The 56237-nt window shown below is 69.9% G+C and carries 56 protein-coding genes and 2 pseudogenes (1 of these 58 running past the window's edge); 27 read left to right on the forward strand and 31 right to left on the reverse strand.

The genetic code is table 11. The features are described 5' to 3' along the window. On the reverse strand, nucleotides 1-1151 hold a 1151-nt coding region (locus tag AB0B64_RS54875), incomplete at its 3' end, for a transposase (protein WP_358202902.1). Between the two features lie 66 nt (nucleotides 1152-1217). Here AB0B64_RS54875 and tnpA point away from each other — a divergent pair. Next, nucleotides 1218-1505, forward strand: a pseudogene (gene tnpA, locus AB0B64_RS54880) (IS200/IS605 family transposase); the annotation flags it as partial. Between the two features lie 144 nt (nucleotides 1506-1649). Here tnpA and AB0B64_RS54885 read toward each other — a convergent pair. Then, nucleotides 1650-2600 (reverse strand): WYL domain-containing protein, encoded by a 951-nt coding sequence (locus AB0B64_RS54885; RefSeq protein ID WP_358202461.1) that lies wholly within the window; start codon nucleotides 2598-2600, stop codon nucleotides 1650-1652. Nucleotides 2601-2690: 90 nt separating this feature from the next. Here AB0B64_RS54885 and AB0B64_RS54890 point away from each other — a divergent pair, with 90 nt between their 5' ends. Next, nucleotides 2691-3113 (forward strand): VOC family protein, encoded by a 423-nt coding sequence (locus tag AB0B64_RS54890; protein ID WP_357957331.1) that lies wholly within the window; start codon nucleotides 2691-2693, stop codon nucleotides 3111-3113. Here the strand turns inward: AB0B64_RS54890 and AB0B64_RS54895 are convergent. The 3 genes from AB0B64_RS54895 to AB0B64_RS54905 form a co-directional block, all read right to left on the reverse strand. Further along, nucleotides 3097-4245: a glycosyl hydrolase 53 family protein gene (locus AB0B64_RS54895; protein ID WP_357957333.1), complete on the reverse strand. Its 1149-nt coding sequence runs from the start codon at nucleotides 4243-4245 to the stop codon at nucleotides 3097-3099. The two genes, AB0B64_RS54890 and AB0B64_RS54895, sit on opposite strands and share 17 nt — an antisense overlap. Nucleotides 4246-4373: 128 nt before the next feature. Further along, nucleotides 4374-5654, reverse strand: coding sequence for an adenylate/guanylate cyclase domain-containing protein (locus tag AB0B64_RS54900; RefSeq protein ID WP_358202475.1), 1281 nt, complete (start codon nucleotides 5652-5654; stop codon nucleotides 4374-4376). Nucleotides 5655-5807: 153 nt separating this feature from the next. Then, nucleotides 5808-6200: a hypothetical protein gene (locus AB0B64_RS54905; RefSeq protein ID WP_358202481.1), complete on the reverse strand. Its 393-nt coding sequence runs from the start codon at nucleotides 6198-6200 to the stop codon at nucleotides 5808-5810. A gap of 101 nt (nucleotides 6201-6301) precedes the next feature. Between AB0B64_RS54905 and AB0B64_RS54910 the strand changes: the two genes are divergently transcribed. The 10 genes from AB0B64_RS54910 (at nucleotide 6302) to AB0B64_RS54955 (ending at nucleotide 16841) form a co-directional block, all read left to right on the forward strand. Further along, nucleotides 6302-8752, forward strand: coding sequence for a DUF4132 domain-containing protein (locus tag AB0B64_RS54910; RefSeq protein WP_358202492.1), 2451 nt, complete (start codon nucleotides 6302-6304; stop codon nucleotides 8750-8752). 99 nt (nucleotides 8753-8851) lie between these two features. Beyond that, nucleotides 8852-9349, forward strand: a complete 498-nt coding sequence (locus AB0B64_RS54915) for a MarR family winged helix-turn-helix transcriptional regulator (RefSeq protein WP_357957341.1) — start codon at nucleotides 8852-8854, stop codon at nucleotides 9347-9349. Beyond that, entirely contained in the window at nucleotides 9309-10322 is a 1014-nt protein-coding gene (locus tag AB0B64_RS54920) for an ABC transporter ATP-binding protein (protein ID WP_357957343.1), read from the forward strand. Before AB0B64_RS54915 ends, AB0B64_RS54920 begins: the two co-directional genes overlap by 41 nt. Then, nucleotides 10319-11125, forward strand: a complete 807-nt coding sequence (locus tag AB0B64_RS54925) for an ABC transporter permease (protein ID WP_358202508.1) — start codon at nucleotides 10319-10321, stop codon at nucleotides 11123-11125. Before AB0B64_RS54920 ends, AB0B64_RS54925 begins: the two co-directional genes overlap by 4 nt. 129 nt (nucleotides 11126-11254) lie before the next feature. Then, nucleotides 11255-11938, forward strand: coding sequence for a hypothetical protein (locus tag AB0B64_RS54930; protein WP_357957347.1), 684 nt, complete (start codon nucleotides 11255-11257; stop codon nucleotides 11936-11938). Between the two features lie 131 nt (nucleotides 11939-12069). After that, nucleotides 12070-12873 carry an SGNH hydrolase domain-containing protein gene (locus AB0B64_RS54935; protein ID WP_358202518.1) on the forward strand — a complete coding sequence of 268 codons (804 nt, stop codon included), beginning with the start codon at nucleotides 12070-12072 and terminating at the stop codon, nucleotides 12871-12873. Nucleotides 12874-12902: 29 nt separating this feature from the next. After that, entirely contained in the window at nucleotides 12903-14093 is a 1191-nt protein-coding gene (locus tag AB0B64_RS54940; RefSeq protein ID WP_358202526.1) for an acyltransferase, read from the forward strand. An 11-nt stretch (nucleotides 14094-14104) separates the two neighbouring features. After that, nucleotides 14105-14725, forward strand: a complete 621-nt coding sequence (locus AB0B64_RS54945; RefSeq protein WP_358202532.1) for a GerMN domain-containing protein — start codon at nucleotides 14105-14107, stop codon at nucleotides 14723-14725. Further along, complete coding sequence (locus AB0B64_RS54950; RefSeq protein WP_358202537.1) at nucleotides 14722-15408, forward strand: response regulator transcription factor; 687 nt, start codon at nucleotides 14722-14724, stop codon at nucleotides 15406-15408. The genes AB0B64_RS54945 and AB0B64_RS54950 overlap by 4 nt, the downstream gene beginning before the upstream one ends. After that, nucleotides 15405-16841 carry an ATP-binding protein gene (locus tag AB0B64_RS54955; RefSeq protein ID WP_358202544.1) on the forward strand — a complete coding sequence of 479 codons (1437 nt, stop codon included), beginning with the start codon at nucleotides 15405-15407 and terminating at the stop codon, nucleotides 16839-16841. The genes AB0B64_RS54950 and AB0B64_RS54955 overlap by 4 nt, the downstream gene beginning before the upstream one ends. A gap of 8 nt (nucleotides 16842-16849) precedes the next feature. Here AB0B64_RS54955 and AB0B64_RS54960 read toward each other — a convergent pair whose 3' ends face one another. From AB0B64_RS54960 to AB0B64_RS54970, 3 genes are read right to left on the reverse strand one after another with little or no spacing between them, the layout of a single operon-like run. Next, complete coding sequence (locus tag AB0B64_RS54960) at nucleotides 16850-17158, reverse strand: aldo/keto reductase (protein WP_357957358.1); 309 nt, start codon at nucleotides 17156-17158, stop codon at nucleotides 16850-16852. Next, nucleotides 17052-17498 (reverse strand): aldo/keto reductase, encoded by a 447-nt coding sequence (locus AB0B64_RS54965; protein WP_357957360.1) that lies wholly within the window; start codon nucleotides 17496-17498, stop codon nucleotides 17052-17054. The genes AB0B64_RS54960 and AB0B64_RS54965 overlap by 107 nt, the downstream gene beginning before the upstream one ends. Next, nucleotides 17398-17649, reverse strand: a complete 252-nt coding sequence (locus AB0B64_RS54970; RefSeq protein WP_358202559.1) for an aldo/keto reductase — start codon at nucleotides 17647-17649, stop codon at nucleotides 17398-17400. The genes AB0B64_RS54965 and AB0B64_RS54970 overlap by 101 nt, the downstream gene beginning before the upstream one ends. Before the next feature lie 11 nt (nucleotides 17650-17660). Between AB0B64_RS54970 and AB0B64_RS54975 the strand changes: the two genes are divergently transcribed. Next, complete coding sequence (locus AB0B64_RS54975) at nucleotides 17661-18080, forward strand: hypothetical protein (RefSeq protein WP_358202566.1); 420 nt, start codon at nucleotides 17661-17663, stop codon at nucleotides 18078-18080. A 172-nt stretch (nucleotides 18081-18252) separates the two neighbouring features. Here AB0B64_RS54975 and AB0B64_RS54980 read toward each other — a convergent pair whose 3' ends face one another. The 4 genes and pseudogenes from AB0B64_RS54980 to AB0B64_RS54995 all read right to left on the reverse strand — a co-directional run bounded on the left by AB0B64_RS54980 (nucleotide 18253) and on the right by AB0B64_RS54995 (nucleotide 22462). After that, on the reverse strand, nucleotides 18253-19236 hold the full coding sequence (locus AB0B64_RS54980; RefSeq protein WP_357957364.1) for a hypothetical protein: 984 nt from the start codon (nucleotides 19234-19236) through the stop codon (nucleotides 18253-18255). Between the two features lie 39 nt (nucleotides 19237-19275). Beyond that, a pseudogene (locus AB0B64_RS54985) lies at nucleotides 19276-19756 on the reverse strand (transposase); the annotation flags it as partial. A 205-nt stretch (nucleotides 19757-19961) separates the two neighbouring features. Beyond that, nucleotides 19962-21170, reverse strand: a complete 1209-nt coding sequence (locus tag AB0B64_RS54990) for an acyl-CoA dehydrogenase family protein (RefSeq protein WP_357957366.1) — start codon at nucleotides 21168-21170, stop codon at nucleotides 19962-19964. A gap of 125 nt (nucleotides 21171-21295) precedes the next feature. Then, nucleotides 21296-22462, reverse strand: coding sequence for an MFS transporter (locus tag AB0B64_RS54995; RefSeq protein ID WP_358202574.1), 1167 nt, complete (start codon nucleotides 22460-22462; stop codon nucleotides 21296-21298). Between the two features lie 237 nt (nucleotides 22463-22699). Between AB0B64_RS54995 and AB0B64_RS55000 the strand changes: the two genes are divergently transcribed. Continuing rightward, nucleotides 22700-23275, forward strand: coding sequence for a TetR family transcriptional regulator (locus AB0B64_RS55000; protein WP_358202580.1), 576 nt, complete (start codon nucleotides 22700-22702; stop codon nucleotides 23273-23275). A gap of 196 nt (nucleotides 23276-23471) precedes the next feature. On the opposite strand, the gene AB0B64_RS55005 is transcribed toward AB0B64_RS55000, so the two are convergent. The 4 genes from AB0B64_RS55005 to AB0B64_RS55020 all read right to left on the reverse strand — a co-directional run bounded on the left by AB0B64_RS55005 (nucleotide 23472) and on the right by AB0B64_RS55020 (nucleotide 27860). Then, on the reverse strand, nucleotides 23472-25691 hold the full coding sequence (locus tag AB0B64_RS55005; RefSeq protein WP_358202585.1) for a heavy metal translocating P-type ATPase: 2220 nt from the start codon (nucleotides 25689-25691) through the stop codon (nucleotides 23472-23474). Nucleotides 25692-25726: 35 nt separating this feature from the next. Beyond that, on the reverse strand, nucleotides 25727-25936 hold the full coding sequence (locus AB0B64_RS55010) for a cation transporter (RefSeq protein WP_225297698.1): 210 nt from the start codon (nucleotides 25934-25936) through the stop codon (nucleotides 25727-25729). Between the two features lie 18 nt (nucleotides 25937-25954). Then, entirely contained in the window at nucleotides 25955-26236 is a 282-nt protein-coding gene (locus AB0B64_RS55015) for a metal-sensitive transcriptional regulator (protein ID WP_357957372.1), read from the reverse strand. A 67-nt stretch (nucleotides 26237-26303) separates the two neighbouring features. Further along, nucleotides 26304-27860, reverse strand: a complete 1557-nt coding sequence (locus AB0B64_RS55020; RefSeq protein WP_358202593.1) for a hypothetical protein — start codon at nucleotides 27858-27860, stop codon at nucleotides 26304-26306. Nucleotides 27861-27945: 85 nt separating this feature from the next. Between AB0B64_RS55020 and AB0B64_RS55025 the strand changes: the two genes are divergently transcribed. Both AB0B64_RS55025 and AB0B64_RS55030 read left to right on the forward strand, forming a co-directional pair. Further along, complete coding sequence (locus AB0B64_RS55025; protein WP_357957376.1) at nucleotides 27946-29085, forward strand: HAMP domain-containing sensor histidine kinase; 1140 nt, start codon at nucleotides 27946-27948, stop codon at nucleotides 29083-29085. Further along, entirely contained in the window at nucleotides 29082-29738 is a 657-nt protein-coding gene (locus AB0B64_RS55030) for a response regulator transcription factor (RefSeq protein WP_357957377.1), read from the forward strand. The genes AB0B64_RS55025 and AB0B64_RS55030 overlap by 4 nt, the downstream gene beginning before the upstream one ends. On the opposite strand, the gene AB0B64_RS55035 is transcribed toward AB0B64_RS55030, so the two are convergent. Then, on the reverse strand, nucleotides 29735-31174 hold the full coding sequence (locus AB0B64_RS55035; protein WP_357957384.1) for a helix-turn-helix domain-containing protein: 1440 nt from the start codon (nucleotides 31172-31174) through the stop codon (nucleotides 29735-29737). The genes AB0B64_RS55030 and AB0B64_RS55035 overlap by 4 nt on opposite strands. 291 nt (nucleotides 31175-31465) lie before the next feature. On the opposite strand from AB0B64_RS55035, the gene aceA reads away from it, so the two are divergent. After that, nucleotides 31466-32752 carry an isocitrate lyase gene (gene aceA / locus AB0B64_RS55040; protein ID WP_357957379.1) on the forward strand — a complete coding sequence of 429 codons (1287 nt, stop codon included), beginning with the start codon at nucleotides 31466-31468 and terminating at the stop codon, nucleotides 32750-32752. Between the two features lie 616 nt (nucleotides 32753-33368). Here the strand turns inward: aceA and AB0B64_RS55045 are convergent. The 5 genes from AB0B64_RS55045 to AB0B64_RS55065 all read right to left on the reverse strand — a co-directional run bounded on the left by AB0B64_RS55045 (nucleotide 33369) and on the right by AB0B64_RS55065 (nucleotide 37946). Further along, nucleotides 33369-33491: a hypothetical protein gene (locus AB0B64_RS55045; protein ID WP_358202606.1), complete on the reverse strand. Its 123-nt coding sequence runs from the start codon at nucleotides 33489-33491 to the stop codon at nucleotides 33369-33371. A 5-nt stretch (nucleotides 33492-33496) separates the two neighbouring features. Continuing rightward, nucleotides 33497-34147, reverse strand: coding sequence for a hypothetical protein (locus AB0B64_RS55050; protein WP_358202615.1), 651 nt, complete (start codon nucleotides 34145-34147; stop codon nucleotides 33497-33499). 92 nt (nucleotides 34148-34239) lie between these two features. Then, nucleotides 34240-35778 (reverse strand): protein kinase, encoded by a 1539-nt coding sequence (locus AB0B64_RS55055; protein ID WP_358202621.1) that lies wholly within the window; start codon nucleotides 35776-35778, stop codon nucleotides 34240-34242. Nucleotides 35779-35972: 194 nt separating this feature from the next. Continuing rightward, entirely contained in the window at nucleotides 35973-36806 is an 834-nt protein-coding gene (locus AB0B64_RS55060; RefSeq protein WP_358202628.1) for a siderophore-interacting protein, read from the reverse strand. Nucleotides 36807-36971: 165 nt separating this feature from the next. Then, nucleotides 36972-37946, reverse strand: coding sequence for an alpha/beta hydrolase (locus tag AB0B64_RS55065; RefSeq protein ID WP_358202633.1), 975 nt, complete (start codon nucleotides 37944-37946; stop codon nucleotides 36972-36974). A gap of 130 nt (nucleotides 37947-38076) precedes the next feature. On the opposite strand from AB0B64_RS55065, the gene AB0B64_RS55070 reads away from it, so the two are divergent. From AB0B64_RS55070 to AB0B64_RS55080, 3 genes are read left to right on the forward strand one after another with little or no spacing between them, the layout of a single operon-like run. Further along, nucleotides 38077-38973, forward strand: coding sequence for an ABC-2 family transporter protein (locus AB0B64_RS55070; RefSeq protein WP_358202640.1), 897 nt, complete (start codon nucleotides 38077-38079; stop codon nucleotides 38971-38973). Continuing rightward, nucleotides 38966-39754 (forward strand): ABC-2 family transporter protein, encoded by a 789-nt coding sequence (locus AB0B64_RS55075; RefSeq protein ID WP_357952850.1) that lies wholly within the window; start codon nucleotides 38966-38968, stop codon nucleotides 39752-39754. Before AB0B64_RS55070 ends, AB0B64_RS55075 begins: the two co-directional genes overlap by 8 nt. 2 nt (nucleotides 39755-39756) lie before the next feature. After that, nucleotides 39757-40518, forward strand: coding sequence for an ATP-binding cassette domain-containing protein (locus AB0B64_RS55080; protein ID WP_358202647.1), 762 nt, complete (start codon nucleotides 39757-39759; stop codon nucleotides 40516-40518). A gap of 84 nt (nucleotides 40519-40602) precedes the next feature. On the opposite strand, the gene AB0B64_RS55085 is transcribed toward AB0B64_RS55080, so the two are convergent. Next, the gene (locus AB0B64_RS55085) at nucleotides 40603-41076 is read right to left on the reverse strand and encodes a hypothetical protein (RefSeq protein ID WP_358202653.1); all 474 of its coding nucleotides are present in this window, start codon (nucleotides 41074-41076) and stop codon (nucleotides 40603-40605) included. A gap of 129 nt (nucleotides 41077-41205) precedes the next feature. Between AB0B64_RS55085 and AB0B64_RS55090 the strand changes: the two genes are divergently transcribed. Both AB0B64_RS55090 and AB0B64_RS55095 read left to right on the forward strand, forming a co-directional pair. Then, nucleotides 41206-41739 (forward strand): MFS transporter, encoded by a 534-nt coding sequence (locus AB0B64_RS55090; RefSeq protein WP_357952847.1) that lies wholly within the window; start codon nucleotides 41206-41208, stop codon nucleotides 41737-41739. A gap of 47 nt (nucleotides 41740-41786) precedes the next feature. Then, nucleotides 41787-42536: a YcnI family protein gene (locus AB0B64_RS55095; protein WP_358202664.1), complete on the forward strand. Its 750-nt coding sequence runs from the start codon at nucleotides 41787-41789 to the stop codon at nucleotides 42534-42536. A gap of 111 nt (nucleotides 42537-42647) precedes the next feature. Here AB0B64_RS55095 and AB0B64_RS55100 read toward each other — a convergent pair whose 3' ends face one another. The 3 genes from AB0B64_RS55100 to AB0B64_RS55110 are packed head-to-tail and all read right to left on the reverse strand — an operon-like array spanning nucleotide 42648 to nucleotide 45734. Then, nucleotides 42648-43610, reverse strand: a complete 963-nt coding sequence (locus tag AB0B64_RS55100) for an ABC transporter permease (RefSeq protein ID WP_358202672.1) — start codon at nucleotides 43608-43610, stop codon at nucleotides 42648-42650. After that, the gene (locus AB0B64_RS55105; RefSeq protein WP_358202681.1) at nucleotides 43597-44580 is read right to left on the reverse strand and encodes an ABC transporter ATP-binding protein; all 984 of its coding nucleotides are present in this window, start codon (nucleotides 44578-44580) and stop codon (nucleotides 43597-43599) included. Before AB0B64_RS55105 ends, AB0B64_RS55100 begins: the two co-directional genes overlap by 14 nt. Continuing rightward, a complete protein-coding gene (locus AB0B64_RS55110; RefSeq protein ID WP_357952843.1) occupies nucleotides 44577-45734 on the reverse strand; it encodes a sigma-E factor regulatory protein RseB domain-containing protein in 1158 nt (385 codons plus the stop codon). The genes AB0B64_RS55105 and AB0B64_RS55110 overlap by 4 nt, the downstream gene beginning before the upstream one ends. Nucleotides 45735-45879: 145 nt before the next feature. On the opposite strand from AB0B64_RS55110, the gene AB0B64_RS55115 reads away from it, so the two are divergent. Both AB0B64_RS55115 and AB0B64_RS55120 read left to right on the forward strand, forming a co-directional pair. Next, a complete protein-coding gene (locus AB0B64_RS55115) occupies nucleotides 45880-46554 on the forward strand; it encodes a response regulator transcription factor (RefSeq protein ID WP_357952842.1) in 675 nt (224 codons plus the stop codon). Further along, nucleotides 46547-47893 carry an ATP-binding protein gene (locus tag AB0B64_RS55120; RefSeq protein ID WP_357952841.1) on the forward strand — a complete coding sequence of 449 codons (1347 nt, stop codon included), beginning with the start codon at nucleotides 46547-46549 and terminating at the stop codon, nucleotides 47891-47893. The genes AB0B64_RS55115 and AB0B64_RS55120 overlap by 8 nt, the downstream gene beginning before the upstream one ends. A 126-nt stretch (nucleotides 47894-48019) precedes the next feature. Here the strand turns inward: AB0B64_RS55120 and AB0B64_RS55125 are convergent, their stop codons facing one another. Beyond that, nucleotides 48020-48889: a LysR family transcriptional regulator gene (locus AB0B64_RS55125; protein ID WP_357952839.1), complete on the reverse strand. Its 870-nt coding sequence runs from the start codon at nucleotides 48887-48889 to the stop codon at nucleotides 48020-48022. A gap of 624 nt (nucleotides 48890-49513) precedes the next feature. On the opposite strand from AB0B64_RS55125, the gene AB0B64_RS55130 reads away from it, so the two are divergent. Beyond that, nucleotides 49514-50491 (forward strand): neutral zinc metallopeptidase, encoded by a 978-nt coding sequence (locus tag AB0B64_RS55130; RefSeq protein WP_358202700.1) that lies wholly within the window; start codon nucleotides 49514-49516, stop codon nucleotides 50489-50491. A 135-nt stretch (nucleotides 50492-50626) separates the two neighbouring features. After that, nucleotides 50627-52468, forward strand: a complete 1842-nt coding sequence (locus AB0B64_RS55135; protein ID WP_358202705.1) for an LCP family protein — start codon at nucleotides 50627-50629, stop codon at nucleotides 52466-52468. A gap of 98 nt (nucleotides 52469-52566) precedes the next feature. Here AB0B64_RS55135 and AB0B64_RS55140 read toward each other — a convergent pair whose 3' ends face one another. After that, nucleotides 52567-53325 (reverse strand): maleylpyruvate isomerase family mycothiol-dependent enzyme, encoded by a 759-nt coding sequence (locus AB0B64_RS55140; protein ID WP_357952836.1) that lies wholly within the window; start codon nucleotides 53323-53325, stop codon nucleotides 52567-52569. A gap of 196 nt (nucleotides 53326-53521) precedes the next feature. Next, the gene (locus AB0B64_RS55145) at nucleotides 53522-54016 is read right to left on the reverse strand and encodes an ATP-binding protein (RefSeq protein WP_357952835.1); all 495 of its coding nucleotides are present in this window, start codon (nucleotides 54014-54016) and stop codon (nucleotides 53522-53524) included. 1078 nt (nucleotides 54017-55094) lie between these two features. On the opposite strand from AB0B64_RS55145, the gene AB0B64_RS55150 reads away from it, so the two are divergent. After that, a complete protein-coding gene (locus AB0B64_RS55150) occupies nucleotides 55095-55424 on the forward strand; it encodes a hypothetical protein (RefSeq protein WP_357952834.1) in 330 nt (109 codons plus the stop codon). A gap of 141 nt (nucleotides 55425-55565) precedes the next feature. Here AB0B64_RS55150 and AB0B64_RS55155 read toward each other — a convergent pair whose 3' ends face one another. Then, nucleotides 55566-55883: a hypothetical protein gene (locus tag AB0B64_RS55155; RefSeq protein WP_357952833.1), complete on the reverse strand. Its 318-nt coding sequence runs from the start codon at nucleotides 55881-55883 to the stop codon at nucleotides 55566-55568. Between the two features lie 101 nt (nucleotides 55884-55984). Continuing rightward, nucleotides 55985-56237 carry the end of an alpha/beta hydrolase gene (locus tag AB0B64_RS55160; RefSeq protein ID WP_357952832.1) on the reverse strand. 515 nt of this gene lie beyond the right edge of the window, so 253 of the gene's 768 nt are visible here — the last part of the coding sequence; its start codon lies off the right edge, out of view; its stop codon occupies nucleotides 55985-55987.

Here is a 56237-nt window from a genome sequence, read left to right on the forward strand (position 1 = left end):
ATCGCTTGGCTCTTGCGGCTCTTCTCGTCCACCTTCCCGCACGCAGGTTCCGGGCACGTCTGGGACGTGTACGCGGGGTTGATCTTATGGATGACACTGCCGGTGTAGCGGGCCTTCGAGCGGAGGGCGACTTCCAGGCCATACCAGCCCTTGTCGAGAATCGCCGTGTTGAGCCCGGATTTCGCCGCCGCGCCGTTGCGCAGGAACCTGCCCGGCCGGCCGGGGTCGGGCTTCGGCTTGACGGCCGTGCTCATGCCCTTCGTATTCAAATCCTCGATGACCACGTGCCCGTACACACCGGTGAGCCGGTGCGCGGCCTGTGCGTTGAAGTCAGCGCGCCGCCACCGGATGCGCCGCATGACCTCACTCATCGCGGCCACGACCCTCTGACGCCGCCTCGATCCCTTCTGCGTGCGGGCGAGTCGGCGTTGCAGCCGTAGATACCGTTCCGCCTGGCCGGGCGTGACATACCCGAGATCGCCCTGCCGGTCTTGTTTCGTCTCCCGTGGCAGCTGCAGGGAGGAGACACCGCCGGTTCCGGCGTGGCGGCGGTCGAAGAACTCCCCGTCCGAGGTCACGGCGGCCGTGACCACCCCCCGGTCCACCCCCACCCATCCAGGGCAGGCGTGTTCCTCACGCTCGGCCATCCCATCCTCAACCAGGAAGCTGATGAACCAGTGCTTGCCGTCCCGGGACACGGTCGCGGACCTGACACTCCCCCCGAGCGGACGCGACATCCGAAACCGCGCCCACCCGAACTTGGGCAGCAACACCCGCCCCCACCTGCGGGCGATCCGCTCCACCGGCAGGTGCTTGGCGGTGGGGAAGCGAAACGAGGGCCGCCACTTCGCCTTCGACTTCCAGTGCACTGTCCACGTGCCATGCCTGCGGCACGCCTGGTCCAGGTCCTTGAGGGTCTGCTGGATCACCTGGGCGGGGGCATCGGCGAGCCACTCGCAGTACGGGTCCTTCTTCGCCTCGGCGAGCTGCCCGCACTGCTCGGCATAGTCGATCCACTGCCCGCGCCGCCGGTAATCCCGCCGCTGTTCGAGACCGGTGTTCCACACCGCCCGGCAGATGCCGCCCAGCCTCTCGGCGAACGCCCGCTGCCCGAAGTCGAACTCCAGGCGATACTTCCGGCCCGCCAGCATGCGCAACACCCCCTCTCCCACAGGACGCTCACGTCTCCCCGACTCGAAAACAATATCGTCTGGTCTATGAGCCAGGAAGTGGAATATCGACGAGGCAGACACGTGGTTTCCGCGATGCACGCCCATCTGGTCTTTATCACCAAATATCGCAGAAACGCCTTCGACAACGCGATGCTGCGCCGCTGCGAAGACATCATGATCGAGGTATGCAACGGTTTCGAGGCCGAACTCCGCGAGTTCAACGGCGAACACGACCACGTCCACCTGCTCGTCCACTACCCGCCCAAGGTCGCGATCAGCAAACTCGTCAACTCGTTGAAGGGCGTCTCCTCGCACTACCTGCGCAAGGAGTTCACCGGCCGCATCCTCCACGCTCCACGCACCGGGATGCTCCGCCTGCGGCGGGCCATCTCCCACAGGCGGCTGCATTCGCCCCCGGCCTGAAAGCTGAGACTTTCTGCGAACCTTCTGTAGGTTTGAGCCCCGATCGCTGCCAGGTCAACGTTCGCCGGCGTACTGGCCGGCCAGCTCGGCGCCGATTCGCGCCAGCTCCGCCTGGACCGTCCGCGGCTCGACCACCTCGATCATCGCGCCCCAGCCGGCCAGGTTCCTGGCGATGTCCAGCGGGGTCGGCGCGGCGAGGCGGACCCGGACCCGGCCGTGGTCGAGCTCCCCCTCGGTGTGGCAGTGCCGTCCGAAGTGGGTACGCAGCACCGGCACGAACCTGGCTTCGATGATCACGGTCGCCCACGTACGCGAACGCCGCCGCTCCACCTCCCCCACGACCTGCTCCCACGCGTCGGCGAGCGTGAAGTCGTCCGGCCGCTCGGCGGTCTGGTCCGTCGGCTCGGCCTCGATGATCCGGTCGATCCGGAAGGTTCGCTGTCCGCGTTCGGTCCCGGCGATCAGGTACCAGATGTCGTCCTTGTCGATCAGGCCCCACGGGTCGATCAGCCGTTCGCTCCGCTCCCGGGCGCTGCCGGCGTAGGTCAGTCGGACCTTCCTGCGCCGGACCACGGCGGCCTGGAGCAGGTCGACCAGCTCGGGGCGGCGGCGATCACGCTCGCCCCAGCGGGTGGGGTCGATCATCGTCGCGCCGGCGGCGGCCTCGGCGTCGGCCCGGAAGGTCTGCGGCAGCGCCCGTACGAGCTTGCGCAGCGCCGCCTTGGCCTCACCCGAGACGGCCGCGGCCGGTCCGACCAGCAGGAACAGCGCCTGCGCCTCGGTCGCCGACAAACCGCTGAGATCGGTACGGGCGCCGCCGACGAGCGACCAGCCGCCACCGCGTCCGGCCTGCGGATAGACCGGGATGCCCGCCGCGGACAGCGCCTCCAGATCGCGGCGGGCGGTTGCGACGGACACCTCGAGCTCGCCGGCCAGCTCGGCGGCGGTCACCCGGCCACGGCTCTGCATGAACAGGAGGGCCGCGACGAGCCGGTCAGCGCGCATGTCCCCATCTTCTCCAAGAAAGTGGTCAATTGGTGAGCACTTTAGCTTGGAGGATGGTCATAGTCACCGACCGAAAGTAAGGAACACCCCATGTTGCGTGGACTCACCACCGTCAGCTTCTTCGCCGACGACGTCTCGGCCGCCCGGGACTGGTACACCGAACTGCTCGGCATCGAGCCGTACTTCTTGCGCCCGGTCGAGGGGCCGCCCGCGTACATCGAGTTCCGCCTCGGCGACTACCAGCACGAGTTCGGCATCGTCGACCGCCGATTCGCCCCGCACGGCCGGTCCGACCAGGCCGGCGGCGCGGTGATCTACTGGCACGTGGACGATGTCGAGGCCGCCTTCGAGCGGCTGCTGTCCCTGGGCGCCACCGTGCACGACAAGCCGGTCGAGCGGGGGCCGGGATTCGTCACCGCGTCCGTGGTCGACCCCTTCGGGAACATCCTCGGCGTGATGTACAACGAGCACTACCTGGAGATCTTCGGGACGCGGCCTACGGAGTCCATCTGATGCCGGGATTGATGCCGCCGGTCCAGTTGAAGGTGGCCATGTTGTCCCACTGGTCGCCGGTGCCGTTGATGTTGGCCGGGTCCCAGCCGTTGCCGGAGATGGCGTACCAGGTCGGTTCCCAGTAGAAGACGCCGATCGCGCCCGCGCCGCGCGCCGTGTTCTGGACCGCGGCGAACTCGTTCGCCTGCCCCGCCCAGGTGGCCGGGTAGCCCGAGCACGGCGCCGAGCCGGTCACCACGTTCCCCTCGCTGTCGGCGTTGGCCGCGGTGAACGGGTAGGCGGTCTCCGCCACGATGACCGGCTTGCCGTACCGGGACCTCGCGTCGTTGATCACCGTGGACAGGGTGGACAGCGGGCCGTGCCACATGCAGTAGTAGGACAGGGCGGTGATGTCCCACGGCACGCCCTTGGCCCTGATCCCGTCGTAGAACCAGCGGGCGTTGGCGAGGCTGTCGGCATCGGCGGTGTGGATGATCACCTGGGTTGCGCTGTTGCACGCCTTGGTCGCGTTGTATCCGGCCTTGAGCAGCAGGCTCAGGTTGGTGAAGTCGTTGTTGATGACCTTGCCGTCGTTCCAGAGCATCCCGACGTTGATCTCGTTGCCGATCTGCACGCTGTCGGGCGTGGTGCCCTGCGCCTTCAGGCTGTTGCAGACGTCGTAGGTGTAGTTGTAGAGGTCCGTCTGGAGCTGGCCGATGCCGTGACTCGCCCACGCCGCCGGCTTGAACTGCTTGCCCGGGTCGGCCCAGGTGTCCGAGTAGTGGAAGTCGATCATCAGGCCGAGACCCTTGGCCTTGACCGTCCTGGCGTAGGCGAGGACCTTCGCCTTGTTGTTGTAGCCGCTCGCCGGGTTGTTCCAGACGCGTAAGCGGACGTAGTTGACGCCGACGCCGGCGAGGATGTCCAGCGGGTCGGCGGCCGTCCCGGCGGCGTTGTAGTACTTGGCACCGAGGTCCAGGCTCCGCTGGAGCGACGAGACGTCGGCGCCGCGCATGGTCAGCGTGGCGGCCGAGGCGGGGGCGGGGTTCACGAGTGCGACGGCGAGCAGTGTCGCCAGTGCGAGGAGGAGCGTGCCCCCGATCCTCCAGGGGCGGTTCAGGTGGTTGACGGCCATCCCGATCTCCTTGCTCAAGAAATGGGCGGGCTCCTCTGCGAACGTTCACAGAGGCTCTTGAGCGCTCCTCTGTGAACGTTCACAGACCCTCTTGAGCATGAGGATAAAGAAGGATCTCCCGCCGGGGAAGGGTGGTTCCCGGGAATTCAGCCCTCGAAGAAGGTCAGCTGGACCCCGGAGACCGTACGCCGGACGGAGGCGAACCCGTCCAGCTGGGCGCGCTCACTCCCGGCCTCGCTCAGCCGCTCATGTACGGCCTCGCTCAGATAGACGTGACCGGGCCTGCCGAGATCCTGCGCCATCTTGGAGGCGAGGTTCACCGGCGCGCCCGCGACATCCCACCCACCGCCCGGCGTCTCACCCGCCAGCACCGGCCCGGCGGCCACCCCGATCCGGCAGACGATCTCATGCTCGGCCAGGCCCGCGCGCAGGCCCTGCGCGAAGCGTACGGCCGGCGCGACCTCCTCGAACAGGTAGAGAGCCAGCGGTCCAGCGATCTTGATCTCCACGGCACCCCGCTCGGGCATGAGCCGGAGCCCCGCCTCCCTCAGCACGGCCGACAGGGCCAACCCTCTCAGCAGCCCGAGCTCAGGCGTCTCGGCCGCGGCGACGCTCCGCTCGACCAGAACCACCGTCCGGTCCTGAAGATGCTCGGCGGCCAGCCGCCGGGCCAACTCGACGTCCTCGGGACGACCCTCCAGCCTCAGCAGGTCGGCGTAGAAGGCCGCGGAGTAGGGAATCGGGTAACGCAGCTCCTCGGCGACCGGCCGCACATCGTCCGGACGGGGGCCGTCGAGCACCTGATAGACGGCGCCGACCAGGCTCTCGGGGCCGTCCTTGCGTCGCAGGACGAAGGCATGGTCAGGCGGCAGCCGGTCGACGACCGCCCCTGTCACCACGAGCTCCCCGCCTTCGGTGTGGTTCTCCGCGATGTCCTCGATCGCGTCCGCCTCCGGGCCGTACAGCCCACCGGCCAGGCCGTAGAAACTCCCGTAGTGCGTACCGATGCCGATCCGTACGCGGCAATGGCGTTCGATCTCGTCCTGGACCTTCAGCAGGGCCGACAGCAGCACCCCCGCCTCCGCCGATTCCGGATGGAACATCTGGGCGTTGTCCGCCGCCCACACACCCACCGCCTCGCCGCCGATGGCCCTGGCGTGGGTGTGCAGGATCCGCTTGGGCCGGTCGATGAGCGCCAGCACCTCCAGCAGACCCAGCCGCTGACTGAGCTTCGTCAGCCCGGCCGAATCGGACACCACGTTGTAACCGCGGACCGCGAATCGGCTCAGCAGCCGCCGCGCGTCCTCCTGGCTTTGACCGGTGTCACGCCACTGCTCGATCAGCGCCAGCGGCAGACCGGCCGCGGAGCGCGGCTCGGTGTCGAAGGTGCTCGGGATGTATGCGCCCGTGGGGGGTTCGGAAGCCACCCGACCACCGTATATCACTCAGCGCACTTGTATAAACGCTCTCTGTGATCGACTCGCGCGGCCGAGGAGGCGCTGGCGCGAGCGGGCGCCAGGGACGACAGCCGCGCCGCCAACCAGCAGCGGCGGTCTCTGCAGGACGCCGCCGCACCCGTCTCAGCCTCCGACCAGCGGGACAAGCTTGACGAACGAGATCACCGGATCCGCGGTCAGGTCGATCGACTCGTCCAGATCCTCGATCTGACGATCACCGACCAGCAGGAGGAACCCGTTGCGCGCGAACGCCCGCTCGGCGATGTCCGCCTGACGCTCCCAGTCGATCCGCCGTGCCGCGCGCATCCGGTAGCCGTTCAGCTCGACCTCGGCATCGTCAGGCTTGACCAGCCCGTTGAACCTGGGCGAGGGCGCCGCGTTGTACCGGGCGCCCTCCTCGCGCACGCGCAGCCGCAGCAGCTCACGCGCGGTGATCCGGTCCGGCAGGCCGGGCAGCGTGAACTCCTCCAGCGGCCGGCCACTCGCGCTCTCGTCACGGAAGGTGACCTGGGCCATCGATGATCTCCTGTGGTAGTGGGATGACCCTTGACTATCAGCCGCCTCCGACAAACCGGCCTCCGGCGAATTCTGTCGGACGGCTTCGGCATGATCCAGGCATGCGCGAACTCACCGTCGACGAGACGGTCACGGCCGCCTTCGCGTCCACGAGCTGGATCATGGAGGCGATCGTCCAGGAGCTTGAGCTGGAGGGACGGTCATACTCCTGGCTCTGGCCGGATGACCGGGACGAACGGCGTGACGAGAAGCTGCGGCGCCTGGCCCGGAATGTCCGGCAGGAGTGGGTGGGACGGCTGCGTCACACGGAAGGCGCCGACCGCCGGGCCGCCGTGATCTACCTGGCTCAACCCGGGCTGGACGAATACTACGAAGAGCTGGAGCCGGCCCTGTCCGGCTCCAGCGGCTGGACCGCCACCGACGTGGCCGCGCTGCTCTCGGTCGTGCGCAGCCGGAGGCTTCACTACTGGGACGCCACCTGGGTGTGCCAGGTCGTGGACCCGGTGCTGGAAATCGACGTCGCCGAGCGGCAACACCTGCGCGAGCCGTTCACCCGGCTGATCGAGGCCATGGCCCACGTCCCGCTGCCTGCCGACGACCGACGACGTCTGCACCGCCGGATCGCGCTGGCCCTGCCCGGCGGTCCGACGACATTGCCGCTGTCGGCACTCGTACGCGCCGACGCCTGGGCCTCGTCCGTACGCGATTACCTTGGGGACGCGCCCGCACCCCACCTGGTCAAGCTGGTCGAGCATCTGTGCGAGGTACATACGCCTCGGCCCACCCAGACGTGGCGCGCCCGCTGCCTGACCCTGCTGGAGCCCGCCGGTGCGCGGGAGTTCGTGCGGTTCGCGCTGACGGCCTTCATCCGCGAGGTGTCCGACGACGGCAACCGGCGGATGGTGTCCGAGGCGAACACGGATGTGGCCCGCGGGACCATCTGGGCGGCGACGCTGGCCCGGGTCGACGATCTGGCGGCCACTCTGACCTGGTTGGCCGTCCATCTGGGTGGTGACCGCGCCCGATTCACGCAGGATCTGGTGATCGCCGGAGCCGCGATCAACGCGCTCGGCGAGGGCGAAGACCCGCAGCCGCTCTGGCGGCTCCAGACCTCGATCAAGCACCGGGCGCTGCGCAAGCAGATCGACACCGCGCTCGCCACGGCCGCCGGACACGCCGGGATCACACCGGCCCAGCTGCTGGAGCGGGGCGTGCCGACCCACGGACTCGCCACCGACGGCACCCGGTCGTGGCGCCTGGGCGACCACACCGTGGTGCTGACCGTCCGGGACGCGGTCACCGTACGACTCGGCTTCACCGCCGCCGACGGCACCGCGGTCCGTGCCCTTCCCGCGGCGGTGAAGGAAACCCATGCTGAGGAGCTCAAGGCCATCAAGGCCGTCCAGAAGGAGGTCCGCCAGACGCTGGCGGCCGAGCGCGCCCGCTTGGAGGGGCTGTTCACCGTCGACCGGACCTGGTCGCACGAGGAGTGGGCCCGTCACTACCTGAATCATCCGATTACCGGGGTGGTGGCGCGCGGGCTGATCTGGGAGGCGGATGGGACGGCCTTCCTGCCCGGCGACGCACCGCCCGGGGCCGAGGTCCGGCTGTGGCATCCCGCGCGCGCCGCGCCGGCGGAAGTGGCGGCCTGGCGGGAGACGGTGACCGGGCGACGGCTGCGCCAGCCGTACAAGCAGGCCTTCCGGGAGGTCTACGTGCTCACCCCCGCCGAGGAGAGCACAGGGGTCTACTCCCATCGGTTCGCCGCCCACATCGTCGACCACCCGCGGCTGTACGCGCTGCTCAAGGAGCGCGGCTGGCAGACGCTCTGGCTGCGCGCCTTCCACGGCGAGCAGGAAGCCGTGGCCAAGAAGGAACTGGCGGAGGGCGCCTGGCGGGTCCGCTTCCGCTACGAGACCGCCGCGGTGGCCGACCACGAGGTGACCCTTGCCGCCACCGACCAGGTCCGTTTCGACCGGCGCGACGGGCGCGCCTGGCGGGAGACGCCACTGGCGTGGGTTCCGCCGCTGGTGTTCAGCGAGGCGATGCGGGACGTGGACCTGTTCATCGCGATCACCTCGATCGCCGCCGACCCGGACTGGATCGACCGGGGCGAGGACGGTTTCAGCGGTGGAGAGCGATTCGGCGGTGAGGAGCGTTTCGGCGGTGACGAGCGTTTCGGTGGGTACGTGCGAGAGGCCGCCTTCGGCACGCTGCCGCCGTCGGCCGAGGTCCGCCGCGACGCACTGGCCCGGATCCTCCCCCGTACGGCGATCGCCGACCGCTGCACGCTCACCGACCGCTACCTGGTCGTCCGCGGCGACCTGCGCACCTACCGGATCCACCTGGGCAGCGGCAACATCCTCATGAGCCCCGGCGACGTCTACCTGTGCATCGTCACAGCCCGTAAGCGCGACGCCAAGCTGTTCCTGCCCTTCGAGGAGGACGGCCGCCTGGCTCTCATCCTCAGCAAGGCCTTCCTCCTCGCCCACGACAGCAAGATCACCGACGAGACCATCCTCCAGCAGATCCGCCGGGCAGACGTCACCTGATGGCTGCGGACGACGAGCCGGCCGACCCCAAAAGCTATGGGGCAAAAATATATGAGCTCGTAATGTATGGCACCAAACAAAGTCGCTATCCTGACGAACATGACATCTGGCCATTCAGCGGAGTCCGACCTCCAGCAGGCGCCACTCCCCTATCTGGTGTCGATCGCGGGAAACGTGCTGAACAGCCGCTGGAACGCTCTGTTGAGCCAGGAGCACGGCGTGTCCGTCGCGGGGATGAACGTGTTGCTGGCCCTGAGCCGCGGGTCGGGCACCCACACCGAGATCGCCCGGCGCTGCCGGGTGCACGTCTCCACACTGACCGGGATCGTGGACACGCTCGCCCGCGATCACCTCGTGGACCGTCTGCGGGACACCGTGGACCGAAGAAAGGTCCTGCTGGTGCTCACGCCGCGCGGCAAGAAGATCACCGAGCGCGTGGGGCACGTCCTGAGCGAGGCGCCCCCGCTCACCCCCAGCCTGCCGGATCCCGAGCACGAGGCGATCATCCGCACGTTCCTCATCGGCACGATCGAATTCGACGAACGGGAGGCCACTCGTGCCCGGATCGCAGACACAGAGAGCGGCGAAGGTCGATGACTCCGCCGTCGCCATCGACGCCCTGGTCAAGAGATATCCCGGGGCTCCGGCGAACGCCGTAGACGAACTCTTTCTCGAGGTCCGCCCAGGAGAGATCTTCGGCCTGTTAGGCCCCAACGGCGCGGGCAAGAGCACCACGATCGGCATCCTCACCACCCGCGTCATCCCCACCGGCGGCACGGCCACCATCCTGGGCGTGGACGTCGTGGCCCGCCCCGTGGCGGCGCGCCGGCTCCTGGGCGTCGTGCCCCAGGTCAACAACCTCGACCGCTCCCTCAACGCCTGGCAGAACCTGGTCTTTCACGCCGCCTACCACGGCGTGCCGCGAGCGGTCCGCAAGGCCCGGGCCACCGAGCTCATGGAGTCCTTCGGGCTCATCGGGCGGGGCCGCGACAGCGTCAACACCTATTCGGGTGGCATGGCCCAGCGCCTGCTGATCGCCCGAGCCCTGATGCACGACCCTCGCGTACTGTTCCTCGACGAGCCGACGACCGGGCTCGACCCGCAGGCGCGGCTCTTCGTGTGGGACCGGATCCGCGAGCTGCGCGCCGCGGGGGTGACGGTCGTCCTGACCACGCATGACATGGACGAGGCCGCCGACCTGTCGGACCGGGTCGGCATCATCGACCACGGCAAGCTGCTCGCGCTCGGCACGGTCCACGCGCTCACGCGTGGCCTGGAGGGGAAGAGCCTGCTCGACATCACTCTCGGGCAGGTCCCCGGGCCTGCCGTCCAGGAGCTGCCGGACGTCCTGGCCGGTGTCGACGGCGTCGAAAGCGTGAAGTCCGCACCCGCCGGGCCTGCCTCGAGCGAGACGCGTTTCCGGCTCTATGTGAGCCGCGACCCCGCCGCCGTGCTCGGACCAGTGGCGCAGCTGCTGGCCAAGCGCGACTGCCCCATCACCAACGTCCAGATCGGCGAGCCGAGCCTGGAGGACGTCTTCATCACCCTCACGGGGAGGAGCCTGCGATGAGCGTGCCCGCCCAGACGGCCGTCCGCAGGGGTGTCAGCCCGCTGCGCGTGGTCCTCGCGATCCTGTGGCGCGATGCCGTCGTGACCTGGCACGACATCATCTCGGTACTCGCCCAGGTCGTGCTCCAGCCACTCGTCATGCTCTTCATCTTCGTCGGCGTGCTCGGCCGCCTGGCCTACGTCGACCCCTCCTACAACAACGTGCTGCTTCCCGGCGTGGTCGCGATGAGCGGCTTCGTGGCGGCGCTCCAGGCCGTCGCCCTGCCGCTGATGATGGAGTTCGGCTACACGAAGGAGATCGAGGACCGCCTGCTGGCGCCGGTCTCGATCTCCCTGGTCGGGCTGGAGAAGGTGCTGGCGGCGGCGCTGCGCGCGCTGTTCGCCGCCGCGGTCACGCTGCCCGCCGGCATGCTGATCATCCAGGACGCGACGTTCCGGGTCGACGGCCTTCCGCTGCTCGTGCTGTCGGTCCTGCTCGGCGGCTGGGCGGCCGGGGCGATCGGGCTGATCATCGGTACGCTGCTGCCGCCCGGCAAGGTCGGCATCATGTTCGCCCTCATCATCGCGCCGATGCTGTTCACCGGCGGCACCCAATACCCGTGGCCCTCGCTCGGCGAGCTGCCCTGGTTCCAGGTCCTGACGGCGCTCAATCCGATGACGTACTCGAGCGAGGGAGTCCGGGCGGCGCTGGAGCCGCAGGTGCCGCACATCGAGCCGTGGATCTCGATCGTCGTACTCACCGGCTCCTGCGTGGTGCTGACCGTCATCGGGATGGTGAGCTTCCGCCGCCGGTCGCTGACCTGAGGAGGCCGCCATGACCTCCACCCGCCTCGAGAAGCCGCGGCTCGACGGGAGGACGTTTACGTCGTGAGCGGCGCGGGCACCGATGGCGAGGGTGATCAGATGCCTGGCAGGTACACACGCTCCACGGACGTGCGGGGCATTCTGCCGCGCGTGTGGCCGGCCGTGCTGGCGATCGCGCTGGCCTTCGGAAGGGGCTATCTCGACGCCTACGGCCCAGCGGGCTGGGTCGGGGTCGTCCTGGCGATCATCGGTTTCTTCGTCGCGGTGGCACCGATCGGCCTGGCGTTCTTCAGATGCACCCGGGTGTTACTGAGCCTCGCGATGGGCATGGCGCTGATCTACTGCATGAACCTGGCCGACGAGGCCGTGGCGCGGCAGGCGCTGGCCCAGCGCGGCCAGGTGAGCGACTGCCTGGTACGCCAGGAGACCCCGCAACAGCGCACCGTCACCGACACCCACTACCAGCCCGGCACCTCACCCGGCGACCCGGGCACCACGTGGACGTCCACGCGCAGCGAGACCTACTACGACTACCGCCTGGCCTGCTCGCAGGGCGGTCCGGACTCGATGACGACGCGCATCTCCGTGGCGCGGCCGGGCACCACCCTCGCGGTCCTCTGGGACCCCACCGGACGGATCGACCCACGCCCGGCCGCGCCCGGCGACACTCCGGCCGAGGACTTCCGCGCCGCCGGGTTGGCGGGAGGAGCAGGCGTCCTGCTGGCCCTCCTCGACGCCGTGCTCGACGCCACCGGCTTCCATCTCAGACTTCCCCGCTGGCTGACCGCGCGCCGCTTCCGGCGACGCCGCTGATCGACGCCGCTGATCGACGCCGGGAACCGCTCCACCCAGACGCAGGGGCGCTGCCTTCGTGACAGCCCATCCCCCGTTGTGTGATGAAACGATGACAACGCGGTTGACCTCCGGAATCGTCTGCTTGCCTGATGGTCATGCAAGCGACTCCCTATTTCTCCACTGGCCTCCGTCGTACCGGGGCATTCCTGGCCGTGGCCGTCGCGGTCGGGGCCACGCTCGCGGGTTGCGGCGCCTCCACCGCCTCCACCGCCTCCACCAGCGATGGACAGCAGACTGCGCAGGCCGCGGCCGGCGTCAGGGTGTTATGGATGGGTGACTCCATCGCGGGCGCGCAGGCCCCGGCTCTGGAAGCGGCGCTGAAAGCCGGCGGTGTGGCGTTCAAGAACGCCACGTCCGACGGCGGCGGCAACATCGTCGCCGGTGACCATCCGGTGACGGCCATGGCGGCCAAGGACACCTGGAAGACCCTGAAGGCGAACCTCGCCTCCTTCCGGCCGACGGTGATCGCCTACCAGATCACCAGCTACGACTGGGGCACCGCCCGCCAGCAGCTGTCGGCCTACCAGAAGCTCGCCCGAACGGCCCAGGACGCCGGCGCCCGGCTCGTGCTGGTGTCCGCCCCGCCGTTCAAGATCGACGAATTCTTCAAGCCGCACGAGAACGCGATCAAGAGCGCGCCCGCGATGGCCGCCAAGGCTGCTCACGCAAGCTACCTGGACGCCTCCGAGCTGTGGGGCAGCGACTACGCCGCCGGCAAGGCCCAGCGCGCCAAGGACGGCATCCACTCCTGCCAGCAGGGGTCGGCGGCCTTCGCCACCTGGTTCGCCAAGCGGCTCGGCGAGCTGGCCGGCTTCACCCCGGCCGCCCCCAGCGTCTGGGCCACCGGGCCGTGGACCGGCGACGAGCGCTACGCCAAACTCGGCTGCGGCTGATGGTGCCGGCTCCTCGGGGCGAGGGGTTGATGGTTTCAGCTCCGCGACGCGCGCACATCGGCGCGCTTGACGGGCTGCGCGGGCTCGCTGTCACCGCGGTCCTGCTGTTTCACGCCGGGCAGATGCGTGGCGGGTTCCTGGGCGTCGACCTGTTCTTCGTCCTGTCCGGCTTTCTGATCACCGGCCTGCTGCTGGAGGAGCTCGGCGGCGGCGGCCGGCTCAACCTGACGGCCTTCTGGGGGCGCCGGGCCCGCCGTCTCCTGCCCGCGCTGACCGTCATGGTCACGTCGACGCTGCCGCTGGCCTGGGCGTTCGCCAGGCCGGACATGCTGAGGTTCGCCCTCCAGGACGCGCCATGGGTGGCCGCCCAGAGCGTGAACTGGCACTATATCCACGAGCAGCTCGGATACTGGGATGCTGCCGGCACCCGCTTGTTCGCCCATCTGTGGAGCATCGGCGTCGAATGGCAGTTCTACCTGGCCTGGCCCCTGGTGGTGGCATTGGCCGGGAAGGGGCCCGGCGGGCAGCGGCGAGTGGCGCTCGTCGCGGTCGCCGGTGCGCTCATCTCGCTCCTGCTCATGATCAAGCTCGGGGCGGCCGTGGACACCACCCGCGCCTACGAGGGCACCGACACCCGGGCCTTCTCTCTCCTGCTCGGCGCGGCCGCCGCCACGGCGCCCGTCCGAGACGCCGTGGCCGGCCTGCCGCGCCTAGCCGTGGACGCGATCTGTGTCCCGCTGCTGTGCGGGCTGTCCGCCTCATGGCTGCTGACCGGCGGGGAAGAGGCCCCGGGTCTGTTCCAGGGCGGGATGTTCGCGCACTCCCTGGGCAGCGCCGTGCTGATCGCGCTCCTGGCCCGTACGCCGGACGGTCTCGTGGGCAGGGTGGTCGGCAGCGCAGCGCCGCGACGACTGGGCGAGCTGTCCTACAGCCTGTACCTGTGGCACTGGCCGGTCTATCTGCTGCTGCCCCGGCCGGTGGCCGGGCTCGACGGCCGGGGCTGGACGATCGCCGCGGTCGGACTGTCGCTGCTGGTCGCGCTAGTCTCGAAGGCCGTGGTCGAGGATCCGGTACGACTGCGCGCCCGGTGGGCCACCGGGCGGCGCGGATGGGCGGCGCTGGCCGTCGCGGGAGTGACGGCGGTGGGGCTGTGGGCGGCGATACCGCGGCCGCGACCCGGCGCCGGGACGGTCGATGTGAGCATGCTGAACCAGCCGTAGCCGGAGAGACCATGCCGAAGAACGAGAGCGAACACATGCCGGGAGTGCTCTGGCGGGTGGCCACTGTCATGCCGCGGGCGCTGTGCCGTGTGACGACCGGCCTGCCGGGGATACTGTGCCGCGTGGCGGCCGGCCTGAGCGCGGCGGCGGCGCTGGCGGGCTGCGGGATCACCGACACCGGCGCGCTCCCCGCCGGTCAGCCGGCCCAAGGTGGCCTGACCGAGAACAGCAGCCGCCTGCTGCGGGTGTACTTCGTCACGCCCCAGGGCACCTGGCCGGTCTCCCGGCCGGCATCGGACGGAGACCGGTTGCGACAGGCCATGGACGCGCTGCTCGCCGGCCCCACAGCGGCCGAGCGGGCCCGAGGGCTGATCACGCGGCTGCCGTCGGTGACCCAGCCGATCCGGGCCAGGACGACCAAGGGCCGGGTGCAGCTGCATTTACCGTGGCTGGTGCGCGACCTGCGGCCGGTGGCGGTGAGCCAGCTGGTGTGTACGGCCGCCGCGTCCCCAGGGATCGGTGCCGACCCCGTCGTCGAGGTGTTCGAGCCCGGCATGGCGGGCGACCCGTGGCCGGTCAAGTGCGATGAGAGCGGGTCCGCCATCCCGGCCAAACAGGGAGCCCCCTCGTGACCCGCGTACTGCTGATCGAAGACGACCCGGCCGTGCGCCGGGGCGTGAGCCTCGGCCTGCGCCACCGAGGCCACGAAACCCTGCTGGTGGCGACCGGCGAGGACGGGCTGGCCGAACTCATCGCGAGCGCTCCCGAAGTCGTACTGCTCGACCTGATGCTCCCCGGCATGAGCGGCCTGGAGACATGCCGCCGCATCCGCGCCTTCAGCCAGGTGCCCATCGTGATCCTTTCCGCGCGCGACGATGACGTGGACGTCGTCGTCGGTCTGGAAGCCGGCGCGGACGACTACGTGATCAAGCCTGCCAGCAGCGAGGTCATCGAAGCCCGCATGCGCGCGGTGCTGCGCCGTACCACCCAGCCCGCCTCCCCCGGCCAGGCCGCCCGCACCATCCACGGCGACCTGCTCGTCGACCGGGTCGCCCTGCGCGTGCTCAAGCACGGCGCGCAACTCGCGCTGGCGCCGACGGAGCTGAAGCTGCTGCTGTTCCTGTCAGGCGCGCCCGAACAGACCTTCAGCCGCCAGCAACTCCTGGAGCTGGTGTGGGAACACAGCTTCCACGGCGACTACCGGCTGGTCGACGCGTGCGTGATGCGGTTGCGCGCCAAGATCGAGGACGACCCGCGCGAGCCCCGCTACATCCAGACCGTGCGCGGCTTCGGCTACCGGTTCGGGCCGCTGTGATCCGCCCGCCCCTCGCCCGAGGTCTGCGAGCCCAGCTGGTCCTGGTGTTCCTGCTGGTCTCGGCGCTCAGCGCGCTGACCGCCGCCGCGTTCACCTTCCGCCAGGGCCGTACCGCGATCGTGGAGCGCGTCCAGGCCGACGCACTGCAGGAGCTCCGCGCCCACCTCACCGCCCGGGCGCCCGACCTGCCCGCCGACCCCGCCGAGGCGGACCTGCGTACGCTGGCGCTGCAACTGGACCGGGCGGCGGGCACGCGCGGCTGGCGCACCGCCCTGTCCTATCGCGGCGGCCCGCTCATCACCGCCGGGGCGCCGGCGCCGCCGCTGCCCACGCAACTGCGTACCCAGGCGGCCTCGGCGACCACCGCGCTGGCCCAGCGCTTCCACCACGCCCAGACGCCCTGGCTGGCCGTGGCCCTTCCCGTCGTCGCCACCGCACGCCCGCACGATCCCCCGCCGCTCACCGTCTTCGCCTCCTTCTCCCTGGCCTCCCAGCAGCAGGACGTGGACACCCTGGCGGCAGCCGCTCGCTCCGGAGCCCTGCCCGTCGCCCTGGCCTCCATCGTCCTCGCGCTGCTGGCCGCGCGCAGACTGCTGCGACCGGTCCGGCAACTGCGGACGGCCGCCGAGCGGATGGCGGGCGGCAGTCTGGACACCCGCGTGTACGTCACCGGCGACGACGAACTCGCCGACCTCGGCCGTACCTTCAACACCATGGCGGCCACGCTCCAGGCCGACGCGGCCGCGCTGCGCGCCATGGAGGCGCGGGCGCGCCGGTTCGCCGCCGATGTCTCTCACGAGTTGCGTACGCCGCTGGCGGCCATGGCCGCCGTGACGGAAGTCCTCGACGCCGACGCCGCCTCCGGCCGCCTCGCGCCGCTCACCGCCGAAGCGCTGCACCTGGTCTCCGACGAGACGCGCAAGCTCACCCGCCTGGTCGAGGACCTGATCGAGGTATCCCGCTTCGACGCCGGGGCCGCCGTACTGAACCTCGACGAGGTCGATCTGGGCGAGTTCATCGCCAAGACGCTCGCGTTGCGGCACTGGCGGGACCGGGTCCGCACCGATGTTCCCCCGGGGCTGCGCGCCCGCCTCGACCCGCGCCGCGTCGATCTCATCCTCGCCAACCTCGTGGGCAACGCGCTGCGGCACGGCGGCGCGGCGGTGTCAGTGCTTATTCAGGTGCGGGCCGATTTCGAGCAGATCATCATCGCCGTCTCCGACGACGGGCCCGGCATCCCCGCCGACCTTCTGCCCCACGTCTTCGACCGCTTCACCAAAGCCGACGCCGCCCGTACCCGAACCGACGGCAGCGGCCTGGGCCTGGCCATCGCCACCGAGAACGCGCGCCTGCACGGCGGCACCCTCACCGCGGCCAACGCGCCTCACGGCGGAGCCATCCTGACCCTCACCCTGCCTCGCGACCCGCCATGAGCCGTCGGTCACCAAGCGTATGCTTGCGGAGCTTCTCCTCCCGGGCCAGGCCAGATGGCGTCGAGTTCGCGGAGTGTCTCGTCCGGGAGGGAGATCTCGAGCGCGCGTTGGCCGCGGCCGAGCTGCTCCGTGGTCCGTGGTCCGACGATCGTGGCGGTGACGACAGGATTGGCCAGAAGCCAGGCCAGTGCTACGTCGGCGGGTTGCTCACTAAGGTTCGCGCAGAGCGCCTCGTAGCTTTCGATCTGTGACCGGTGCTGCTCGATCTGCCGCCGCATGCCCTCGCCGGCGCGGCGGCCTTCGCTCGCCTTCCGCAAGACGCCTCCGAGAAGACCACCGGCGAGCGGACTCCAGGGAATGAGTCCGACGCCGTAGTAGCGAATCCTCCCACGGAGTCGACCGGTCGACATGGTGCATCTGGTAGAGGTCGATGTGATCGGTCTGGAGCCGGCGCAGGCTTTCGTCACAAGCCCTGCGGATGTGGTACGCCGAGAGCCGCTGATCGTTGGGGCCGGTGTCCATCGGCTGATAGACCTTGGTCGCCAGCACGATGCGGTCACCCCGGCCGCCGCCCTGAGCGAGCCAGCGACCGATGATCTCCTCCAAGACGCCGTAGCCCTTCTCCATGTCCGGGGATTGGGAGGCCGCCGTACACATCCGCCGTGTCGAAGAAGTTGATCCCCATGTCCACGGCCCGGTCCATGATCTTGAAGGCGGTGGGCTCCTCGGTGGTCATGCCGAAGTTCATCGTGCCCAGGCCGAGCCAGCTGACCCGTAGGCCAGAACGGCCGAGATGCCGATAATCCATGTCGATCCTCCTTGACAGTGCTGGCCGGCCACCCCGACGGATCCGCCGGTCCGGGGCGCTGGCCGGTCGCGCTGCGCTTCAGCCGAGAGTGGCGGTGTCGAGCGGTAGCGGACGTCGGAGGCCAGGACTCGCTCGTAGGCCTCGTTGACCCGGTCGGCGGAGATCACCTCGACCTCGCTGCCGATACCGTGCTCGGCGCAGAAGTCGAGCATCTCCTGGGTCAGGGCGATGCCACCGATCATCGAACCGGTGAGGACGCGCCGGGCGCTGCCGAGGAGGAACCTGTTGACGGTCAGCGGCCCAGGGGCGGCGCCGACGCGGACCAGGGCGCCGTCGACGGTCAGCAGGCTCAGGTAGGCGTTGATGTCGACGTCGGCGCTGACGGTGTTGATGATGAGGTCGAACCGGCCGCAGCGGGGCGTAGGTGGTGATGCCCGCGCAGAGCAACGGCTCGGCGGCGGCCGGGTCGAGGCTCTCGGGGACGGACAGGACGTAGTCGGCGTCCAGAGTCAGTTCGTACAGGATGAACCAGACGCCGGTCGGGGCGGTGGGCCTGGAGGGTGATCGATGGTTCAGCCGGTCGAGCACGCGTGTGCTTGATCGTCAGTCCCGGTTTTGAGACACCCGGACTCGGGGCCGGCGCAGCGGTCGCGGGTCCACGGTAAGCCGGTCCCGGGCGGTGACCCATTCCGGGTCTGCCTCGCCGGGCACGGGCGTCAGCATGTCGGGTTCTTGGGATCCGGTGACGGCCAAGTGCCCGGCCATGCCGTACGGGAGCCGCTCGACCTGCCAGCCCGGCCACGCTGCACGGAGCTGAGCCAGCAACCGGGACGGCACGAACTTACCGGTCCAGTATCGCAGCTCGCGACGTGCGAGATCGACCACCGCGCCTGAGAGGACGTTATCCTCCAGTGGCACAGGGAACGGATCCACTGTCCACAGCGAGTCGATGAGGTGCTGTCCGTGCACCAGCCAGGGTAGAAGAGTGTCCGTTCGTTCCCACGTACAGTCGATCCGGTAGTCGCGTACGGTGTAGTCCGTTCCGACGACGCTGATCAGGTGGTCTCCCTGCAGGTACCAGTCCGCGCTGGACTCATCGTGCAGTACCTCCAGCTCGAACCGGTCGGCGTCGAAGGTAACGAACCATCCCTTTCGGCTAGCAATCGGGACTCCCTCCAGCGGCGGGATGACCACGTCGTACGGCCAGACCAGGCGCTCGGCTTCGGGAACGACCTCCACCAACTCCTCGCGGCCGCCCCAAGCCAGTCCGGCGTCCCAGCCAGCCCACACCGGCGCGGTCCGCACCTCACGGTCGATCGCCTCGTTGCCGGGCACCGATGTGCGACACGGATAACACCGGTATCGACGGGTCGGGATGTTCAAGGCGACGCCGCCACAGCAAGCTTCGTTGAAGTAGCCCGGCGTCACGTTCTCCACCTGAATGCCGTCGCGGCGGATCGACGTGACGACCTCGGCCAACGCGCTGCTGTCGGTAATCTGCCAAACACCCCACTTCTGGACCGCATACCAGCACGTGCCGTCAGCGTCATGCAGCAGATATCCGGTCCAGCAGCCCATCTCATCCAAGCTACATCATCGGGCTAGAGGTCGCAGGATTGATGATCTTCAGGGGCGCCGTGTGGGCCGATTGTCCCAGCGGTGGGTGGTCCACGCCCGGCGGATCAGGCTACGTAGGGTGATGATGGCGTCGGCGAGGTCGAAGAAGGCGTCAATGACGTTCTCACGACGTTCGTAGCAACGCTGCAGCCGGTTGAAGGCGTTATGCCAGGCGTTGGTGCGCTCTACATGCCAGCGTTGACCGGCTTGGATCGGGGCCTTGTCGCCTTTGTGGGCGATCTCGCCGGTCATTTCGCGTGCGGTGAGTTCGTCGCGGGTTTTCGCTGAGTCGTAGCCGGCGTCCAGATGCAAAATGATGTTCTCAGGCAGCGGGCCAAGGTCATCAAGCTTGTCCAAGGATAGAGGCCAGAAGCGGTGAATCATGCCGGTTGGCCCCGGCGAGCACGCGGCCGAGCGGGATCCCCTGCCCATCGACCAGCAAGGAGCGTTTCATGCCCTGTTTTCCTCGATCAACGGGGCTGCGACCTGCGACTGGCCATAGATAGATGGGGAACTCGCTCTGGGTTCAAGCGGGGAGTCTCCGCCGCCACGCTTACCAAAGGTGCCAACTTACGTTTGTCGTTATGTCGTTGACCCCCGACGCACACGAGCCGGTACTGCTCGACATCTTCGGCGTGGCCCACCGTGTACCGGCATCCGCCGCACACCACGCGGTCGGTTGAACTGCCCAACGCTTACCGCACCGGCAATCCAGTGACGGCGCGGCCGATGATCAACCGCTGAATCTCGGACGTACCCTCAAAAATGGTGTAAATCTTGGCATCCCGGTGGAAGCGTTCCACCGGATGTTCCCGCGTATACCCCGCCCCGCCCAGGATCTGGATCGCCTGCTCCGTCACCCACACCGCCGTCTCCCCCGCCACCAGTTTCGACATCGAGCCCTCCGCCTGCCCGAACTGCCGGCCCATCCGGGCCATCCAGGCCGCGCGCCAGGTGAGCAGGCGGGCCGTGTCCACGCGGGTCGCCATGTCGGCGAGGAGGAAGGCGATCGCCTGGTTCTCGCCGATCTTGCGGCCGAACTGCTCGCGTTCCCGCGCGTAGTCCCTGGCGTACTCGAAGGCGGCCCTGGCGATGCCGACGGCCATCGCGGCCACCGACGGGCGGGTGGTCTCGAAGGTACGCATCGCCGCCTGCTCGCCGGCGCGTCCGCCGTTGCGGACGCGGGCGAGGCGGGCGTCGAGTTTGTCCTTGCCGCCGAGGAGGCAGGAGCCGGGGACGCGGACGTCTTCCAGGACGACCTCGGCGGTGTGGGAGGCGCGGATGCCGTGTTTGCGGAACTTCTGCCCCATCGACAGGCCGGGGGTGCCGGGTGGGATGACGAAGGTGGCCTGGCCTCGGGTGCCCAGCGACGGTTCGACAGAGGCGACGACCACGTGGACGTTGGCGATGCCGCCATTGGTGGCCCAGGTCTTGACGCCGTTCAGGATCCAGTCGCCGCCGGAGTACACCGCACGGGTACGGATCGAGCCGACGTCAGAGCCCGCGTCCGGTTCGGAGGCGCAGAAGGCGCCCAGCTTGACGTCGTTCTCCGTGCCGAACATCTGCGGGAGCCACTCCCCCATCTGCTCCGGCGTGCCGTTCGCGGACAGGGCGGCGGCGGCCAGGCCGGTGCCGACGATGGACAGGCCGATGCCCGCGTCGCCCCAGAAGATCTCCTCGAACGCCACCGGCAGCGCCAGGCCGCTCTCCTCGAACCACTGGGTGGCGAAGAAGTCGAGCGAGTACAGGCCGATCTTGGCGGCCTCCTGGATGACGGGCCAGGGGGTCTCTTCGCGTTCGTCCCACTCCGCGCCTGCTGGGCGGATCACGTCGCGGGCGAACGTATGCACCCAGTCCCGCACCTCGGCGACATCGTCGCCCAACTCCGGACAGAAGCCGCCCATGCTGTTGCTCCCTGCAAAATCCCGTTAAAGGCACCAGGCCATGCTCACGGTACGGCCACACACGGCCAGCCGTTACCACTGGTAACACCCTACCGGCCAGTAGCCCATCACCGGAAGCCCGCTCGTCAGCGGCCGCGGGACAGGGTCGAGGCCAGTACGGCCGCGGCGGCCAAGGCCATCGCGATCGCCAGGCCGTACATGAGCGGGCCGAACCCGCCGAACGCGGCGGCCACCTGCGGGCCGACGCTGCCCCCGACGGCCAGGGCGAAGGAGAACAGCGCCAGCGCCGTGCCACGCGCTCGTCCCGCCCGCGCGGAGACCGCTTCGTTGAGGCTCGGCAGGCCACCGGTGATCGAGGCGACATAGACGGCGAGCAGGAGCACCAGCCCGAGTGCGGCGGCGGCCGTCCAGCCGATGACGGCCAGCGCGACGGCTCCCGCGAACAGCAGCGCCACGGCCCGCGTGGTCGCTGAGATCCGGCCCAGCCAGGGCATGAGCAGCGGTACGAGCACGATCGAGGGCAGGCCACCGGCGCGCAGGAGGAGCAGTTCGCTCGGAGATGTCATGCCGTAGATCTGCAATCCCGTATAGACGGCCACGAAGCCGACCATCAGCACGATCGTCGCGACGTACCGCAGCACCAACACCCGATCGAACAGCAACCCCGGCACCGACCGGTACACCGACAACAGCGACCCCGACCCCTCCCGCGGCAGGTCGGGCAGCATCACGGCGCGCAGCCCTAGCGCGGCCAGCACGAACCCGGCCGCCGACAGCCCGAACAGCCCCCGCCAACCGAGCACGCCCACCAGCAGTTGGGCGGCGACCTGCAGAAGTACGGCCGAGGCGAGGAACGCGCCGGTCACCGCGGCGATCGCCACGACCCTGCGCCTGGGCTCGACCCGCTCGGCCAGGTACGCCATGCCCGCCGGCGGGAACATCGCCACGGCCACCCCTTGCAGCGCCCGCAGCACGAAGGCCGCCTCCGGCGAAGGACTCAACGCCACCAGCGCGGTGGTGACGGCGGCCAGCGGCAGTCCCAGCAGGAGCAACCGCCTGCGCCCGAACCGGTCGGACAACGGACCGAACACCAGGAAGCCAACGCCATATCCGATGCCGAAGGCGGTGACCAACCAGGTCAAGGCGCCGGTGGACGCGCCCCAACCGGCCGCCATGTCGTGCAGGAGCGGGATCACGACGTACAGCTGGCCGCTGACCAGCACCGCGGTGAGCACGAAGGCCACCATCGTCCGCCCGAACCGCGCGACAGCCGGGGCGGGTTCGGCTCGCACGCGCTCACGAGCGATGACAGTCGAAAGGGAACCCGCAGCGTCGCGGGGAACCGACGTCGGCGCGGCTCGATCGCATGCGACCGGCGCCGGACGTGGGCTTGGGCGGGCGGCGCTCCGGCCGCGGATCACACGAGGAAAGGAGATAGCCATGGCCGGGACGGTAGCCAACCAACTAGTTGGATGTCAACCAAACAGTTGGATTGCAACCAACCAGTTGGTCATGGCAAGATGGACACCATGGCACCCAAGGTCTCGACCGCCGCCACCCGAGCCGCCCTGCTGGAGGCCGCGCGGGGGGAGTTCGCCGCGTACGGCGTCGCGGGCGCCCGCGTGGATCGCATCGCCGAGCGCGCGGGCGTCAACAAGGAGCGCATCTACGGCCATTTCGGCAGCAAGGAGAAGCTGTTCGACGCCGTCATCACCGAGGCGCTCGACGATCTGACCGCGCAGATCGCGCTGCCGGGCGCCGATCCGGGCGACTATGTGGCCAAGCTGACCGACTACTACCACGATCACCCCGACCTGGTGCGCCTGCTGATGTGGGAGGCGCTCAACTACCGCGGCCAGGACCTGCTGCCCGGCCAGGAGGCCCGCGTCGCGCGCTGCGCGCGCAAGACGGCCTCGCTCGCCGAGGGCCGGGGCGAGGAGCCGGACGCGGCGACGGCGCGCAGGTTGTTCCTGCTGACGGGGCTGGCGTTGTTCCAGTCGATGATGCCGCAGCTGGCGCGCATCATCCTGGGTGAGGACGCCGACTCCCCCGCTGGCCGCCGCGCCCTCCGCGACCAGGCCGCCGCCCTGGCCGCGCGCCCTTAAGGACCATTTCTCTTGTACGGCAAGCCCGGGAAGCCCCACCCGCCGACCAGGGCTGGGGGCCTCCAGGAATACGGCCGCTGAGCCCGCACAGAGCCGGGCGCCGCAACAAGACGGCGAAAAACCCCGCTAAGCCACGACGAACCCCAAAAAATCCGGAAGTGGCCGGAAGCAAACCCCCGGCCACTTCCGATCTTCGTTACCTGAAGCGCCGCAGCCGCAGACTGTTGCTCACCACGAAGACGCTCGAGAACGCCATCGCCGCACCCGCGATCATCGGGTTGAGCAGCCCGAGCGCCGCCAGCGGCAGGGCGGCCACGTTGTAGGCGAACGCCCAGAACAGGTTCATCTTGATCGTGCCGAGCGTCCTGCGGGACAGGCGCAGGGCGTCGGCCGCCACGCGCAGGTCGCCGCGGACCAGCGTCAGGTCGGCGGCCTCGATGGCCGCGTCGGTGCCGGTGCCCATGGCCAGCCCGAGATCGGCCTGGGCCAGCGCGGCGGCGTCGTTGACCCCGTCGCCGACCATGGCCACGACCTTGCCCTCGGCCTGCAACCGCTTGACCACGTCGACCTTGTCGGCGGGCAGCACCTCGGCGATCACCTCGTCGATGCCGACCTCGTCCGCGACCGACCCGGCCACCGCCCCGTTGTCGCCGGTCAGCAGCACCGGGGTCAGGCCCAGCCCGCGCAGCTGCCCGATGGCCTCCCGGCTGGTCGGCTTGACCACGTCGGCCACCACGAGCACCGCCCGGGCCTGACCGTCCCAGCCCACCGCCACCGCCGTACGGCCCGCCGCCTGCTCTTCGGCCGACCGGCGGGCCAGGTCCGCGGGCAGCTGCTGGGACCGCTCGGCCAGCAGCTTCGGGCGGCCGACCAGCACCGCGTGCCCGTCGACGGTGCCCCGCACGCCGAGCCCCTCGATGTTGGCGAAGTCCTCGACCGTGGCGTCGGATCCGGCCGCCCGCGCGATGGCCTGGGCGATCGGGTGCTCGGAGGCGTGTTCGAGCGCGCCGGCCAGCCGCAGGACCTGCTCGCGGTCCTCGCCGTCGGCCAGGTGCACGCCGGTGAGCGTCATCCTGCCTTCGGTGACCGTGCCGGTCTTGTCCAGCACGATCGTGTCGATCGCGCGGGTCGACTCCAGCACCTCGGGTCCCTTGATCAGGATGCCGAGCTGCGCGCCCCGGCCGGTGCCGACCAGCAGCGCGGTCGGTGTGGCCAGGCCGAGCGCGCACGGGCAGGCGATGATGAGGACGGCCACGGCCGCGGTGAACGCCGCTCCCGCCCCGCCGCCGGTGCCGAGCCAGAAGCCCAGGGTGGCGACCGCGAGGCCGATCACGATCGGCACGAAGATGCCGGAGACGCGGTCGGCCAGCCGCTGGACCCGCGCCTTGCCGGTCTGCGCCGCCTCCACCAGCTTGGCCATCTGGGCGAGCCGGGTGTCGGCACCGACCCTCGTCGCGCGGACCACGAGACGGCCGCCCGCGTTGACGGTGGCGCCGGTGACCGCGTCGCCGGGCCGCACCTCCACGGGGATGGACTCGCCGGTCAGCATCGAGGCGTCGACGGCCGAGGAACCCTCCTCGATCACGCCGTCGGTGGCGATCTTCTCGCCCGGCCGTACGACGAAGGTGTCGCCCACCTCGAGCCGGTCGGCGGGAACGCGGGTCTCGACGCCGTCGCGCAGCACCGAGACCTCCTTGGCGCCCAGCTCCATCAGCGCCCGCAGGGCGGCTCCGGCGCGGCGCTTCGAACGCGCCTCGAAGTAGCGGCCGGCCAGGATGAACGCCGTCACCCCGGCCGCCGCCTCCAGGTAGATGTTCCCGGAGCCGTCGGTGCGCTGGATCGTGAACTCGAACGGGTGCGTCATGCCGGGCGTGCCCGCCGTACCGAAGAACAGCGCCCACAGCGACCAGCCGAGCGCGGCCAGCGTGCCGACCGAGACGAGCGTGTCCATCGTCGCCGCGCCGTGCCGCAGGTTGGTCCAGGCGGCCTGGTGGAAGGGCCGGCCCGCGTAGATCACCACCGGCGCGGCCAGGGTCAGCGACAACCACTGCCAGTTCGTGAACTGCAGCGCCGGGATCATCGCCATCGCGATCACCGGCACCGACAGCACGACCGAGGTGATCAGCCGGTCGCGAAGCGGACGCAGCTCATCGTCCGGCCCGTGTTCCTCCCCCGCCACGACGGCGGGCGGGGCGGGCAGCGCGGCGCTGTAGCCCGCCTTCTCCACCTCGCTGATCAGCACCCGCGGGTCGATGCCATCGGGGAAGGTGACCTTCGCCTTCTCCGTCGCGTAGTTGACCGTGGCGGTCACGCCGTCGAGCTTGTTGAGCTTGCGCTCGATCCGATTGGCGCAGGACGCGCAGGTCATGCCGCCGATCGAGAGCTCGACGGCGTTGCCGTCGGCGAGGGAGGTCATCACCACCCCTTTCTCGCGTCAGTGATCGCCGTGCGTCACTGGTTCGCCACTTCGTAGCCGGCCTCCTTGACGGCGGCGACGATCTTCGCCTCGTCGATCAGGCCCTCGCTGTCCACGGTCAGCAGTCCGCTGGCCAGGTCCACCTCCACGGAGGTGACTCCGGCGACCTCGCCGACCTCTTCCTTGACCGAGCTCACGCAGTGGCCGCAGGTCATGCCCTTGACGGTGTAGGTGGCAGTGCTCATATCGATCAACCTTCCAGGTCAGGAACGAACAAGTCGGGCGATGGCGTCACTGGCCTCTTTGACCTTGGCCTGGGCCTCGGGACCGCCCTGGAGGGTGGCTTCGGCGACGCAGTGACTCAGGTGCTCTTCGAGCAGGGACAGGGCGAACGACTGCAAGGCGCTGGTGGCCGCCGAGACCTGCGTGAGGATGTCGATGCAGTATTTGTCGTCCTCGACCATCCGCTGCAGGCCACGCACCTGGCCTTCGACCCGGCGCAACCGCCGCTGGTGGTCCTGCTTGTTGTCGGTGTAGCCGGCCATTCGCCGCTCCTCTCCCGCACTCTGTCGCTCACATTACTATACCCCCCTACCCTATGCGCGCCGGACGCTATCGCCAGTTCGCGGATGGGCCGGCCGGGGTACGCTTCGCGGCCGGCCACAGCACCGCCAGCGTGTACGCGCACAGCACGGCGAAGCCGGCCCATCCGGGCAGCGGGTAGTATCCGGCGGACGGCGCGTAGTGCGCGGTCACCTGCGGATACTCCACCGCCGTCTGCTGGACGGCGAAGCCCGCGGCCGGGGTGAGCCGCAGCAGCCATTGCGCCACGGTGTCGAGCAGCAGCGGCAGCGCGGCCACCGTGTAGGGCACGGCGACGAGCGCCAGCGCGAGCAGGATCGCCGCCCAGCCGCGCCGCAGCAGGACCCCGAGCCCGTACGCCAGCACACCGCACAGCGCGAGCACCGCCGCGAGGCCGATGACGACCCGGGCGCCGGTCACCGGTGACAGCGGCTGCAGGTTGACGCCCTTACCGGTCAGGATCGCCAAGCCGAGTGTCACCGCCACGCCGACGGCGACCAGACCGGCCACGAAGATCGCGCCGCCGGCCACCACGGCCCGTGCGGCCAGGGCCGGGCGGGAGGCCGGCGTGCCGGACCGGGCGCCGAACCGGGCGGCCACGACCAGGACGATGATCAGTGCGATCACCAGGCCGAACAGCGCGGTCGTGACGGTCATGCCGCCCTCGCTCGGGCCGATGTCGCCGGTCCCGCTCACGGTGATGACGCCGTCCTTCTCGACCGCGCCGGAGGCGGTGTGGTACTTCTCCCAGTCGGTGTGGTTCATCTCGCCGACGGACTCGCTGCGCCACTTTCCGCCGGCCGCGCCCGCCGCGTTCTCGCCGCCGGCCGCGTCCGCCGCGTTCTCGCCGCCGGCCGCGTCCGCCGCGTTCTTGCCGTCGGCCGCGCCCCTCACGTCGACATGGTCGAAGACCCCGGTGGCCTGCGTGAACCGGACCTCCTCGATGGCACCGCCGAGTCCGACCTCCCGTAACGTGAGGTCACCGGGTGAGGCGGCGAACAGGCCGGCCTGCACCGTCTCCGGCAGGCCCGCCAGGCGTACCGTCCCGACCGTCTGCCAACTCCGGCCGTCGGCGGACTCCGCGCCGGTGATGGTGTCCCCGGACCGCGCCAGCCGCAGCCAGCGCGGGGATCCCAGTGACAGGCCGCCCGAGCTCCCGGCGATGTCCTGCCGGTAGTCGGCCTGCATCCGCACGCCGTGGCGGCCGGTCATCATGAGCGCCGCGTACGAGGAGCCCCGCCGGACGCCGTCCTTGATGATGATCCCGGCCTTGGCCCACGGCACCAGGCCGGAGACGATCTGGTCGTGGTTCGGCGGGGGGTAGGTGATCGTGCCGGTCATCGAGGTCATCCGTATGGTGATGACGCCGTTCGGGCCGAGGCCGCGGTGGTGGAACCAGAACTGGTCGTTGACGATCGAGCCGTCCGCGGCGGTCGGAGCGACCGGGCAGGGATCGCCGCAGTCGACCGTGGAGGTGAAGACCAGGCCGCTGGCGATCACGATGAGGGCCGCCACCGCCAGGGCGATCAGGCGGCCGGGACGGCGGAAGGCCGTCCATTCCCGGTGGAGGAGTTGAGTGCTCAGCATGCGCTCGTTCTATGGGCGCGGGCCTAACATCACCCGAACCGGGCCTGTCATACCGTTGTTAGGTCCGTTCGGGCATGCTGGGGGCGTGATCAGGCTGCGTAAGGGCACGGTGGGGGCCCGGTTCACGATCTTGTACGCCGGGGTGTTCCTGCTGTCCGGCATCGTGCTGCTGGCCCTGACCTTCGTGTTGTCCGACACCGAGGTCGCCTCCGTGGGACCGCCCCCGCCGGGCGGGGACGGCATGACCGGGGCGCAGCGGCACATTCTCCAGTTGCAGCGGCAACTGGGCGACGCGGAGGCGAACCAGTCCCGGCAGCTGCTGGTCGGCTCCCTGCTCGCGCTGGTGGTGATGGCGATCGTGTCCCTGCTGGTCGGCCGGGCGCTGGCCCGCCGGGTGCTGCGCCCGCTGCGGCTGATCACCGCGGCGACCCGGCACATCTCCGCCGACAACCTGGACCGGCGGCTGGCCGTCAGCGGCCCGGCCGATGAGGTGAAGGACCTCGCCGACACCATCGACGGCCTGCTGGAACGGCTGGAGGCGTCGTTCGCCGCCCAGCGCCGGTTCGTCGCCAACGCCTCGCACGAGCTGCGGACCCCGCTGGCGACCATGCGGGCCTCGCTGGACGTCGCGGTCGCCAAGCCCGGCGTGCCGGCGCAGACGCTCGTCGTGGGGGATCGGCTGCGTACCCAGCTGGACCAGGTGGATCAGCTGCTCGACGGCTTCCTGGTGCTGGCGCGGGCCCAGCACGGCGCCCTGGCCGAGGCCGCCGGCGTCGACCTGGACGATCTGGTCACGCGGGCGCTGTGCGACCATTCCGCCGGGATCGCGGCGAAACGGCTGACCGTGACCACACAACTGCGGGCGGCGGGCACCCGGGGCGATCCCGCGCTGCTCTCCCGGATGGTGCAGAACGTGATCGACAACGCCGTGGCGTACAACGAGGAGGACGGCTGGATCCACGCCGAGACCGTCCGAGAGGGCGCCGAGGTCCGGTTCGTCGTGCAGACCGGCGGACGCGTCCTCGCCCAGGGGGACGTGGATCGGCTCGCGCGGCCCTTCGAACGGCTCGGCGCCGACCGCACCGGCTCCGAGAACGGCTCCGGCCTCGGATTGTCCATCGTGGCGGCGATCACGGCGGCGCACGGCGGACGGCTCGACCTGCTCGCCCGGCCGCAGGGCGGCCTGGGGGTCTCGATCGCGCTGCCGGCCGGGGCGACGGCATGAGGATCATGGTGGTCGAGGACGCGCGGCCGCTCGCCGAGGTCGTCGCCGAAGGGCTGCGCGATCAGGGGATGGCGGTCGACATCACCTACGACGGGCTGAGCGCCGCCGCCAAGCTGGAGCTCACGGAGTACGACGTCGTGGTTCTGGACCGCGACCTGCCCGGCCTGCACGGCGACACGCTGTGCCAGATGATCAGCGAGCGGCCGGACCGCCCGATGGTGCTGATGCTGACCGCGGCCGGGGCGCCCGGCGACCGGGTCAGCGGTCTGACCCTGGGCGCCGACGACTACCTCGCCAAGCCGTTCCACTTCCCGGAGCTGGTCCTGCGCGTCCAGGCGCTGGCCCGCCGCAGGCCGGACGCGCGCCCGCGGACCCTACGCGCCGCCGGGATCGAGCTGGACCCGATCCACCGGACCGCCGTGCGCGACGGGAGGCAGCTGAACCTTTCGGTGAAGGAGTTCGCCCTGCTGCAGGCGTTGCTGCGGGCGAGTCCCGGCTTCCTCAGCGCCGAGGAGCTGCTGGAGCGGGTCTGGGACGAGAACGCCGACCCGTTCACCAACACTGTGACCGTGACCATCGGCCGGCTGCGCCGCAAGCTCGGCGAACCACCGGTCATCACCACCACCCCCGGCGTGGGCTATCGGCTCGCCTAGATCGCTGCGGCGTGCCGTTCCAGGAAGGTGTAGACGTCGGCCTCGTCCACTCCCGGGAACGACCCCGGCGGCAGGGCGGCCAGGACGTGCGAGTTGGCGCGGGCCGAAGGCCAGGCGTAGCCCTCCCAGCGTTCGGCCAGCTCGGTGGGCGGGCGGCGGCAGCAGTCGCCGTTGGGGCAGTTGGATTTGGTGCGATTGGTGGTCTCCCTGCCCCGGAACCACCGCGACTCCCTGAACGGCACCCCGAGCGTGATCGCGAAGTCCCGCTCCCGCGACGGGTCCACGTGCGCGACGCAGAAATAGGTGCCGGTGGGCGAGTCCGAGTACTGGTAGAACACCGAGAACCGGTCCGGCGAGGAGAACACCTGGCGGCCCGACCACTGCAGGCACATCCGCTGCCCCTCGATCGCCCCCTGCTCGTCGGCGGGGAAGACGATCCCGTCGTTCTCGTACGCCTTGTAGATCGTGCCGCCCGCGTCGTTGCGGACGAAGTGGCAGACCAGATCGAGGTGGTGGGTGGCCAGGTTCGTGAAGCGGTGCGCGGCCATCTCATAGGACACCGCGAACACATCACGCAGGTCCTCCACCGACAGCGCCCGGTCCGATTTGGCCTCCTGCAGGTAGAGGGCCGCGGCCTTCTCCGGTACGAGTACGGCGGCGGCGAAGTAGTTGGCCTCGGTGCGCTGGCGCAGGAAATCGGCGAAGTCGCGCGGCTTGCCGTGGCCGAGCGCGAGGTGGCCGAGGGTCTGCAGCAGGATGGTCCGAGGGGTGTGCATGCCGAGTTGCTCGTGCTTGACGTAGATGCGGCGGTTGCGGAGGTCGGTGATGGAGCGTACGGATCTGGGGAGGTCCTGAGCTGTGTGCACCGTGAAGCCGAAATGGGTGACGAGGCCCTGGACCGTGCTCTGGGACAGGGCGCCGGTGCGGTAGCCGACCGAGGTCAGCGCCTCGGCGGCGGCCTTCTCGATCTCGGGGAAGTAGTTGCCGACCTCGCGCTGGCGGCGTCTCAGCTCGGCGTTCGCGACCCTGGCCTCTTCCGGGGTGGCGGTGCCCCGCGCCTGCCTGGCGCGCAGCTCTCCGTACAGGCCGAGGAGGTGTTCGAGCACATCGTTCGGCACGCGCGCGGAGACCTTGAGGCGGGGCAGGCCGAGGCTCGCGTAGATCGGGTCGCGCTGGGCCTCTTCCAGGGCGATCTCGAGCTGGGCGCGGCGGTTGGGCGGCTGACGGCGCAGCAGCTCCTCGACGGGGACGCCCAGCGCGGCGGCCAGCGACTTGAGCAACGTGAGCTTCGGTTCGCGCTTGCCGTTCTCGAGCAGCGACAGCTGGCTGGGCGCCCTGCTGACCCGCGCCCCCAGGTCGGAGAGGGTCAGGCCACGCTGTTTGCGCAGGTGACGAAGGCGTTGCCCAAACGCGATGAGATCAAGCTCCTGCGTCAAAGACAGCGGTTCTTCGCCTAGCAAGGACGCCATGCGAGCATCTTAGACAGAAATTCCGGCCATTTTCTAGACATCGGAGGTCGGAGTGCCGGGGGTGTCGCAGCCTCCTGGAGCCCCTTCACATTGGTCTAGTCCATATGGAAAACTTGCCTTTTATTCTCCGCTGAACAACGGCCAAACCTTCATATTTCGCGAAATTTGCTGCTTCTTCTACTCGAAGGAGGCTATTTTGCCACGTCGGCCCGGGCACAGACTCGGCACAGGCCCCAGGGGACGACAAAGGAGTGAAAAATGAACGATCGCCTCAAGGGAGCTGCTGAGCAGCTGCAGGACGAATGGGACAACGACCATCGCTGGGCGGGCGTCGAACGGACCTACAGCGCCGAGGATGTGATCAAGCTTCGCGGGAGCGTCCAGGAGGAGCACACGCTGGCCCGGCTCGGCGCCGAGCGGTTGTGGGGCCTCCTGCACACCGAGGACTACGTGCACGCGCTCGGCGCGCTCACCGGAAACCAGGCGGTGCAGCAGGTGAAGGCCGGACTTCAGGCCATCTACCTGTCCGGCTGGCAGGTCGCGGCCGACGCGAACCTGGGTGGCCACACCTACCCGGACCAGAGCCTGTATCCGGCGAACTCCGTGCCCGCCGTCGTGCGCCGGATCAACAACGCGTTGCTGCGTGCCGACCAGATCACCTGGTCGGAGGGCCTCCAGGACGCCCCGCACTGGCTGGCGCCGATCGTGGCGGACGCCGAGGCGGGGTTCGGCGGCGTGCTCAACGCCTTCGAGCTCATGAAGGGCATGATCGCCGCAGGTGCGGCGGGCGTGCACTGGGAGGACCAGCTCGCCTCCGAGAAGAAGTGCGGCCACCTGGGCGGCAAGGTGCTGATCCCGACCGGCCAGCACATCAAGACGCTGAACGCCGCCCGCCTGGCCGCCGACGTGGCCGGTGTCCCGACTCTGATCATCGCGCGGACCGACGCCCAGGCCGCGACGCTCCTGACCAGTGACGTGGACCCCCGCGACCAGGCCTTCGCCACCGGCGAGCGGACCGCCGAGGGCTTCTACCGGGTCCGCAACGGCGTCCAGGCGTGCATCGCGCGCGGCCTGGCCTACTCACCGCACTCCGACCTGCTCTGGATGGAGACCGGTACGCCCGACCTCGACGTGGCCCGCGAGTTCGCCGAGGCGATCAAGGCCGAGTACCCGGACCAGATGCTGGCCTACAACTGCTCACCGTCATTCAACTGGAAGAAGCACCTGGACGACTCCACGATCGCCAAGTTCCAGCGGGAGCTGGGGCACATGGGGTACAAGTTCCAGTTCATCACGCTGGCCGGGTTCCACTCGCTGAACTACTCGATGTTCAACCTGGCCCAGGGGTACGCCTCGGACGGCATGACGGCGTACGTGGACCTGCAAGAGGCGGAGTTCGCGGCCGAGTCGCGCGGCTACACCGCCACCCGCCACCAGCGCGAGGTCGGCACCGGCTACTTCGACCTCGTCAGCACCGCCATCGCCCCCGACTCCTCGACGACCGCGCTGCGCGGCTCCACGGAGGAAGAGCAGTTCGCCCACTAGTTTCCCAATCTCGCCGGCCACCTCCAGGGCATGGGATGGTTCCCCCGGCGATGGGCCGCGCCAGTCTCCCCCCGGCCTGGCGCGGCCCACTTTCGTGCGCACCATCCGCTCTGGGAACGGGACGAACCCGAGCAGCGGATGGTAGGCGAACCGGCCCGGCTCATGAGCGACGCGCCAGCAGCACGTCAGCCGTCCCAGCGTCGGTAGGGCGCGTTTTCGTTGGGACACGCCAATGTCAAAACTGCGCGAAAACGTGGGCTCGTACGGCAAGGCCCCGTATCGTGCCAGGTAGAGGGCCTTCTCCTACTGGATCCACCCCGGACGGCGTCCACTGCGCATGCCGCGCATGGAGCCTGCTTCGGATGGGGTTCTTCGTCGGACAGGAGTTGGTTCGTATGGACCTGCAACGTGCGCTTCTTATAGCGCTCGCGATAGTCGCCTCCACCAGCATCGCGACTGCTCTCATGCTCGCGGACGGCTCCACGTGGCCCGCCGCACTCCTAACTGGCCTCGCCGCCGGCGGCGCCGTTTTGTGGGGGCTGCTCGGCTGTTTCAGGCGCCACCCATAGACGCAAGGAAGGGACCCGGCTCTTCTCCAGGTTGGGCCTCTTCCTCGTCACCCCGGCACGGTTGGGGCCGCCAGGAACAGCCCGTCCGGCAGCCGCCGCCCTCGCCCGTCGCGCCGTTCGACGCGTGCGACCCAGCCGTGCCGTGCCGGCTCGACGGGCGCTGCCCGCACGTCGCTCAGGCTCGCCTACATCTTCCACCTCGCGTCCAGCGTGTCGCCGGGTTTGTCCGCGGTGCGGAGCTCGACGTCCCCGCCGGCCGACGTGGGACGCGAGGCGGGATCCTTTGACAGGCGGCCACCACGAGATCGCGCAGGTCCCCGAGGTCGGGCAGGTCGGGCTCGCCGTTGGTGATCCGGTTGACCGTGCCCGCCATAGAGCCGCCGTCGAAGGGCGAGCGGCCGGACGCCGCCGACACCAACGTCGCCGCCCACGAGAACAGGTCGGCCGGGGGCTCGGCGGCGGCCCCGTCGAGCCGTTCGGGCGCGGTGAAGGCGGGCACGTCCACCTTGCGGGTCGTGGCGGACGCCGTGCCCGCCATCGCCCGGCCGATGCCGAAGTTGATCAGGCGCAGGAAGCGCTCCTGGTCGATCTCCGGATGCAGCAGCTTCACCACGACAAGCTCCGCCCCCGACGGCGGCGGAGCCGATTCGAACTGCGACGGCGACGACGGCTCAAACTCCGACTCCGACGACGATGGCGGCGGCGATTCATCCGTTCCTGCAGGGTTCGGCGTGCCGACGAAGACGTCCGGGCTCAGCCGTCCGATCAACCGGTACACACCCACCTGGACGAGCTCTTCCTCGCGCAGCGGTTCGAACTCCGGCATCCGGATTTCTCCTCCCGGCACAACCAGGCCGCAGATCACCAATCATGGTGACTTGCCGCCAGGAATTGCAGGGGTTGCCAGCGATCCGGGGCTCAGGAGGAGCCGGTGGCCGGAGCGGTGACCGTTTCCGATACCGATGGGGTGATCGACGGGTTCGGCGACTCACCGGGGCCGTCCTGCGGGATCGTGGTGATGGACGCCGACGGTGGCGGGCAGTCGCGCCTGGCCGAGCCGCCGCGTCTCTTTCCCGCGGGGCCGGCACAGCCGCCCGTGTCAGCGTCGCCCGGTTCGCCCGGTTCGTACGTGGTCGGCGGATGCCAGGCCGTCTTCCGCTCGGGCGAGGGGTCGAGCACGATGACCGGGGCGGTCGTACGGGCCCGGGTGGCGGACACCGGCGGCGAGGTGATCGCCGTGCCCGCGACGGTGGCCGGGACGCTGGTCAAAGGCGTGATAGCGGGGCGCCTGGTGGAGTCGGCGCTCTCGTACGGCTGGACGACGGGCCGGTTCTCCGGCGGCGGAGAGGCCCCGCCGATGCTCGGACCACCACCGCCGCCGCCCGACGCCGCGATCACGGTGACGGCCGCGATGGAGACCGTGGCCAGCGCCGCGAAGGTGGCGTGCGACAGGTGCGCCCCGGCCTTGGCCCTGCGTCCGCGCTTCGGCGTGGTCGTCGCCTCCTCGCCGGTCTCAGGCGTGAGCCGTACCCCTTCGCCGGTCTCGGGCGCGAGCCGCAGCCTGCCCGCTCCCGGCGGATAGGGCACGGGCGTCCAGATCTCCGCGAGTACGCCCGCCACCGCGGTCCGCAGGTCCCACGGATCGCCCACGCCCCCGGCGGCGAGCAGGACGCGTAACAGGTCGGCGGCCTTGGGCCGGTCGCCGGGCGCCTTGGCCAGCGCCGCCTCGACCGCGGGCCGCAGCAGGGCGGGCACACCCTCGACGCGCGGCGCCTCGAACAGGATGCGGCGGGTCAGCACATCGGCCTCGCCGCCGCCGAACGGGTGGTGCCCCGTGGCGGCGAACGCCACCAGGCAGCCCCACGCGAACACGTCCGACGCGGGCACGGCGGGCCCGCCGGTCAGCCGCTCGGGCGCCACCCAGCCCGGACTGCCCATGACCTGTCCCGCCTGCGTGTGCGCCGCCAGCGTGTCGACGTCTCGGGCGATGCCGAAGTCGATCACCCGCGGCCCGTCCTCGGACAGCAGTACGTTGCCCGGCTTGAGGTCGCGGTGGACCAGCCCCGCGTCGTGCACGGCGACCAGCGCCGCCGCCACGCCGAGCCCGGCGCCGTAGGCGAGGTCGGGCGTGAGCGGGCCGCGCGCCATCACGACCTGGGACAGGGCGGGGCCTGGAATGTACTCGGTGACCAGGTACGGGCGGTCCCGGTCGGTGCCGTCCTCGATCACGGCCGCGGTGCAGAAGGGCACGATTCGCCGCGAAAATGCGACTTCCTCCGCGAAACGGGCCCGCAACGTGGGATCGTTGAGGTGTACCGCGTGCGGCGTCTTCAGCGCCACCAGACCGCCCCGCGGGTGTTCGGCCAGATAGACCACCCCCATGCCGCCGATGCCGAGGCGGCCGAGGAGCAGGTATCTGCCGATGATGACCGGGTCGCCCACCGTAAGCGGCCGCACGCCTGGAGGCATGTCGCTCGCACCACGCGCCATCGGTTCTCCGCTCGCTGTCTGGGACACGGCCAAAGCACACTGTCGTCCCATTCGAGCGGGGTTTCCGCATGGTTTTCACAAGGGGTATCGGAGGTAAGGCGGTCGTGCCTCCACGGTAAGTAAGTGGTGTGACTCGATGGCCTGAAGTGGCGTTTTACCACCTAGCCGAGGGCCGCGGCCTCCTCGGCCTCGACCTGGCGGTTCCAGTCGCGCTTCGCGGCCCGCCAGCCCTCGTCGTCGGCGCCGAGCCGCCAGTAGCCGGAGATCGACAGCTGCTCCATCGGCACCTTGCGCTCGACCCGGAGATGGCGGCGCAGCTCCTTGACGAACCCCGCCTCACCGTGGACGAACGCGTGCACGTCACCGTCGGGGAACTCCAGCTCGCGCACCGCCTTCACCAGCGCCTCACCGACGGGCGCGCCGCCGCGGTGCAGCCAGACGAGCCGCGTCTCACCCGAGACCCGCAGCTTCTGCTCCTCCTCCGGCCCGTCGACCTCGAGGAAGGCGTAGGCGGTGGCGCCGTCGGGCAACGCCTCCAGCGCGGCCGCGATAGCCGGGAGCGCGCTCTCGTCGCCGACGAGCAGGTGCCAGCCTGCCTCCGGGCGCGGCGCGTAGGCGCCGCCGGGGCCGAGCATGAACAGCTCGTCACCGGGCACGGCCCGCGCGGCCCACGGCCCGGCGATGCCCTCCTCGCCGTGGTAGACGAAGTCGAGCGTCATCTCCCCGGCGTCGGGGTCCCAGGCGCGCACGGTGTAGCTGCGCAGCCGCGGCCAGACCTCCCGTGGCATGGTCTCGCGTACATGCTGGACGTTGAACGGGACCGGATAGTCGACCCCCTCGTGCGGGAAGACCAGCTTGACGTAGTGATCGGTGAGACCCGAGGTGGCGAAGTCCCGTAGATCCTCACCACCGACCACGACACGGATCATGTGCGGCGTGATCCGCTCCGTACGTATCACTACGCCACGATGGTGATCTCTGGGCTTGTCAGCCATCGGAACACTCCTCAAATATTAGGTATGCCTAACCTACACCCTGATTCCCGGTCTGGTCAGGGCGAGCGGCCACGGGCAACGACAAAGACCTGATTCCCGCACACCATTCACTCGCCGCGACCCATCCAGCATCGCATCACGACGACCACCCTGAACCCCAAGGGGTCAGGCCGCGTCCTCCAGAGAGGACGACCGCACCGCCGCGACCGCGGCGAAGAACCTCGTCATGTGCCGGAAGGCCAGCCTGCCCTCGGGCAGCACGTCGGCCAGGATCGGGAACACGTGCGGCATTCGCCGCCACTCCTCATACGTCACCGGCACCCCCGCCAGCCTGGCCTTGACCGCCACGCGCCGGGCCTCGTCCCGGAGCACCTCCGTCGAACCGGTGACGATCATAAGCGGCGGCAAGCCGGTGAAGTCGCCGAGCACGGGCGACACGAGGGGATCACGCGAGTCCAGGCCGGAGGTCCAGCGCCGGGCCAGCCAGCGAATGCGGCCGGCCGGCAGCATCGGGTCCTGCCAGCGGTTCGCGCGCTTGGGCAGGTCCGTCAGGTCGGCCCAGGGCGACAGGCAGACGGCCGCGGCCGGGAGTGGCAGGCCGCGGTCGCGCAGGGCGAGCAGGGTGACGAGGGTGAGGTGCCCGCCCGCCGAGTCGCCGCCGAACAGGACGTCCTCAGGCGCGTACCCCCGCTTCAGCAGGCAGTCGTAGGCGTCCAGCGCGTCGCTCAGGGAGTCGGCCAGCTTGTGGACCGGTCCCTGGCGGTAGTCGAGGGCGAGCACCGGGCGGCGGGCCGCGACGGACAGGCGCCAGGTGATCGGCCGGTGTGTCCTGGGCGAGCAGGAGAAGTAGCCGCCGCCGTGGAAGTACAGCAGCACCTTGCCCTCGTCGGGCGCCGCGCCCGCGCGTACCCACTCACCGCCGCACGCGGAGAAGGCGGCCGGCTCGACGTCCACGTGGCCGGGCGGCCGTAACGGCACCAGCCGGCCCAGCTCGCCGAGCCGGGCGGCGCAGTCGATCGTCACGGGGTGGCGCATCAGGAGGTGGGAGGCCGGCTTGAGGGTCCCGCGCATCAGGCCGGTGACCGCGCGAGCCTGCCAGCTCAGTGGATAGTCGGGAGTGACGTCCCTGTCCAAGTCCATATATCCCTCCGATGAATCTCCTTCCCCCCAGAACATCGCTCTACTCGCAAGTAAGTATCTCCTCGCTTACGGGACTATTTCCGCGATGTGTCACAACAGGCCGAATGGCGGTCGCGCGTCGTTTATCGCGTTGCGGATCGCCGACCGGAAAGCAGATAATTCAAGGCTTCCATCGGCTGACCCGCGTGCGGGTCCGGGCACGGTTGGTCACCGTGTCATCACTATCCGGAGGTGCAAAACCATACCGCTCTATGCCCGGCTGGTCCGGTACGGCTTCCGCAAACACGCCACCTACGTCTGGGCCGCGATCGCGGGCGCCTTCACCAACAGCGTCTTCGGCATTCTTCGCGCCTACATCCTCATCGCCCTCTGGCAGGCCAGACCCGGCCTGGCCGGCTACGACGTCACCCAGGCCGTCACGTTCTGCTTCATCACCCAGGCCCTCATCGGCCCGATGCAGCTGTTCGGCACCGGCCTGGCCATCCCCGAGCGGATCCGCAGCGGCGACATCGCGCTCGACCTCGTCCGACCCGCCTCGCTCCTGCTCTGGTCCCTGTCGGAGGACCTGGGCCGGGCCTGCTACCTGTTCCTGGTGCGCGGCATCCCGCCGATGCTGCTGGGCGCCGCGTTGTTCGGCGTCACCTATCCGGCCGGACCCGGGCAGTGGTTCGCCTTCCTCGCCGGCTTCCTGGCCGGGATGATCGCCAGCTTCGGCTGGCGCTACCTGGTCTCGCTGTCGGTCTGCTGGCTGATCGACGAGCGTGGCGTGGGGGCGTTCTCGCTGGTGCTCACCACGCTCTTCAGCGGGATGCTGCTGCCGCTCAGCCTGTTCCCCGGCCTGCTCGGCGACCTGGCCAAGGCGCTGCCGTGGGCCGCGATGGTCCAGGCACCCACCGACCTCTACCTCGGCAAGGCGCCGGTCCTGGAGACCCTGGCCTTCCAGAGCTACTGGGCTGCCGCGCTGCTCGCCGCCGGTGCGCTCGGCACGCGGGCGATCCGCCACAAGGTGGTGATCCAGGGTGGTTAGCACATATTTCCTGCTGGCCTGGACCTGGACCCGCGCCGCGATGGCCTACCCGGCCTCGTTCGTCCTCACGATCGTGCTCGGCCTGTTCGTGGCGGGCACCGACGTGGCGGTGATCCTCATCATCTTCGCCAACACCACCTCCCTGGCCGGCTTCTCCCGCGAGGAGACGCTCTTCCTGTACGGCACCGCGAACCTGGCCTTCTGCCTGTGCGACCTGCTCGTCGGCAACATCGACCGGATCAGCCAGCACATCAAGGCGGGCACGTTCGACACCATTCTGATCAGGCCCGTGAGTGCCTGGATCCAGCTGGCGACCGACCGTTTCCTGCCGACCCGCGCCGGCCGCGTCCTGCAGGCGGCGATCGTGCTCGGCTACGCGATCAGCGCCCTCGACCTCGACTCCGGGCGGCTCTGGATGGTCCCCGTCATGATCGCGACAGGGATGGTCATCTTCGGGGCGCTCTGGACGCTGACCGGGGCACTGCAGTTCGTGCTGACCGACGCGCCCGAGGTGACCAACGCCTTCACCTACGGCAGCGGCCAGCTCACTCAGTACCCGTTCGCCATCTACGGCCGCGACCTGGTGCGCGGGGTGACCTACGTGCTGCCGCTGGCCTTCATCAACTGGCAGCCCGCCCTCTACGTGCTGGACCGGGACGACCCGTTCGGCACGCCGGGCTTCATGCGCTTCCTCGGGCCGGTCGCGGCCCTGGTCCTCGCCCTGCTCGCCGGGTTCGCCTGGCGCCTGGGCATCCGGCACTACCGATCCACGGGGAGTTAGGGATGATCGAGCTCGACCAGGCCGGGCGCTCGTTCAAGGTGCGAAGGAGTCTCAAGCTCAAGGGGAACATCGTGCACGCCGTACGCGACCTGTCGTTCACCGTGGCGCCGGGAGAGTTCGTCGGCTACCTCGGCCCCAACGGCGCCGGCAAGTCCACCACGATCAAGATGCTGTGCGGCATCCTGACACCCACGTCGGGGCGGGTGCGGGTGGCCGGGCTCGACCCCTCGCGCAAGCGCACGACGCTGGCGCGGCGCATCGGCGTGGTGTTCGGGCAGCGTACGACGTTGTGGTGGGATCTTCCGCTGCGGGACAGCTTTGAGCTGATCCGGCTCCTTTACAAAGTAGATCGCAAGGTATTCAAGGCGCGGCTCGACGAGCTGACCGAGACGCTCGACCTGGGGAGCTTCACCCGCACGCCGGTGCGTCAGCTCAGCCTGGGCCAGCGCATGCGCGGCGACCTGGCCGCCGCGCTGCTGCACGCGCCGGACGTGCTGGTGCTCGACGAGCCGACCATCGGGCTCGACGTGGTCAGCAAGTCGAGCATCCGGGCGTTCCTGCGCCGGCTCAACGCCGAGCAGGGCACGACCGTCCTGCTGACCACGCACGACCTGGGCGACATCGAACGGCTCTGCCGCCGGGTCATGCTGATCGACCACGGACGGCTGGCGTTCGACGGCACGCTCGACGAGCTGATGGCCACGGCGCCCGAGAAGTCCACGATCGAGGACGTGGTCACCCACCTCTACACGGGCAGCCGCTGAGCACCCGACTCCCACGAGCACCCGTGAGAGCGAGACGTTCATGCGGACGCCGGCCCGCATGAACGCCGGCCTCGAGGACGACGATCAGTAATAGCCGCCCTGGGGGCTCTCCTCGTAGTCCTCATCCTCGTCCTCGTGCCGCCGCGACCAGCGCGACGGCATCAGCACCGGGATGAACAGGGCGACCCCGAGCAGGGCGAACACGCCCGAGGTCAGCAGCGTCTTGTCGCCGGTGCCGATGTCCCTGATGATCTGGTTCACCGACGGCTCGGCGGGGATCAGGGAGATCGCCCGGTTCACATCGAGGGAGTAGACCACGGTCCAGGCCAGCAGCACCATCGAGGGCACGAACGTGGCCATCGGCGAGACCCGGCCCGCCACCACGAGTCCCACGACCAGCCCGACCGCCGCCATCGCGCCGAGGGCGATCCACATCTTCTGGCCGCCGACGGGGTTGGCCGACGCACTGGATAATGCCTGCTGGACGGCCCAGCCGCCGCCTCCCAGCACCGCTGCGGTCACCACGACGCCGATGAGCAATCCTGCAAAGTGCCGCAACGTTCTCACCTCAATGTCAACGTGTTCGGCACGACCCTAGCGACAATTGCCGCAAATCGACCAGCATTGCGCGGCTTGGGAGTAGCGGTCTCCCCGATCTCTGCCCCCGTGAGAGCATGTGACACACCCATGCGCGCGGAACTTCCCCTCAGGCTCGCGCGGACGGCCGCCTTCGCCGCCGTCTGCGTGGGACTCGCCGCGCTCGCGCACGCGATGGGCGGCGGTTCGGTTCCCCCGCCGCACACGGCCGCGCTCGGCCTCGGCGCCGTGCTGCTGCCGGCCCTGGCGCTGAGCGCCCGGGAGCGCTCGGCCGCGACGATCAACGTCGCGCTGATGTGCGCCCAGTTCGGGCTGCACGAGCTGTTCGGCGCCGACGGCACCGCCTACGTCATCTCGCACTCGCACGGCCGCGGGCTCGGCCAGGCCGCCGGCATGCTGCTGGCGCACCTGACGGCCACGCTGATCACGGGATGGTGGCTGGCGCGCGGCGAGAGCGCGCTCTGGGCGTTGCTGCACCGCCTCGGTCACCGTCTGGCGCTGCTGCGCCCGGTCGCCGTTCCCGCCGTGCGGCCGGCCGTCCCGATGGTGATCGTACGGATCGTCCCCGTCGATCCGCTGCTCCTGCACTGTGTCGCCAGGCGTGGCCCTCCACTGCCCGCCTGATCCTCTGACACCTTTTCGACCCCCGCTCATTCCAGTGGAGATCCATCATGTCCTTCGTGCGACGTACGGCCACGGTCCTGGCCGCCGCCACCGCCATCACCGCCGGCCTCGCCCTTCCCGCGCTGGCCCATGTCACGATCAACCCGGGCACCGCCGAGCAGGGCGGCTTCAGCAAGGTCGCCTTCCGGGTGCCCAACGAGCGCGACGACGCCTCGACCGTCAAGGTCGAGGTCTCCTTCCCCACCGACCACCCGCTGGCGTTCGTCTCGGTCAAGCCGGTGCCGGGGTGGAGCGTCAAAGTCACCGAGGGCAAGCTGCCCAAGCCCGTCAAGACCGAGTACGGCGATCTGAAGGAGGCCGTCACCAAGGTCGTCTGGTCGGGCGGGAAGATCGGCAAGGGCGAGTTCCAGGAGTTCGAGGTGTCCATGGGGCAGTTGCCCACGGACACCGATCAGCTCGCGTTCCCGACGACGCAGACATACTCCGGCGGCGAGGTGGTCAAGTGGGCGGACGCCCCGAAGGCGGACGGCAGCGAGGCGGAGCACCCGGCTCCGACGCTCAAGCTGACCCCCGCGACCGCGTCCGACTCGCACCACAGCGGCTCCCCGTCGGCCGCCGCGTCAGCCCCCGCGGCCTCGGCGCCGGCCTCCGCTGACGGCATGGCCCCGTCGGTCAGCAAGGTAGCGGCCGGCTCGTCCTCGGACGGCACCGCGCGCCTGCTGGGCGGTGCCGGGCTCGTGGTGGGCATCATCGGCATCGTGGTCGCCGTCCTGGCCCTGCGCCGCCGCCCGTCCTGATGGCCGGGCCCCGCGCCGCCGCCCGTCCTGACGTACGGGCGGCTCGGGCGGCTCTCTGTTGAAGGCGGACCGCCGAGACGGTCCGGGTCGGATCTCACCGGCCCGGACCGCTCAGGAGGTGATGTCCTTGCCCGAGAAGCGGGCCCACGCGATGGAGCCGAACAGCAGGATGTACGCCCCGAAGACCAGCAGCCCCTGACCGAGACCCGCGAAGTCGACGGGACTGCGCAGCACCGCGTCGAACTTGGTCCACCAGCTGGGCAGCAGGTAGGGCGTGATCGCCTCGAGCTGCGGGATCGCCCTGAGCACCTGGGTGACGATGATCAGGACCATCGTCGCCGCGATGGCGCCGATGGACACCTCGGTGAACGTCGACAGGGCCACCGCCACGGCCGCCAGGGCCGCCATGCCCGCGCCCACGTACCCGACGGTGAGGAGGATCCGCAGCAGGCCCTCGGCCACCGAGATGGTGCTGCCCGACAGCAGCGTCACCGGCCCCACCGGGAACAGGATCAGCCCGGTGACGAGCGCCGACAGCGCCACCACGACGGTGATCGCGTAGCCGAACACCACCGCGTTGAGGTACTTCACGACCAGCAGCCTCGTCCGGCCGGCGGGCGCGGCGAGCAGGTAGCGCAGCGTCCCCGCGCCCGCCTCGCCCGCGATCGAGTCGCCGCCGACCACGCTCACCGCGATCGGCATCAGCAGCAGCACCAGGAAGGAGAACGAGGCGAACGTCAGCATGAGGCTGTTGCCCGCCACAGCGCCGATGAGCCCGCCGACCGCCTCGTCGGCGCTGGCGATGCGCAGCGCGATGCCGATCAGCACCGGCACGCTCGCCAGGACGGCCAGCATCACCTGATTGCGGGGCCGCCGGAACGTCAGGCCGAGCTCGGAGCCGAGCAGCCGCCAGAACGCCGACGCCAGGCGCACCGGCGGCCCGGCCGGCTCGGACGGCTCGGCCGGCTCGGATGAACCGGGCGCCGAGGACGGCCGCCGCTCGGCGGTGCGCATCGTCTCGGTCACCGGCACCAGCCCCGGCGTCCGGCGCTCCTGCGTCTCAGCCGTCGACATCGAATCCCTCCCCTGTCAGTCCCACGAACACGTCCTCCAGGCTCGGCCGTACGACGGCCAGGCCGCGCACGGCGACGCCCTCCCGCACCAGCGTCGCGTTGATGTCCTCGGGCGCGTGCGCGCCCAGGTCCGCCGTCACCGCCGCGACGCCCTCGTCAGGCGTGCGCACGTCGGCCAGGCCGAGCGTGCCGAGCACCCGCGCCGCGTCGGCGACGTCCGGTGTCTCGACTCTGACGCGGGTGGTGAGGCCGCCGTTGAGCGAGGCGATCGTGCCCTGGGCGACCAGGTTGCCGGCCCGCATGATCGCGGCGTGCGTGCACATCTGCTCGACCTCGGTCAGCAGGTGCGAGGAGACGAAGACCGTGGTGCCGTCGGCGGCGATCTCCTTGACCAGCGCGCGTACCTCGCGGGTGCCCTGCGGGTCGAGCCCGTTGGTGGGCTCGTCGAGTATGAGCAGCTCACGGGGTCCGAGCAGGGCGGCGGCGATGGCCAGGCGCTGGCGCATGCCGAGTGAGTAGTTGCGGAAGCGCTTGCCCGCGGCCGCCGACAGGCCGACCCGCTCCAGGGCTTCGGCGACCCGCTTCTTCGCGGTGCGGCCGGAGGCGGTGGGGTCGGCGGCGTCGAAGCGGTACAGGTTCGCCTCGCCCGACAGGTACGGATAGAACGCCGGCCCCTCGACCAGCGCCCCCACCCGGGGCAGTGCGTCCGCCAGGGGCAGGCCGAGCACGGAGTACTCGCCGGCCGTGGGCGCCACCAGGCCGAGCAGCATGCGGATCGTGGTGGTCTTGCCCGAGCCGTTGGGCCCGAGGAAGCCGAAGACCGATCCGCGCGGCACGGTCAGGTCCAGTGCGTCGACCGCGACCTGGCCGCCACGGAAGCGCTTGGTCAGGCCCTGGGTGACGATCGCCGAGTCGCCGGAGGGCGGGGCCGCCCCGAAGGGCGCCCCCGCTTCATGCATGACAACGGTCACTTGGTGCCCGCCGCCTTGGTGATCTCCTCCGGCGTGACCGCGCCGACCAGCAGCCGGCCGTCGTCGGTCAGCAGCGCGGTGACGAGCTTGGTCTTGATCAGCTTGCCCGAGCCCCACGTGCCGCTGACGGGGGTGGCCGTCTTGAGCACGTTCTGGACGAGCGCGCTCGGGTCGGCGCCCTCCGAGCCGCCCTTCCAGTGGCTGCCCGGCTTGCCGTCGGACGGGGTCTCGGCCGGCTTGGCCGTCAGGTCCGCCAGCGTGGCGGGCAGGACCGCGACCCTGCTCCAGCCGGCGCCGACGACCTTCGCGCCCTTGGCGGCCTCCTTGGCCGACTCCGTCTTCTGCTCGGCGTGCTCGGCGTCACGGCCGGCACCGAGCGTCTCCTCCTTGACCTTGGCGCCCGCGGGCGGGGTGAAGGAGAAGTTCTCCTCCGCCGGCGGCGTGAAGGTCACCTGGGTGAAGCCGACCTGGAAGGCCGGCTCGGCCGAGCCCTTGGCGAAGACCTGGACCTGCAACGGCATGTACGTCTCACCGTCGAGCGCCAGCCGCACCTCCTGCACCAGCGAGCCCTCGTCCTTGGGGGCGAGCACGAGCTGGTAGGCGGCACGGCCGGCCACCTGGGCGTTGTTGGTCACACGGATCGCGGTGTGCTCGTCGGCGTTGGCCAGGAGCTTGGCCGCCACCTGCTGCGGGGTCACGTCGGCCGGCCCCGGCGTGGGCAGCTCGTGCGGCTTCTCGGCGCCCTTCGCCACCTTGATCTTGGTCGCCGTGTTGTCGCCGCTGTCCCAGTACCAGATCTGGTCGCCATTGACGATCAGGTTGGACTCGTCGAACTGCGTCGGCATGGCGACCCTCAGCTTGTCGCCGGCGCCGTACCAGACCTTCACCTCGTGCGAGCCGGACAGCAGGCTCAGCGGCGACGTGCCACCCATGTCGGGCAGTGCGGGCAGACCGAGCGAAGCGGTCTGCTGCACGGTGCCGGACATGGGCGGCGGGCCGGCCTTGTCCTTGGTGGCCGCCGCGGCGTCGGCGAGCAACTGCTGCGCCGTACGCTCGGGCAGCACCGGATCGCCGCTGACCGCGGCGATGACCGGACCGGCCCCCATAGCTCCGGCGATCACGGCCGCGGCCGCGATCGGAACTCCCCATCTCACGAACGTTCCTCTGCGCATCTCACTCCTTAACGGTATGTCGATGACCAGAGCCTGCGTCATGCATGCTTAGGCGAGCCTGAGACCAGCTGAGACGGCTCTCAGCCTTCTCAGCGTGGTCACAGGGGAGGAACGGGAGAATCGCCACATGAGAGTACTTGTCGTCGAGGATGAGCGGCGGATGGCGGCCGCGCTGCAGCGGGGGCTCCAGGCCGAGGGGTTCGCCGTGGACCTCGCCCACGACGGCGAGCAGGGACTGCACGCGGCCAGGCACGGCGACTACGACATCGTGGTGCTCGACATCATGCTGCCCAGGCTGTCGGGCTACAACGTGTGCAAGCAGTTGCGCGCCGAGGAGAACTGGGTGCCGATCCTGATGCTCTCCGCCAAGGACGGCGAATACGACATGGCCGACGGCCTCGATCTGGGCGCCGACGACTACCTGACCAAGCCCTTCTCGTACGTGGTGCTGGTGGCCAGGCTGCGCGCGCTGCTGCGGCGCGACTCCGGGCGGCGGCCCGCCGTGCTGACGGCGGGCGACCTGACGCTGGACCCCGCGCGACGCAGGGTGGAGCGGGGTGAGCAGGTGATCGAGCTGACGCCCAGGGAGTTCGCGCTGCTGGAATATCTGCTGCGCCGGCGCGACGAGGTGGTGTCGAAGTCGGAGATCCTGGAGCACGTGTGGGACACCTTCGACACCGACCCGAACGTGGTGGAGGTCTACGTGGGCTACCTACGGCGCAAGATCGACGCCCCGTTCGGCAGGAACGCCCTGCAGACCGTGCGCGGCGCGGGCTACCGGCTGGCGGGCGACGGTGGCTGACTCGCCGCTGCTCTGGTGGCGCCGCCAGGGGCTGCGCTTCCGGCTGACGGTCGTGGCCGCCGCCGTCCTCGCGCTCGCGCTGGCCATCTCGGCGTCGGTGCTGCTGACCGTCCTGGACCGGGCCCTCATCGGTACCGTGGACGACTCGACCAGGCAGCAGGCCCAGACCGTGCGGGTGCAGGCCGACGCGGGCACGCTGACCAGTCCGATCGCCACCCACGACGGCACGATCGTGCAGGTGATCGACGCGGCGGGCCGCATCACGGACGTCACGTACGGCGCCGACCGGCTGGTCCCGCTGCTGGACGCGCGGGAGCGGGCCGAGGTGCTGCGCGACGGCCAGGCGACGTTCCTGGACGGCCGGCCGTTCGCGATCTCGGGGCCGCTGCGCGTGGTGGTCATCAGCGCCGACCATGGCAGGACCGTGGTCGCGGCCCGGCCCATCGGCGAGATCCAGACCAGCCTCGGTACGGCCGGCCGGGTGCTGCTGGTCGGCACGCCGATGCTCATCGTGGCGCTGGCCGTGGCGAGCTGGGTGGTCATCGGCCGGACGCTGCGGCCGATCGCCGCGCTGCGCAGGGGCGCCGCCGAGATCACGCACACCGCCAGGTCGCGCCGGCTGCCGGTGCCCGAGTCACGCGACGAGGTGCACTCGCTGGCCACCACGCTCAACGACATGCTGGCCCGGCTGGAGGAGGCCGAGCAGCGTCAGCGGGCGCTGGTCTCCGACGCCGCGCACGAACTGCGCAGCCCGCTGGCCAGCATCCGGCTGCAGCTGGAGGTGGCGCTCGGCCATCCGGAGGGCCAGGACTGGCCGGAGACGGCCGAGGGCGTGATGGAGGACGCGATGCGGCTGTCCAGGCTCGCCGAGGACCTGCTGGCGCTGGCCCGCCTGGACGAGCGCGGGGGCGTGCCGGCCAGGCGCGAGCCGGTCGATCTCGACGAGGTGGTGCGCCAGACCGTCGACAGGTACGGCGAAGCCCGGCTGACCGTGTGCGATCCCGTCGTGGTCCGCGGCGACGCGCTGGACCTGAGCCGGGTGCTGACGAACCTGGTGGACAACGCCGTACGGCACACCTCGTCGAAGGTGGAGGTGGCGCTGACGGCCGACGGGGTGCTGACGGTGACCGACGACGGGCCCGGCATTCCCGAGCAGGATCGCGAGCGGGTGTTCAACCGGTTCACCCGGCTGGACTCGGGCCGCAGCCGCGACGAGGGCGGCGCTGGGCTGGGCCTGGCCATCGTCCGGGAGACCGTGCGGGCGCACGGGGGCGGGGTGCATCTGGAGGACGCCGCACCGGGGCTGCGTGCGGTCGTGCGGTTGCCTGTGGCGAGATGAGGAGGGGGTTCGCGCACGGGGTGCGTGCGGGGTTCGTACGGGGTTTCTGCGGGGGGTTCGTGCGGGGGTGAGTCCTCGCTTCCGGCCGGGCGCGGCGGCGGCCGAAGGCGATGTGCTCAGGACGGGTCAGGCGGCGCTGCCCTTTTCGGCGGCGGCCAGGAAGTCCTGGGCGATCAGCGGCAGGCGGCGACGGGCGTGCACGACGGCGATGACGCGGCGGACCGCGGGTTCCAGCGAGCGCACCACGAGGCCCGCCCGACCGGCCTGTTCGGCCATGCCGCGGTACCACAGCAGTGACGCCTGGCCGGTGCGTACGGCGTTGAGCCAGCCGTTGCGCTCGTCGGTTTCGAGCACGACGACCGGGCTGACGGCGTACTTGCCGAACATCGCGTCGAGTTCCCTGCGCCGGACGCTGCCCCGTGCGGGCAGGGCCAGGCGCATCCCGTCGAGCTTGCCCATGGGCACGGGATTGGGCAGTTCGAGGCCGGGCGGGGAGATCAGCACGATCTCCTGGCGTTCGAGCGGATGGGTGATCAGATCGGTGGGTACGGGCAGATCGGTCAGGCCGAGGTCGGCCCGCTGATCCCTGATGGCGTTGACGACGGCGTCCCGGCCGTCACAACGGACGATGTGCACGCGGACACCTGGGTGCTCGGCGGTGTAGGCGGGCAGCAGCCGTCCGGCCAGGCCGGGTTCGAGGCTGGGCGTGGCGGCGATGCGGAGCTCCGCCTCCCCTGTGCTGCCGTGATTGGACAGGCTCTCGATCTCGTGTACGGCATCAAGAGCCTCCCTTGCCAGTTTGACCACCCGCCGGCCTTGTGCGGTGACGACGACACCGCGTCCGGACCTGGCGAAGAGCGTCATGCCGAGTTCCCGTTCCAGATCGCGGATCGCGCGCGAAAGCGCAGGTTGCGCGATATAGAGCGATCTGGCCGCGTCGGTCATGGTGCGGTGCTCCGCAGTCGCGACCACGTAGCGGAGCTGCTGGAGGTTCATGTCAAAGAAGCTAGGACACCAGCTGCCGCGCGGTCCGGGACATAGCAGAGATCACCTCGAATGATTTCGGACCGTAGCCAGACACCGCGACTTCTGTGACGGGTGATAAATCGGTATGCTTCTGCCCCAAATTCGGCAAATGTCCAACCAGTGACGTACCAAGTCACCCTTTACGGACAACCGAGTCAAGGGGGATACACGGTGACAGGCAACGGGCAGCATCCACCCCCGCCTCAGGGGCCAGGTCAGCCCCTGCGGCCACCGTCGCGTCCGTGGCCGCCGCCGGGTCACCGCGAGCCGCAGTCCCAGAGTTACGGTCATCCGGGGCAGCAGCCGCCTCCCCCGCCTGGACCGGTCTATCCGCCGCCTCCGCCGGGGCCCGTCTATCCGCAGGGGCCGGTGCATCCCCCGCAGGGCCAGCCGTACGGGGCGCCGCCCCAGGGGCAGCCGTACCCGCCTCAGGGGCAGCCGTACCCGCCAAGCGGGCAAAGCCGGCCGCACCCGCCAGGCGGGCCGTATGGGCCGCCACAGGGCGGCTCCTGGCATCCGCAGCAGCCGCCTCCTCCCCCGCGCCCGCCCATGCCGCCGGGGCCGTGGGGGCCGCCGCCGCGGAAGAAGTCGGGCATGGGGGTGATCGGCATCCTCGGGGCGGTCTTCGGATCGATGGCGGCGCTGTTCGTGCTGCTCGTGATCGCCACGGCGATGCTCAAGGGCTCGTCCAGGCCCGACACGACCACGCCGGTCGCCATCCCCTCCTACACCTACAACACCGGGACGCCGTCCCCGTCGGAGTCGCGGAGCCAGACCCGGTCGAGCGAGCCGACGGCGACGCGGTCCACCGAGCCCGAGACGCCGACCCGGCCCATGCTGAACACGAGCACGAGGAACAACACCCTGTACCGGGTCGGCACCCTGCCCAGGGTGGCCTGCCCGGCGGGCGGCGCGAGCATCTTCAGCCACAGCCAGCTCAAGGCGCTGATCCTGAAGACCGGCAGGTGCATGGACCGGGCCTGGGGGCCGATCATGCAGCGGCAGGGCATCCGGTTCACGCCGCCGAGGTACTCGATCGTGGCCACGCGCGGCAGGGGCGCCTGCGGCGACTACCCGTCGCCGGGGAGCATGGTGCCGTACTACTGCCCGCGCAACAACACCATCTACGCCTCCACCTCGGCCATGGCCAGGGGCAACGGGAACGCCCGCGGCTACGGGGAGATCATCTCCTGGCACGGCGGGATCATCAGCATGCTGGCCCACGAGTACGGGCACCACGTCCAGAACATCTCGGGCGTGATGGACTCCTGGTGGAAGCAGACGGTCGACTCCAGCAGCCGGAGCGGCAAGCTGGCACTGAGCAGGAAGCTGGAGCTCCAGGCGACGTGCTTCGGCGGCATGTGGATGCGGTCGGTGGCCGCGTCTTACCCGGTCAGCACCGCGAACCGCGCCCGCCTCTTCGCCTTCTACGGGCAGGTGGGTGACTATCCCGGATACCCCCGCGACCACGGCAACAGAGTGAACAACAGCCGGTGGTTCCGTCAGGGCTGGGAGAGGAACCAGGCGTTCCAGTGCAACACCTGGATGGCGGCTTCGTCGACGACCTCCTGATGTCATGGCCTGTTCATCTCAGGTTGGGTACATGTCTTGGATGTCCCTATATGGGAGCTAGACTCCTGGCAATCTTGTGCCCTACGGGGTGCAAAAACCATGGGTTTCGCCAGGTAGGCGTGTGAAGGAGCCGGTGTGAGCAAGCGCGATGGGGTGGACACCGCGCCCGAGGGCAGGAAACGGCGCGCTCCCCGCCGCTCGGGCACAGGGTCCGAAACCGGACCAGGAGAGGGTTCGGACCCCGGCCGTTCGGGCGAACCGCCGGACGCGGACGACACCCCGCAGAACCGCACCCCCGCGGACGACACACCGCAGAGCGACGCCCCCGCGGACGGCCCCCCAGCCGCGGGCGGCCACGGCACGCGTCCGGCCGGCACGCATCCGGCGGGTCCCGGTGGGACCGGGCCGGGCGGCACCGGTCCGGGTGGGAAGGGCCGGGGCGGCAAGGGCGCTCGCGGTCCCGTGTCCTCCGGCGCCGGGCGGCCCAAGCCCCGGCCGCGGGCGGGCTCGGCGGCGCCGCAGTTCGCCAAGCCGCTCTCCACGGGCGGCCTGCTCGGCTGGACCCTGCTGTCCGCCATCGTCCCCGGCACCGCTCACCTGCGCGCCGGGCGCCGTCGTACCGGCCTGATCATGCTCGGCGCGTACGTGGTGCTGCTGCTCGCCGGGCTGGCGTTCGGGCTGACGCGCAACGATGGCAACATCGCCCAATTGGTCGGCGCCGACATGCAGATGACGGTCATCGTCATCGCCGCTGTCCTCGCACTGGCCTGGTTCGCCATCATCGTGCTGTCGTACGTGGCACTCGGCCCCAACCGGCTGAACCAGCAGGGCCAGATCGTCTCCGGCATCGTGGTCGGCGTGCTCTGCGTCTCGGTCATGGCCCCCTTCGCTTTCACCGCGAACCTCGTCCTGACCTTCCGCAACGCCTCCCAGAAGATCTTCGTCCCCATCGCCCTGAGCACGGACCCGAGTGTCGCGCCGATCAAGGAGAACGATCCCTGGAACGGCAAGGACCGGGTGAACTTCCTGCTGATCGGCGGCGACGCGGCCGGCGACCGTACCGGCGTGCGCACAGACAGCATGACGATCGCCAGCGTGGACGTCGCGACGGGCAAGACGGTCCTGTTCAGCCTGCCGCGCAACCTGCAGCACGTGCACTTCCCGACGTCCTCGCCGCTGCGCAAGCAGTTCCCCAACGGCTTCATGGCGGAACTGCCCAACGGCGGCCTGCTCAACGAGGTCTGGCAGTACGCCACCGACAACCCGCAGATCATGGGCGGCAAGAACAAGGGCCCGCGCGCGCTGATGGACGCCATCGGCTACACGCTCAACTTGAAGATCGACTACTACGCCATGATGAACATGTACGGCTTCGCGGACCTGGTCGACGCCATCGGCGGCCTCAAGATCCGCGTCGAGCGTGACATCAAGTGGGGCGGCCACTTCGGCACCGCGGGCACGATCAAGGCGGGCTACAAGAAGCTGACCGGCGAGCAGGCCCTCTGGTACGGCCGGTCTCGGGTGGACAGCGACGACTTCTCGCGCATGGCCCGCCAGCGCTGCGTCATCGGCGCGTTCGCGCAGCAGGCGACGCCGGACAAGATCCTGTTGAACTTCGGCAAGATCGCCGATGCGACGAAGCGGCTCGCGCAGACGAACATCCCGCAGGAGCTGGTCGAGCCGCTCGTGGCGCTGGCCGTCAAGGTGAAGAGCGCCAGGATCACCAGCTTGCAGTTCGTGCCGCCGGAGTTCCTGTCGGGGCGTCCCGACTGGCTGAAGATCCGGCGGGCCGCAGAGAAGGCGATCAAGGACTCGGTCCGGCCGGCTCGGAGCGCGCAGGCGGCTGACGTCACGTCCTCGCCCGGGACGCCCACGACCAAGCCGACTCGTTCGTACGCAGCCGCCAAGCCGACCCAGACGCCCACCCAGAACAGCCAGAAGACCGCCCAGAGCCTGTCTGAGCTCTGCGGGCTGTAAGCCCCGCCGCCCTGCCAAGCCGCGTTGCTCTTCGGCCGCACCCACCCGGTGCGGTCGGAGAGCGCTGCTGGGTCACCGGGTCACTCAGGTCACTGAGGTTACTGGGTCGCGAGGGAGAGGAGTCGGCGCAGGTAGGTGACCTGCTCGGGGTCGCCGGTGACCGACACCTCGCCACCCCTGCCCCACACCCAGCGCAGCAACTCGTCGGGCGCCCCCGACACGACGGTCCGCGCCTGCTCGACCGCCCTGTCGGCGGTCTCGTCGGTGACGGTGATCTCGGTGGGCGTGGCCCGTACGAGCCAGGCGCGCTCTCCGCCGACGACCGCGATCGCCCCCTTGAGGTCGGGGCGCAGGGCCTCGGCGAAGCTCTCGGGGTAATGGGCGAACTCGTGCGCAAGCATCACCTTGAGCCCCTCGTCCACCCCGTCGAGGGCCAGGTCGTCGGCCGCGGGCGTCACGGGCAGGCCGGCCGCGAGCTCGGCGTCGACGCGGTGGATCACCGTCTCCTGGGCCATGCGCCTGATCCAGAAGCCGACGCTCTGGTCGGGCTCGTACCAGGTGAGCGCGTAGTCGTCCGGGGCCCTCGCGGCGAACTCCGCCATCAGCTCGGCATAGGCCCGGTCGAGCACCGCGAACGGCTCCTCACCGGACAGGTCGGGCGGCCACGGCGTCGGCCACTCCCCGCGCAGCATCGTCTCGGCCTTGTGCAGGTAGACCTCAGTGATGTGCGCGACCAGATCGGCGGCGGTCCACCCCGGACAGCTCGGCACGGGCGCCGCGTCCGGCGCGGCGGAGGCCGCGGCTCTGAGCAGGCCGTATTCATCGGCCAGACAGGCCAGCAAGCGAGGGGCATCCATGGCACCCACCCAACCACGCATCGCCGGCACACGGCATCGCATTAAAACCGGCGGCGTGTCGCCAGATAAGCCAGCAGCGTGCCTTGCCTGGTCGGCGACGTATCGCCTCAGGCCAGCGGTGTGTCGCTGTGAACAGCTCGCGGATCGAACAGGCGCCCCCACAGCGCCCGTTCCTCTCCCGCTCCGGCGTCAGGTGCTAGGCGGCGCTTCCGGGCCCTCTCCCGGCGAACAGCCCGCCCCGCCGTACGGCCGGCATCCTCGGACGCCGGTACGGCAACGCGAACCATGTCGCCTTCCCGATACGCCCCGGACTGGTGACGTACTTCTGGGGATGGCATCCCCAGAAGCCTTCGGAGAGCGCGGCGACGATGCACAGCCCCCGCCCGCGCTCGGCGTCGGCGTCGACCAGACGGGCCACCGGCAGCGGCGGACCGCAGTCCACCACCATGCACACGATCTCCTCGGGATCGGCGTGAAGCACCAGCTCATAGGGTGCCTCTCCATACAGGAAGGCATTTGTCACCAATTCGCTGGCCATTAGCACGGCGTCATCGACGAGATCGGGACTCAGTTCCAGTCCGGTCAGCGCGTCACGGACGACCGTTCGGGCATACCGGACGGCCTGCACATCTTCGCGCAGGGGCCAGGCATGCTCGGCGTGTGTTCGCGGGACGGATCGCAGTGGGGTCATTGGCTTCTCCTTCCGCGTTCAACTGTCGAAACGTGTACGGAAGAGAGGTCAAAAAAGGCGGATCTTGAAAAATCGTTTTTCGCCGGACCCGCCACGCACCGCGACCCGCCGCACATGGTGACCCGCCGCACACCGCAGCCCGCCGCACACCATGGCCCGCCGCGTACCGTGCCCCGGCGACCTCTCCGCTCGGCGACTCTCCGTAACGCCCTGCCCGGTAAGCCCAGACCTCCCAGCCGCAGCCGGGCCCCGTCCGATCGGTTCATGGCCCCGCACGCTGACTCCTTTCGCCGCGCTGACTCCTTCCACAAGGACATGTCAGCGCCACGCCAGCGATACGAAAGCCGAAGCGGCGAGCATGAAGTCCGCAGCCTCGAAATCCCTTGGAGATTCGCGACAAAAGGAGAGTCGCATTGAGAACGACAGCACGATTACTCGCGATGACGACACTGGCCGCAGGTATGGCGCTCATCGCGGCACCCGCGAACGCCGCCACGGGAACACTGACTCTTTCCACCAGCCCCGCCGGGCAAAGAATCGTGTATAACAATCCCACGGCCGGTTGTTACAGCACCACATCAGCCTTCAACAATGCCACAAATCGCACGAATGTCGCTGTCACCGTTTACCAAGGAACGCACTGCCAGGGACTGTCCCTAATCATCGCTCCGGGTACGAGTCCCGTGCCGGTCGGAGACCGTCTCAGCGTCTCCGTCCCCGCCTAAGGGTTTTCGATCCAGAAGAAGGGATGAAGTATGCACAATCGCATGGCGAGGCGAATAGCCGTCGGCGTAGTCGGCCTGGGTCTGGCGCTGACTCCCGTGGTCCCCGCATTCGCGGCGCAGAGCAGCTCGGCGAGCCGGCAAGTGGCGGGTCCCGCGCAGGTGGAGAGCCACACGGAATGGGGCGGGTGGTATTCCAGCGTGGACAGCTGCGCCGAAGTCGGCCGGGCATACGTCCACCAAAACGGAGCTATTGGATTCACCTGCCGGCCTCTCAACGGCCAGTGGGCCCTCTGGGTCGTCTACGACCCCTCCCCCTGACCTTCGATCCGATGAATCAAACTCAGGAGAGAACAGTGCGGAAAATCAAGAAGGCCGCGACGACGCTCGCGATCACGGCCACGCTCGCCGCCGGCGGCATGACGCTGGCCGCGCCGACTTGGGCGGAAAGCGCATCGTCCACCACGCAGGCGAACGCCGCGGCGGGAGTCTGGTACATCTTCAATTTCTATCCGGACGAGGGGACCTGCGAGGCTCAGCGCAGATGGGGCGCCAGTCAGGGCTGGTGGACCTGGGACCATTCGGCCTGTGCGACCAACGGTCGGGACTGGGCGCTCTTCATCCTCTACGACGCGGCCCCTTCCGCGAAGCAGGCGCCACTTCCCGAGGGTTGGCAGCGGTCCTGATTTCTCGGCGAAATATGAGATAGCGCGAAAAGGTGCCTTCTAACCTGTCTGGCGGCGACTTGCTGGGGTCGCAGCGGAGGCAGAGTGGAAGGCACCTTTTCGTACCGGAATTCGGGGTCCGGCATTCGTACGATCGCCAGGTCAGCAGGCCCTGACTTCGTCGAGGTAGGAGCCCCAGCCGTGCCGGAAGAGGAAGGTCTTGTGCGGCTTGAGCACCTTGCACTCACTGTCGAAGTTGTACTGGATGACGATCTTGACGCGGATGGTGTGCCCGCAGTCGTTGCGGACCTTGACCCACTTGTTGTAGTCGTGCCCGGTCCAGGTCGTGGCGCAGTCTGGGGCGCCGTCCCGGGCGGCCGACTCGGTCGAAGCCGAGGCGCCGTAGGCCGGAAGTGCGACCAGAGCGGCAGAGACGAGTGCCGCCATCGCCGCGAGTCGGATCTTTTCTCTCATGCTCATCTTGCGCGTCCCCTTTCTCCGTTTTCTCCGTCCGAAATGTCACGCCGACCGTAGGAGCGGGGATGTTGAGGTCATGTTGAGGATGCGTCTAGGGCCTGGCGCTACGCGCGGGCGCGGGCGTGCGGGCGGAGGGTGGCCAGCCAGCGGCGAAGGAGGCCGGCGAAGGCCTGGGGGCGTTCCAGATGCAGGAAATGCCCGGTCCCGTCCCACGTGACCATCTGTGACCCGGAAGGTGCGGGGATCGAGGACTCCCACGCGGCCGGCTCGCTCAGCGAGCGGACGCAGAGGACCGGGCGGGTGCGCCTGGCCAGGTAGCGGCGCGTCGCGGGCCGGGCGCCGAACGCGTCCGGGCCC

It is taken from the genome of Nonomuraea sp. NPDC049129 (assembly GCF_040648495.1).
Classification (GTDB): Bacteria; Actinomycetota; Actinomycetes; order Streptosporangiales; family Streptosporangiaceae; genus Nonomuraea.

Coding starts and splice junctions, on each gene's coding strand:
- AB0B64_RS54905 (WP_358202481.1), bottom strand. CDS start 6,200: ATGGCCCAGGTCACCTTCCGTGACGAGAGCGCGAGTGGCCGGCCGCTG.
- AB0B64_RS55005 (WP_358202585.1), bottom strand. CDS start 25,691: ATGACCTCCCTCGCCGACGGCAACGCCGTCGAGCTCTCGATCGGCGGC.
- AB0B64_RS55115 (WP_357952842.1), top strand. CDS start 45,880: ATGAGAGTACTTGTCGTCGAGGATGAGCGGCGGATGGCGGCCGCGCTG.
- AB0B64_RS55095 (WP_358202664.1), top strand. CDS start 41,787: ATGTCCTTCGTGCGACGTACGGCCACGGTCCTGGCCGCCGCCACCGCC.
- AB0B64_RS55050 (WP_358202615.1), bottom strand. CDS start 34,147: ATGCCGGAGTTCGAACCGCTGCGCGAGGAAGAGCTCGTCCAGGTGGGT.
- AB0B64_RS54945 (WP_358202532.1), top strand. CDS start 14,105: ATGCCGAAGAACGAGAGCGAACACATGCCGGGAGTGCTCTGGCGGGTG.
- AB0B64_RS54935 (WP_358202518.1), top strand. CDS start 12,070: ATGGTCATGCAAGCGACTCCCTATTTCTCCACTGGCCTCCGTCGTACC.
- AB0B64_RS54885 (WP_358202461.1), bottom strand. CDS start 2,600: ATGCGCGCTGACCGGCTCGTCGCGGCCCTCCTGTTCATGCAGAGCCGT.
- AB0B64_RS54925 (WP_358202508.1), top strand. CDS start 10,319: ATGAGCGTGCCCGCCCAGACGGCCGTCCGCAGGGGTGTCAGCCCGCTG.
- AB0B64_RS55155 (WP_357952833.1), bottom strand. CDS start 55,883: ATGAGCATGAGAGAAAAGATCCGACTCGCGGCGATGGCGGCACTCGTC.
- AB0B64_RS55090 (WP_357952847.1), top strand. CDS start 41,206: ATGCGCGCGGAACTTCCCCTCAGGCTCGCGCGGACGGCCGCCTTCGCC.
- AB0B64_RS54990 (WP_357957366.1), bottom strand. CDS start 21,170: ATGGGCGGCTTCTGTCCGGAGTTGGGCGACGATGTCGCCGAGGTGCGG.
- AB0B64_RS55130 (WP_358202700.1), top strand. CDS start 49,514: ATGGGGGTGATCGGCATCCTCGGGGCGGTCTTCGGATCGATGGCGGCG.
- AB0B64_RS55065 (WP_358202633.1), bottom strand. CDS start 37,946: ATGGACTTGGACAGGGACGTCACTCCCGACTATCCACTGAGCTGGCAG.
- AB0B64_RS55125 (WP_357952839.1), bottom strand. CDS start 48,889: ATGAACCTCCAGCAGCTCCGCTACGTGGTCGCGACTGCGGAGCACCGC.
- AB0B64_RS55145 (WP_357952835.1), bottom strand. CDS start 54,016: ATGACCCCACTGCGATCCGTCCCGCGAACACACGCCGAGCATGCCTGG.
- AB0B64_RS55100 (WP_358202672.1), bottom strand. CDS start 43,610: ATGTCGACGGCTGAGACGCAGGAGCGCCGGACGCCGGGGCTGGTGCCG.
- AB0B64_RS55010 (WP_225297698.1), bottom strand. CDS start 25,936: ATGAGCACTGCCACCTACACCGTCAAGGGCATGACCTGCGGCCACTGC.
- aceA (WP_357957379.1), top strand. CDS start 31,466: ATGAACGATCGCCTCAAGGGAGCTGCTGAGCAGCTGCAGGACGAATGG.
- AB0B64_RS54940 (WP_358202526.1), top strand. CDS start 12,903: ATGGTTTCAGCTCCGCGACGCGCGCACATCGGCGCGCTTGACGGGCTG.
- AB0B64_RS54910 (WP_358202492.1), top strand. CDS start 6,302: ATGCGCGAACTCACCGTCGACGAGACGGTCACGGCCGCCTTCGCGTCC.
- AB0B64_RS54965 (WP_357957360.1), bottom strand. CDS start 17,498: ATGTGTACGGCGGCCTCCCAATCCCCGGACATGGAGAAGGGCTACGGC.
- AB0B64_RS55080 (WP_358202647.1), top strand. CDS start 39,757: ATGATCGAGCTCGACCAGGCCGGGCGCTCGTTCAAGGTGCGAAGGAGT.
- AB0B64_RS55020 (WP_358202593.1), bottom strand. CDS start 27,860: ATGCTGAGCACTCAACTCCTCCACCGGGAATGGACGGCCTTCCGCCGT.
- AB0B64_RS54970 (WP_358202559.1), bottom strand. CDS start 17,649: ATGGATTATCGGCATCTCGGCCGTTCTGGCCTACGGGTCAGCTGGCTC.
- AB0B64_RS55060 (WP_358202628.1), bottom strand. CDS start 36,806: ATGGCTGACAAGCCCAGAGATCACCATCGTGGCGTAGTGATACGTACG.
- AB0B64_RS55140 (WP_357952836.1), bottom strand. CDS start 53,325: ATGGATGCCCCTCGCTTGCTGGCCTGTCTGGCCGATGAATACGGCCTG.
- AB0B64_RS54915 (WP_357957341.1), top strand. CDS start 8,852: ATGACATCTGGCCATTCAGCGGAGTCCGACCTCCAGCAGGCGCCACTC.
- AB0B64_RS55015 (WP_357957372.1), bottom strand. CDS start 26,236: ATGGCCGGCTACACCGACAACAAGCAGGACCACCAGCGGCGGTTGCGC.
- AB0B64_RS55000 (WP_358202580.1), top strand. CDS start 22,700: ATGGCACCCAAGGTCTCGACCGCCGCCACCCGAGCCGCCCTGCTGGAG.
- AB0B64_RS54890 (WP_357957331.1), top strand. CDS start 2,691: ATGTTGCGTGGACTCACCACCGTCAGCTTCTTCGCCGACGACGTCTCG.
- AB0B64_RS55030 (WP_357957377.1), top strand. CDS start 29,082: ATGAGGATCATGGTGGTCGAGGACGCGCGGCCGCTCGCCGAGGTCGTC.